Origin of the sequence: Pantoea sp. sgz302252 (assembly GCF_047713085.1) — a bacterium.
In the GTDB taxonomy this organism is placed as follows: Bacteria; Pseudomonadota; Gammaproteobacteria; order Enterobacterales; family Enterobacteriaceae; genus Scandinavium.
This window is the reverse complement of sequence record NZ_JBLFJW010000031.1, coordinates 1-57,671: the sequence shown is the minus strand read 5'-3', so window position 1 is coordinate 57,671 and position 57,671 is coordinate 1. Positions and strand designations below refer to the sequence as shown.

General features: G+C 56.5%; 38 protein-coding genes and 1 riboswitch (1 of these 39 running past the window's edge). Of the genes, 24 read left to right on the top strand and 14 right to left on the bottom strand.

The features are described from left to right. The 14 genes in view from pduP to pduA are tightly spaced (at most 23 nt apart) and all read right to left on the bottom strand, a layout consistent with a single transcriptional unit that may run on beyond the window. Window positions 1-1,236, bottom strand: the 5' portion of a protein-coding gene (gene pduP, locus ACLW56_RS19965; RefSeq protein WP_330985459.1) for a CoA-acylating propionaldehyde dehydrogenase PduP. The gene continues 153 nt to the left of window position 1, outside the view; the window shows 1,236 of its 1,389 coding nt (coding positions 1-1,236); it begins with the start codon at window positions 1,234-1,236; its stop codon lies beyond the left edge, outside the window. Further along, window positions 1,233-2,240 (bottom strand): two-domain cob(I)yrinic acid a,c-diamide adenosyltransferase PduO, encoded by a 1,008-nt coding sequence (gene pduO / locus ACLW56_RS19960; protein WP_330985458.1) that lies wholly within the window; start codon window positions 2,238-2,240, stop codon window positions 1,233-1,235. Before pduO ends, pduP begins: the two co-directional genes overlap by 4 nt. 9 nt (window positions 2,241-2,249) lie before the next feature. Continuing rightward, a complete protein-coding gene (locus ACLW56_RS19955; RefSeq protein ID WP_330985457.1) occupies window positions 2,250-2,525 on the bottom strand; it encodes a EutN/CcmL family microcompartment protein in 276 nt (91 codons plus the stop codon). 3 nt (window positions 2,526-2,528) lie between these two features. Beyond that, window positions 2,529-3,020 (bottom strand): microcompartment protein PduM, encoded by a 492-nt coding sequence (pduM, locus tag ACLW56_RS19950; protein WP_330985455.1) that lies wholly within the window; start codon window positions 3,018-3,020, stop codon window positions 2,529-2,531. Beyond that, window positions 3,020-3,649 (bottom strand): phosphate propanoyltransferase, encoded by a 630-nt coding sequence (locus tag ACLW56_RS19945; protein ID WP_330985454.1) that lies wholly within the window; start codon window positions 3,647-3,649, stop codon window positions 3,020-3,022. Before ACLW56_RS19945 ends, pduM begins: the two co-directional genes overlap by 1 nt. An 11-nt stretch (window positions 3,650-3,660) precedes the next feature. After that, complete coding sequence (locus ACLW56_RS19940) at window positions 3,661-4,110, bottom strand: BMC domain-containing protein (protein ID WP_330985453.1); 450 nt, start codon at window positions 4,108-4,110, stop codon at window positions 3,661-3,663. A 23-nt stretch (window positions 4,111-4,133) separates the two neighbouring features. Next, a complete protein-coding gene (pduJ, locus tag ACLW56_RS19935) occupies window positions 4,134-4,409 on the bottom strand; it encodes a propanediol utilization microcompartment protein PduJ (RefSeq protein ID WP_154160806.1) in 276 nt (91 codons plus the stop codon). Further along, window positions 4,402-4,779 (bottom strand): glycerol dehydratase reactivase beta/small subunit family protein, encoded by a 378-nt coding sequence (locus ACLW56_RS19930; RefSeq protein WP_330985452.1) that lies wholly within the window; start codon window positions 4,777-4,779, stop codon window positions 4,402-4,404. The genes pduJ and ACLW56_RS19930 overlap by 8 nt, the downstream gene beginning before the upstream one ends. Next, a complete protein-coding gene (locus ACLW56_RS19925) occupies window positions 4,772-6,601 on the bottom strand; it encodes a diol dehydratase reactivase subunit alpha (protein ID WP_330985451.1) in 1,830 nt (609 codons plus the stop codon). The genes ACLW56_RS19930 and ACLW56_RS19925 overlap by 8 nt, the downstream gene beginning before the upstream one ends. A gap of 15 nt (window positions 6,602-6,616) precedes the next feature. Beyond that, entirely contained in the window at window positions 6,617-7,135 is a 519-nt protein-coding gene (gene pduE, locus ACLW56_RS19920) for a propanediol dehydratase small subunit PduE (RefSeq protein WP_330985450.1), read from the bottom strand. Between the two features lie 12 nt (window positions 7,136-7,147). Continuing rightward, a complete protein-coding gene (locus tag ACLW56_RS19915; protein ID WP_330985449.1) occupies window positions 7,148-7,819 on the bottom strand; it encodes a propanediol/glycerol family dehydratase medium subunit in 672 nt (223 codons plus the stop codon). Window positions 7,820-7,829: 10 nt separating this feature from the next. After that, on the bottom strand, window positions 7,830-9,494 hold the full coding sequence (gene pduC / locus ACLW56_RS19910; RefSeq protein ID WP_330985448.1) for a propanediol dehydratase large subunit PduC: 1,665 nt from the start codon (window positions 9,492-9,494) through the stop codon (window positions 7,830-7,832). A gap of 17 nt (window positions 9,495-9,511) precedes the next feature. Beyond that, the gene (gene pduB / locus ACLW56_RS19905; protein WP_330985447.1) at window positions 9,512-10,306 is read right to left on the bottom strand and encodes a propanediol utilization microcompartment protein PduB; all 795 of its coding nucleotides are present in this window, start codon (window positions 10,304-10,306) and stop codon (window positions 9,512-9,514) included. Then, window positions 10,293-10,586: a propanediol utilization microcompartment protein PduA gene (gene pduA, locus ACLW56_RS19900; RefSeq protein WP_330985446.1), complete on the bottom strand. Its 294-nt coding sequence runs from the start codon at window positions 10,584-10,586 to the stop codon at window positions 10,293-10,295. The genes pduB and pduA overlap by 14 nt, the downstream gene beginning before the upstream one ends. Before the next feature lie 574 nt (window positions 10,587-11,160). On the opposite strand from pduA, the gene pduF reads away from it, so the two are divergent. The 24 genes from pduF to ACLW56_RS19780 form a co-directional block, all read left to right on the top strand. Then, window positions 11,161-11,958, top strand: a complete 798-nt coding sequence (gene pduF, locus ACLW56_RS19895; protein ID WP_330985445.1) for a propanediol diffusion facilitator PduF — start codon at window positions 11,161-11,163, stop codon at window positions 11,956-11,958. A 210-nt stretch (window positions 11,959-12,168) separates the two neighbouring features. Beyond that, window positions 12,169-13,086 (top strand): transcriptional regulator PocR, encoded by a 918-nt coding sequence (gene pocR, locus ACLW56_RS19890; RefSeq protein ID WP_330985444.1) that lies wholly within the window; start codon window positions 12,169-12,171, stop codon window positions 13,084-13,086. Between the two features lie 43 nt (window positions 13,087-13,129). After that, window positions 13,130-13,304: riboswitch (cobalamin riboswitch) on the top strand. A gap of 178 nt (window positions 13,305-13,482) precedes the next feature. After that, a complete protein-coding gene (locus tag ACLW56_RS19885) occupies window positions 13,483-13,941 on the top strand; it encodes a hypothetical protein (protein WP_330985443.1) in 459 nt (152 codons plus the stop codon). A 248-nt stretch (window positions 13,942-14,189) separates the two neighbouring features. After that, window positions 14,190-15,107, top strand: coding sequence for a nitrogen assimilation transcriptional regulator NAC (gene nac / locus ACLW56_RS19880; RefSeq protein ID WP_330985442.1), 918 nt, complete (start codon window positions 14,190-14,192; stop codon window positions 15,105-15,107). Between the two features lie 98 nt (window positions 15,108-15,205). Further along, window positions 15,206-16,156 (top strand): HTH-type transcriptional regulator Cbl, encoded by a 951-nt coding sequence (gene cbl / locus ACLW56_RS19875; RefSeq protein WP_330985441.1) that lies wholly within the window; start codon window positions 15,206-15,208, stop codon window positions 16,154-16,156. A gap of 484 nt (window positions 16,157-16,640) precedes the next feature. Further along, window positions 16,641-26,261 (top strand): amino acid adenylation domain-containing protein, encoded by a 9,621-nt coding sequence (locus ACLW56_RS19870; RefSeq protein WP_330985440.1) that lies wholly within the window; start codon window positions 16,641-16,643, stop codon window positions 26,259-26,261. Continuing rightward, window positions 26,258-31,687 (top strand): amino acid adenylation domain-containing protein, encoded by a 5,430-nt coding sequence (locus ACLW56_RS19865; protein ID WP_330985439.1) that lies wholly within the window; start codon window positions 26,258-26,260, stop codon window positions 31,685-31,687. Before ACLW56_RS19870 ends, ACLW56_RS19865 begins: the two co-directional genes overlap by 4 nt. Further along, window positions 31,684-32,808 carry a saccharopine dehydrogenase NADP-binding domain-containing protein gene (locus tag ACLW56_RS19860; RefSeq protein WP_330985438.1) on the top strand — a complete coding sequence of 375 codons (1,125 nt, stop codon included), beginning with the start codon at window positions 31,684-31,686 and terminating at the stop codon, window positions 32,806-32,808. The genes ACLW56_RS19865 and ACLW56_RS19860 overlap by 4 nt, the downstream gene beginning before the upstream one ends. Next, complete coding sequence (locus ACLW56_RS19855; RefSeq protein WP_330985437.1) at window positions 32,805-33,893, top strand: Gfo/Idh/MocA family oxidoreductase; 1,089 nt, start codon at window positions 32,805-32,807, stop codon at window positions 33,891-33,893. The genes ACLW56_RS19860 and ACLW56_RS19855 overlap by 4 nt, the downstream gene beginning before the upstream one ends. Next, window positions 33,890-34,663, top strand: coding sequence for a thioesterase II family protein (locus tag ACLW56_RS19850; RefSeq protein ID WP_330985436.1), 774 nt, complete (start codon window positions 33,890-33,892; stop codon window positions 34,661-34,663). Before ACLW56_RS19855 ends, ACLW56_RS19850 begins: the two co-directional genes overlap by 4 nt. Then, window positions 34,656-35,360, top strand: a complete 705-nt coding sequence (locus ACLW56_RS19845) for a class I SAM-dependent methyltransferase (RefSeq protein ID WP_330985435.1) — start codon at window positions 34,656-34,658, stop codon at window positions 35,358-35,360. Before ACLW56_RS19850 ends, ACLW56_RS19845 begins: the two co-directional genes overlap by 8 nt. Next, window positions 35,353-36,951 carry a (2,3-dihydroxybenzoyl)adenylate synthase gene (locus ACLW56_RS19840; RefSeq protein WP_330985434.1) on the top strand — a complete coding sequence of 533 codons (1,599 nt, stop codon included), beginning with the start codon at window positions 35,353-35,355 and terminating at the stop codon, window positions 36,949-36,951. The genes ACLW56_RS19845 and ACLW56_RS19840 overlap by 8 nt, the downstream gene beginning before the upstream one ends. A gap of 9 nt (window positions 36,952-36,960) precedes the next feature. Continuing rightward, window positions 36,961-38,313: a salicylate synthase gene (locus ACLW56_RS19835; RefSeq protein ID WP_330985433.1), complete on the top strand. Its 1,353-nt coding sequence runs from the start codon at window positions 36,961-36,963 to the stop codon at window positions 38,311-38,313. An 89-nt stretch (window positions 38,314-38,402) separates the two neighbouring features. Continuing rightward, window positions 38,403-39,365: an AraC family transcriptional regulator gene (locus ACLW56_RS19830; protein WP_330985432.1), complete on the top strand. Its 963-nt coding sequence runs from the start codon at window positions 38,403-38,405 to the stop codon at window positions 39,363-39,365. A 130-nt stretch (window positions 39,366-39,495) separates the two neighbouring features. Continuing rightward, entirely contained in the window at window positions 39,496-41,679 is a 2,184-nt protein-coding gene (locus ACLW56_RS19825) for a TonB-dependent receptor (protein ID WP_330985431.1), read from the top strand. Between the two features lie 22 nt (window positions 41,680-41,701). Further along, window positions 41,702-43,231, top strand: coding sequence for an ABC transporter substrate-binding protein (locus ACLW56_RS19820; protein ID WP_330985430.1), 1,530 nt, complete (start codon window positions 41,702-41,704; stop codon window positions 43,229-43,231). Window position 43,232: 1 nt separating this feature from the next. Continuing rightward, the gene (locus tag ACLW56_RS19815; RefSeq protein WP_330985429.1) at window positions 43,233-44,174 is read left to right on the top strand and encodes an ABC transporter permease; all 942 of its coding nucleotides are present in this window, start codon (window positions 43,233-43,235) and stop codon (window positions 44,172-44,174) included. Further along, complete coding sequence (locus ACLW56_RS19810; protein ID WP_330985428.1) at window positions 44,174-44,926, top strand: ABC transporter permease; 753 nt, start codon at window positions 44,174-44,176, stop codon at window positions 44,924-44,926. Before ACLW56_RS19815 ends, ACLW56_RS19810 begins: the two co-directional genes overlap by 1 nt. After that, window positions 44,923-46,377: an ABC transporter ATP-binding protein gene (locus tag ACLW56_RS19805; RefSeq protein WP_330985427.1), complete on the top strand. Its 1,455-nt coding sequence runs from the start codon at window positions 44,923-44,925 to the stop codon at window positions 46,375-46,377. Before ACLW56_RS19810 ends, ACLW56_RS19805 begins: the two co-directional genes overlap by 4 nt. Beyond that, complete coding sequence (locus ACLW56_RS19800) at window positions 46,368-48,143, top strand: ABC transporter ATP-binding protein (protein WP_330985426.1); 1,776 nt, start codon at window positions 46,368-46,370, stop codon at window positions 48,141-48,143. Before ACLW56_RS19805 ends, ACLW56_RS19800 begins: the two co-directional genes overlap by 10 nt. Beyond that, window positions 48,137-49,909 carry an ABC transporter ATP-binding protein gene (locus ACLW56_RS19795; RefSeq protein ID WP_330985425.1) on the top strand — a complete coding sequence of 591 codons (1,773 nt, stop codon included), beginning with the start codon at window positions 48,137-48,139 and terminating at the stop codon, window positions 49,907-49,909. The genes ACLW56_RS19800 and ACLW56_RS19795 overlap by 7 nt, the downstream gene beginning before the upstream one ends. After that, the gene (locus ACLW56_RS19790; RefSeq protein WP_330985424.1) at window positions 49,890-51,179 is read left to right on the top strand and encodes a cytochrome P450; all 1,290 of its coding nucleotides are present in this window, start codon (window positions 49,890-49,892) and stop codon (window positions 51,177-51,179) included. Before ACLW56_RS19795 ends, ACLW56_RS19790 begins: the two co-directional genes overlap by 20 nt. 763 nt (window positions 51,180-51,942) lie before the next feature. Further along, a complete protein-coding gene (locus tag ACLW56_RS19785; protein ID WP_330985423.1) occupies window positions 51,943-54,057 on the top strand; it encodes a type VI secretion system Vgr family protein in 2,115 nt (704 codons plus the stop codon). A 74-nt stretch (window positions 54,058-54,131) separates the two neighbouring features. After that, window positions 54,132-57,671, top strand: a 3,540-nt coding sequence (locus ACLW56_RS19780) for a DUF6531 domain-containing protein (RefSeq protein WP_330985422.1), incomplete at its 3' end; no start/stop codon positions are given.

The following is a 57,671-nucleotide window of genomic DNA, read 5'->3' as shown; positions in this document are numbered from 1 at the left end:
AACGAAAATGGAGGTTTGCAGGGCGCGAGCAGCCTGGTTTAACCGCGAAACGTTTTGCGAATGCATGACCGCGGTGTGATGCAATCCCTCTTCGACGATCAGCGCTAACTCAAGAGCGCCGGAAAAATCCTTCACTTTAACAAGGGGAAGCATTGGCATCAGTTGTTCGCAGGTGACCCAAGGGTCGCGAGCATCGACAACGCCAATCAGCAGGCGGGGAGCTTTTGCCGGAACAGCTAATCCGGCGGCAGTAAGCATCTCAGAAGGGCTTTTGCCTACCAGTTTCTTGTTCACCTGGCCTTCCGGCAGACAGGCTGCGCGCAACTTGTCTGTGTCCTGCGCACTGAGTAACAGCGCCCCAAAGGCTTGCAGTTGTTGAATCAAACGATCGGCAACCGACTCGACGACAATCAGGCTTTTCTCTGCGATGCAGGGCAGGTTGTAATCAAAGGAAGCGCCATTGATGATGTCTTCGGCCGCTTTGACCAGGTCGGCGGTTTCATCCACGATGCACGGAGGATTCCCGGCCCCGGCGCCAATCACTTTCTTGCCACTTTTCATCCCCATCGCCACTATTCCCGGCCCACCGGTAATGGCAAGAATGGCGATTTTTTCATGTGCCATCATTTGCTGTGTGGCTTCAAATGTTGGTTCGGCGACAGTGACCACCAGATTGCGAATGCCACAGCAGCGGAAGGCAATCTCCTCAATCAGGGCAATCAGCTTGAGGGAAATATTTTTTGCCGCGGGATGAGGACTGAAGTAAACACTGTTGCCTGCGGCCAGCATGCTGATGCTGTTATTAATGATGGTTTCTGTCGGGTTGGTGCTGGGCGCGACGGAACCAATGACGCCAAACGGGGAGTATTCAAACAGCACCATCCCGCCATCGCCGGTAAGGGCGGTCGTGGTGAGGTCTTCCACGCCAGGCGTGTTATCCAGCGCGGCTTTGTTCTTGAGAAATTTATCTTCTTTGTTGCCCATGCCGGTTTCGCGCATGCTCTCTTCGGCGAGCGCTGGCAGATGTGGAGTCAACTCTTGTCGCAGCGTGTTGATGATAGCGCTGCGTGTTTTTAACGGGCATTGCTGATAACGCAGAAAGGCCAGATGCGCGGCGTTGATCGCCTCATCCACTGAGGTAAAAATACCTTGCGCTGCCTTGGGTTGCGTTTTTGTCTCAGGAATTTTTTCGCGCAAAATGGCGCGAATCAAGGTTTCAAGCTCTTGGGTATTCATGATGGTGTCCTTGTTTCTAATGCCAGCATCGCCGCCCGGGCAATGTCCATGTCCTGTTCCACGCTGCCTCCGCTGATCCCTAACCCACCGATGAGAACGCCTTCGCGCCAGAGGGGGAATCCTCCTCCAAAGGTCACGACTTTGCCCTGCATTTGGCTTTCCAGCCCGTACAGTTCAGCACCGGGCTGGACAGCGGCGGAAAGCTCATGGGTGGCGGTTTTCATCGCGACAGCGGTCCACGCTTTTTTAGGGGCCAGTTCACTGCTAACCAACAAGGCATCTGGCATTCGCCAGGTCACGGTTTGCGTGCCATGCGCATCCACAATGCTGACGACAACAGGCACTCCCAGTGCTTCGGCATGATTCACCGCTGCCTGGGTTAATTGATGAAGGTCTTTGAACGAAAGCGACATGGTGGATTTCCTGCTGGTGGCGGTAGGACTGGCTGAGAGATAGCGGCGAGTCACTTCCTGAATAAGGGCTCGCTGATGAGCGTCATGATCTTCCGCGCGAGCCAGGGCGTATAAGCAGTCTGAGAGGCGATTGAGGTAGCGCAGCAGTTCGCTTCTGACGGTTGCTGTGGCGGATAATTCCACCAGACGCCTTTCTGCCCGGCGAGCGAGCGTCCTGGCAAAATGCAGACGACTTGCCGCCTCGCAGCGCCCCGGCAAAATAAATTGCTGAAGTGGCGTAACACGGCCCATGGCTGTATCAATGGCGGTTTCGAGTGCAGAAATGTCCTCGACGCTGATGTCATGGCGCTTTGCGCTGGCCGCGTCACCTTCACTGGCAAGTTCGGCACTTAGCCAGAAAAGGTGCTGCTGAACAGTTTCAAGCCGCTCGCGGCGCTCCGCACAGGTACAGGCGCAAACACACAGGCTCAGCGCTGAATTCAGTTCATCCAGCGTGCCGTAAGTCTCTACTCGCGGATGTGTTTTGCTGACCCGTTCCCCGGTGAATAATGTGGTGGTGCCTGAATCGCCAGTGCGGGTATAAATCGCCATACGCTCTCCTTAGCGGGAAAGGGTGTCAACAATGCCAACGATGGCAAGATCGATGGCTTCATTGGGGCCGGAGAAAACGTGCCGTGCGCTGGAGCCGCTGGATAACAGCACCAGCTCCCCGATGCCAGCCCCGACGGAATCCACAGCCACTTCATCACCCTGGGTGGGTGGGTCAGGAAGATCGCCGCTGGCGCTCACTCGCCGAACCAGCAGCAGTTTTTTGCCAACCAGCGAAGACGATTTTTGTGTCGACACCACAGAGCCAGTGACGCGGGCCAGTTGCATGATTCACTCCTGCTTAATGAGGTGGATGTTACGTGCCCGCGCAGCGTCAAGCGCGAGGGCGGTAATGACACAGTGACGACGTAACACCAGCCAACTTTCGTTAAGGCTTGCGACGTCGGCATAACTTAAAAGCTTTGTCGGGTGCAGAACGATGGCGCGTTCATGTTCGTCGCACCACTTCAGAGGCAAACCTGACAGCTTGTGTACCGGTATCGCTGGCAATAAGTTCCCGGGAATCGTTATTCGCACCTGCAGGCCCAGGCTGAGGACTTCAAAGAGTTTTCTCACTGTGCGATCCTCCTCCTGATGTTTTGCAAGTTGCCTGAGCTGCGGAAGGCTGACCTGAGTCAGATTCAGCGCTTCGTGTTGACTGCTTAATGCCCGGCAGTCGATGTCCTGAAATTGCGCGGCGCTTAAGGTCCTGGTTTGCCCCGCACGTCGCTGCAGACGAGCGACGACTTCGTCAATAACGTGCTGCAACAATGTGCTGTTCATTAGCGGCTAACCAACGTTGCAAAAGCGTGCGGGTTATCTGCGCCTGCCGCGTTGGCTTCATCGGTATCAATGTGCATTTCAAGGCACATCTCCGGCGAAACCCGAATATCGACGTTGTCAAAAACCAGTTGGCGATCGTCGCCTTTGATGGCAACAGCCACGCTGTCGCCGTGTGATACGCGTAAAATCAATGCGTCCAGAGGCGACATATGAATATGCCGGCGGGCGACGATGACACCTGAAGCCAGTTCCAGCTCAGCAAAAGGGCTAACCAGACGGAGGCCAGGTGTGCCTTTCAGATCGCCAGAACTGCGTAACGGTGCCGCCACCCCCAACGCTCTCGCATCGCTTCGGGATATTTCGACCTGGCTTATGGTGCGCAATGGCCCCAGTAACCGGACATTGCCTATCTCACCTTTTGGCCCGACTAAAGTGACTGTTTGCTCGGCTGCGTAATGCCCGGGCTGCAGCAAAGCCTTTTTCTTACCAATAGGCTGGCCAGGGAAAAGGCGCGCGTAGTCTTCAGCACACAGATGGAGATGACGGTTGGAAACGCCCAGCGGAATCGGGCGCTCCCGCATTTCATCCAGCACATTGCAAACGAGGGCATGCAGAGAGTCTTTATCCATGGTGTGTCACCTCACTTACCCGCATGCAGGCAGAGCGTTCGGGGTTCCCCTTTCTGGCGCTGGCAGGCAGGGTCAAGACAAAGATTACAGAGGGCGGGATTGAGATCCGCCTTCTGCACTTCTTCTTGTATTGCTGCATCTTCAGGAGACTTTTCTTCTTTCACCCCGACCGATTCTGGCGAAATGCTAGCTGCCGCGGGTTGTTGCAAAATGCCGCTCGCTGGCCGGGCAATGACTTTATGCGCAACTAAGCCATGTTGCTGTTTTGCGATATTGGCACCGGTGATAACGGCGGCCTGTACCGAGGCGACATCTCCGGTGATTTTGATCAGCATCCAGCCTGAGCCGTTGGTTTTTTCGAATCCTGGCAGCGTGATGGCAGCGGCTTTCGCCATGGCATCAGCGCAGGTGATTGCCAGTGCCAGACCACTGACTTCCAGTAACCCCAGTGATTGCTTCACGCTGTGCTCCTTGCCTGAAAGCGTCAGGCTGACTTAGGTAAAATGGCCTCAACGTCACTGTGCGGACGCGGAATCACGTGACAGGATTTCACTTCGCCGACCGCGTTGGCTGCCGCACTGCCTGCATCAACAGCTGCTTTCACCGCGCCAACGTCGCCACGAACCATCACCGTGACCAGACCAGAGCCAATTTTTTCATAGCCAACTAACTGCACATTGGCCGATTTCACCATGGCATCAGCGGCTTCAATGGCGGCGACCAGGCCCTTTGTTTCAACCATTCCCAGTGCATTATTCATACTGCGATTCTCCTGTGGATAACGAATGAGCGTCCCTGAAGGGGAGGCCCTTAACCAACCGCGCCGCGTTGTTTCCAGTGTGTCGGTGGGCGTGGTGACTTTGGTTCTGCGTCAGCGTAAAGAGCGGGGCTGACACAGGTAGATTTTTGTAGTGCACGACAAGCGTGCTTTCATCGCAGGCAATACCAACCAGCAAGGGCGAGAATTGAGCGGCCTGCCATGCGCACTGAACGAGGCCATCCATGGGCTGTTCGCGAATGAAAAAGGGGATGCCTTCTTCTTCAATGCCCAACAGGACTTCTTGCCAACGTGCGAGTGAGTCGTTCAGCACGGTTATCACAATGGCCGGAAGGGGATCGCTGTTAGCCATGCGCCACCTCCTTTTGCCACGACAGGATCAGGCCCGTGGCAACGGCATTACGAGGGCCTTCGATACCGCGAATATTGCCGCGACCTGCAACCAGTCGATATTGAGCAAGGGCATCGGTAACCAGTTGCGGCACTTCAAAATCGAGTGCCGACCCCCCGACAAGCACCACAAAAGGAATGTCCCGAATATTGCCTGTAGGGCTGACCTGACGGAGTGCTCGCAGCGCGTTGGTCACGAACACGCGTTCTTTCGCACGGCGTCGAACGGCGCGGACTTTCTCCAGAGGCAGGTCGCCGGGGAGGGGGAGCAGGCCGTCGGCCTTCACAACACAAACACGAGCAAAGACGCTCGGCGGAAGAGGGGCGGGGAAAAACTGAACGCTGCCGTCTTCGTGACGCAGATGGAACAGGCTTTCCACTTTGGCCAACGGATGCTTTTTGATTTCTTCCGCCAGGTATCGGTCTTCGAGACCCAGTTCACGAGCGATGATCATCGTGACCATATCGCCCGCACCGGCAAGGTGAGTGGCAATGATGTCACCTTGAGGATTAATGATGGAGGCATCGGTCGACCCCGCGCCGAGATCGAGGATGGCCAGCGGGCGAGTCGTGCCAGGGGTGGTCAATGCGCCAAGAATCGCGGCTTCAGCTTCCGCACCGCCGACCTGCACATCAATATTGAGTTTTTGCTTAATCTCACTGGCGATCATCGCCATTTGCAGGCGATCAGATTTCACCATCGAGGCAATGCCAACGGCTTGTTCCAGCGAGAATTCGCCTGCGACACCGCCGGTGACGCTCACTGGCACGGACGTATCAACGGCCAGCAAATCCTGAATATAAATCTCACTGCTGGGCTTGTTGGTCAGTTCGGCCATCTTTTGCCGGACGTTTTCCAGCATGCCACCAATATTGGTGCCCGCTTCGCCGGTGACGTTATCGAGGGTCCGACATTCACCGACGACTTTCATGATGGCGTCAGCCCCCGCCGCAACATCGACCCGTAATGTTCTGCCTTGCGATAACAACTCAATATTTCCGGCAGGAATGGATCGAGCCTTGACGTCTCCGGCTGGGGTTTTTACCACCACGGCTGAGCGGTTGCCTATCAGCGCTCTGGCAATGGGCACGATGTTTTTGGTTTCTTCGGCATTGAGCTTGAAAACCGTGGCGATACCGTAAGGGTTTGAGAGGGTTTCAATCACTTTGCCCGGCACGGCGACTTCGATGGCGGCAAGCATCCCCAAAGGGATCCTGTTGATGTAGCGCACTTCATCGACCACCGGGAGAGGGTGATCCAGTCGGTTACTGACCAGCACGCCATCGTCTTGCTGAAGGATAACGCCGGTCAGCCGATAGCCGGCACGCACAGCGGCGTTAATCATGTTCGCCACATCGGCAAAATCAAACGCTGAGGACACCACCAGAATGTACGGTGACTCCGTTGTACGGGTTAACAACTCTTCCGGCGTGATGGTGATGCCCGTGCCTAAGCCGACACCGCCGGGCGTTTTTGGATTGTGACCAATCATGGTCGACTCGGTGATAATGGTCTCGGTGATGGTTTCCATCGCCACATCGCCAATCACCGGCGTGGCTTCGTTAATGCGAATGAGCGAAATATCGCTGACAGCGATCCCGGCATGATTAGCAGCGAGTGAGAGTGCCTCCTGGATGCCAAACACATTTCTCAACGTGCCTTTGACTCCAGTGGTTTCTGTGAGCGCACTGCCCACAATGCTTAACACGCCTTGCTCATCAACCGCTGCCAGAGCAACTTCGGTTGAGGCGTTACCAATATCAATGCCAGCGATATAGTGCATATCCCGTCCCTGCGATTAATCGTCGCCTTTGAGTTTTTTACGCGCCACATACAATTCAGCGGCTTCACGAACGAATCCGGCGCAAATAGTGGCCTGATAACGTTGCTCCAGGTCGTCCGCTATTGCCTGTAACTCTTCTTTGGTTGAGCGGAATGGGCGCAACGCGTTGTAGATTTCCAGGATGCGATCGTCCGGCACGGCAGTAAGTTCAGCTGCGCGTTCAAAGTTAATGGCGAGACGTTCACGCCCGGCATCACGGGCAATCGCCGCCTGAATTCGCAACGTTTCGGGCGTGATGCGCATGTCCTGGGCGGTGACCTGATTGTTCAGCACATTTTCCAGCGTGAAGTCATCCAGAGTCTTATTGGTCGCGGTTTTGACCCACTCCGGATGCTTGTTAGCCAGCGGATAGTCGGAGACTTTTGCCGCGTGAGCCGAACCACTCACAACAGGTGCGACCGGGGTTTCACCCTGCAGGCTGTTCATGCGGCTCAGCACATCCCGAACCATCGATTCAATTGCTTCGGTTTTCATGGAATATCCTTGTTAAAGCGCCACGCGCAGTTCCTGTGGGTTTTTGCCAGTGACGACGTACTTCGTCTCTTTGATGTGCAAAATGGCCGACTTCGCCTGATATTTCGGGCGTGCCATTTGGTCATTCAGTGTGGGCACGGGCTGTGGAGATTCCCGCTTGGCGTAACGCGCCGCGTTTTTCCCAATCTGACGGTAGGTTTCCAGCGTCAGCAGCGGAGCCTGAGGAAACAGCTCCAGATTTGAAAGTGGCGGTAATCCTTGCTGGTGGATAACCGTGGTGCCTTTCGACTGAATACCGATGGAGATCCCAGACCCGCTCAGGCGATTGCCTTCGACAGCGACGAAGGCCACATCTGAAGATTTAAAGCAGCGAATAACACGTGCTTTGATGCCTTCTTCTTCGATCCCGGCAATCACTTCACGCAAAATGCTTTGATGGGGAACGCCGATGATGTTGGCGGTTTGCGACAAACCAAACGCAGGGCCGACAGCAATCACCACTTCGTCCTGCTGAGTGCCCTGGCGGGCCTCGCCGATTTCGCTTAGAAAGCTTTGACCCTGCGCTGGAGTAGCCTGAGGCGTCGACACCGGGGCAGCGCTAAAAGAGACGGGTTTATCGCTACCCTGCATCTCTTTCAGCACATCCTCGATTATCTGACGGAGTAGTTTTTCATTGATTTCCATTGTTCACCCCTTAACCGAGCTGATTGGGATCGAGTGCGCCAGGGATATTTTTAATCTCTTCCCAGCGTTCGCCCTGCAGACGATAGCCCGTGGCCGGACCGGCATAATCATTGATGTCGTTGACGGCAGAGAGCACTTGCCCCTGACCGACGATGATGGCGGAGGTGTGAAGGTAATCTCCGGTGAGTTTGGCTTTTTGAATGTCGAGCATGTCTTGCGCCACATCCATAAACCCGCCCTGAGCCAGCGCTTTCACCACTTCTAATCCGTGGCGGTTCTTGCTGATGATCTCCTGGGCAAATTTGATGTCTTCGACGATGTTGCGTTCCGGCATATCTTTTGAGCCGTGGGCATAGGTAGCGGCTTCAACTTCTTCGTCGGTAATTGGCGGCAGGCCCATTCCGGCAAACACGGCCTGTAAAGCGCGAGCCGCTTTGTTGCGAATGGCGACCACATCTTCTTCACGAACCGGACGCAAACCACCGTCTACTTTCAGATCGCGCTGAAGGACGTTGTAGTCGTCAAAGTCTTCAGCATCTTCATTGGAGCCGGCAAACATGTTGTCGTAGTTCGGTACGGCGGAATATCCCGATGAAATAAAGTCAGTGCCAGGCAAGAACTGCATGAGCAAACGTGCTGTACGACGCATATCGGAATGCGTAAAGGTCTGGTCGTTACTGGAGGCGCATTCCAAATCCAATGACGAGCAGATCAGGTTTTCGGCCAGTACAGCACGTATTCCGGAAGGCACTGCAGAAGGCACGCCGATACAGCTGACAGAACCATTCTGTAAACCTTGCACACCCGCTGCTTTGGTGATGTAAATGCAGCGTGCTTCCAGATAGAGCATCGATTTCCCTTCCGCATAGCCCATCTGCACTTCGGACCCCGAGCCCGAGGTAAAGCGCATTTTCAGGCCGCGGGAAGCGTAAGAGGAGGCGAGGAAGCCTTTCGACCATGGCGTATCATCCCCGTCAGTGAAGACCGGTTCAGTGCCGTACACGGAAATCGTTTCGGCGTAGCAAGTGTGGCCCAACATGCCGAGCTTCAGCTCAGTCGCTTCTTCAAGCGAGCATTGGGTTAATACGCCAGGGCGCCCGACCTGGGAACCGACCAGCAGAGCAATCGCATTGAAGGGAGCGTAACGGGCGACAGCGACCGTCGTCTCTTGCTCATCAAACCCACGCCATGCGCCTTCTGCCGCATCGGCAGCGATTTGCACCGGATTATCTTTGACGTTGGTGACGTGGGCCTGTTGTGACGGTGTGCGACGCGCGCGCATTTTCTGCATCGCCATCATCATTTCAACCACGTTCATCTGCGACATGACTTCGACAATTTTCGCCGGTGTCATCGCGGTGGTCAGTGGGACGATGTCGCTGCGCTTTACGTTAGGGTCGCAGAGCATATTGGCCAGCTTGACGGAGTCCATCGCCATCACTTCTTCCGCACGCGCCAGGTTGATGCCGTAACGAGCGATAAAATGGTCAATCAGGTCAAATGCACTGACGGGTTTGCTGTCCAGTTCAGTCACGACGCCATTGATGATTTTGATGGAAGGCTTTGGATCGTTCGGGCTCTCCATGGCGATAAAGCCTTCTTCGATCCACTCATTAACGAAACCATCCTGGTTTACGGGACGCTTCGCCAGTGCTTCAAATCTTTTCGATTTCATGCGTCAGCCTCACGCTGTCAGATGTAGGAAGGGCGATCGTTTTTCGGTTCACTGCCCAGCGTCGCCAGCACCGTTTTGCCGATTTCTCGGGCGGAAATGACGGCCTGGCGCACGGCACCGGAATCTCCGGAAATCACCAAAATGGCTTCGTTGCTGAAGCTGGTTCCGTGTGCTGGTGAGCTGTAGGCGACAACATCAACGTTGGCAGCTTTCAGCGCAGTGTCTGCCATCAGTACACCCACGGCAGCAGGCGCACCAACGATGACCCCGCAGGCTCGTCCGAGTGGGGCTCCAAAGGCTTTTTCCAGCGCGTGGCTGGCACGAGCGGTGTATTGCAACTCGATATGCCCGGCTTCATTGCCATAGACATCGCCGAACGTGCGGTCGAGTTCTTTCAGCGCCACTTCAATGCCGCGTTTCACATCAGACACATCGTTGCCGCCAAGAATGATCAGCGAACCGTGGCCTGCGCCGCCTTTGGTGTCGCGAGGTAATTCAATGCTGACGACCTCAGTGTTAGTGGCTTTTACCGCTTCATCGGCGGCCATAATGTGCGGCCCCGCCCCGGTACGTGCCCCTAAAATACCAATTGAGCGATAGCGCTTTTCTAACTTCATGGCTTCCAGAAGGGCGCTGTCCACATTGGCAATCACCAGACCGACGGTGTCACCGATCGCGGTACCGACAAATTCCGTTAAACTGCAATTTTTCTCTGCCATCGCTGATTCTCGTGTCGTAGGTGAGCTATCGGGCGTTGCCACGCGGGCCATCACCTGAGCCATGATCTGATCGACCAGTTCATTGCTGCTCATGGGTTATTCCTTTGGGTAAGATTTTCTCGACATCGCTGTGAGGGCGGGGGATGACGTGAACAGCTTTCACTTCCCCTACGTTACGTGCAGCAGCAGCGCCCGCATCCGTCGCGGCTTTCACGGCACCGACATCGCCGCGAACAATCACGGTGACCAGCCCGGAACCAATTTTCTCGTAACCCACCAGCCCTACATTGGCGGATTTCACCATGGCATCAGCCGCTTCGATTGCCGCGGTTAACCCTTTGGTTTCCACCATTCCCAGTGCTTCTTGTTGCATAAAAACCTCAACTGAGTTGCCTCGATAAGCACGACTATAGAAAGAAGAAAAGAAAAAGAATGGCTGACCTGAGGTTTAGAATGGAAAAAAGAATCGTGGGGTTATGTTACTTAATTGGCGTAAGGTTTTTTAATCTGTTGTATTTGAATGGAAATAATTCCAGTGTGGATGTGATTATTTTGTTTTGCATACACCAGCTTTACATTATTTATAATGACAGCACTGTGGTTGTTTGTTATAGGCAGGATGGGGTGTGACTGAGGTCCATATAATAAAAACAAAAATAAGCATAAATTTATTATTAAAGCAGATTGCCTTTCTTGGCTTACGCAGCCGACAGCTATGCCATTCTCTCATTATCGAGAGCAATAATTTGCTATAGCTTCTGATTTATTTTCTTGTGATACCCAGGAGGTTGCCAACAATTTTCAGCGGTTTGTTTTTATAGTGAGAGAGTGTAATGAGCATCGGGTGAATTGCGGACGGGCGCATCGGCCCGGTGAACCTCCTGTCCGTTACCGCCAGTCAGGGAGTCGGTGGCTATAGACACAATTTCTTTTCAGAAGGTGTCACTATGAATGATTCATTAAAAGCACAATGCGTTGCCGAGTTTTTGGGGACAGGGCTGTTTCTGTTCCTGGGGATTGGCTGTCTTAGTGCCGCGAAACTGGCCGGTGCAGATATGGGACTGTGGGAGATATGCATCGTTTGGGGACTGGGAATCTCTCTGGCTGTGTATTTGACCGCCGGAATTTCCGGGGCGCATCTTAACCCTGCAGTGACGATTGCCTTGTGGCTGTTCGCCTGTTTTCCCGGCCGAAAGGTTGTGCCCTACGCGCTGGCGCAGTTCCTTGGCGCTTTTGGCGGGGCATTGTTAGCCTGGCTGCTTTATCGAACGTTGTTTACGGAATATGAATCTGCTCATCAACTGATACGAGGTAGCGCAGAGAGCCTGCAACTGGCGAGCATTTTCAGCACTTATCCTGCCGCGACCATCAGTGTGTGGCAGGCCGCGCTGGTCGAAGTGGTTATCACCTCAATGCTGATGGGAATGATCATGGCGCTGACGGACGACGGCAATGGCGTGCCAAAAGGTGCGCTGGCCCCTCTGCTGATTGGGCTTTTAGTCGCGGTGCTTGGGGCCGCCACGGCACCGTTAACTGGTTTTGCCATGAACCCTGCTCGTGACTTTGGGCCGAAGCTGTTCACCTGGTTTGCCGGGTGGGGCGATATTGCGATGACCGGCGGTCGGGATATTCCTTATTTTGTCGTACCGATAGTGGCACCTGTTATTGGTGCTTGTATTGGTGCGGCTATTTATCGCTTTTTCATTGGTAAGAACCTGCCTTGTAATACCTGCGCTATTGAATAAAATGCGAGCTGGCTCGCCGCAGATCACAGATTGATGCAACATAGAAAAGCTTTTCGTGATCTGCTTTCACTAATGGTGGAAAAGTCTCCTGGCAACAGGAGACTTTTGGTATTGTCCCTTTTATTCTTCATTTACGCTGTGTCAGGTGTTGAACGGAAATACTCTGCATGGTTCAACGCTATAACAATAAATTAACTGAGGAGGGATGTCATGATATCTGCAAGTACCCTTAACTCAGAGCTTATTAATAAAATTGCCCAGGATTTTGCGAAAGCCACCGGTCTGGCGGTCGTGGTCGTCAACATTCATGGCGATGAAATTTCTGAGTTGTTCAATTTTACCCCGTTCTGTCAGTTGATGCGTCAGCATCCACAGCACAGTTCTCGCTGCCGATTAAGCGATCGTTGTGGCGGGCTGGAGGCCTCGAAATCCGATGAGCCTTGTATCTATCGTTGTCATGCCGGGCTCACTGATTTTTCCATTCCTTTAGTGATTGCCGGGCATCTGGTGGGTTTTGTGCTGTGCGGCCAGGTAAGGCTGAGTCACGATGTCGAGCTGGTGGACATTCTTCGGGTGGACGAATGCTGGCGTGCAGATCCTGATTTGCTCAACGAGTTTCTTAATGTCCCAGAGGTAGACTACGCCCGAATTATCGCCTCGGCGGAACTGCTGAAGCTGATTGTCGAGAACTACCTTAAAAAGCAGCTCAGTTTTGTGATGATCAAGGATAATCCCGAGCCCGCTGCGGTAAGCCGCAAGCAGCCTCTGCCGCATGACAGCAAAATGAAAAAAGCCTTGCGCTATATTGAGGCACACCTCTCGGAGGAACTCCGGCTCGAAGAGGTGGCTTCTCACGTCTATCTCAGCCCGTACTATTTCAGCAAATTATTCAAAAAATATCAGGGGATTGGCTTCAATGCGTGGGTGACTCAGCAGCGTATGGCGAACGCCAAAGAGCTGCTTTGCCACAGTGACTGGAGTATTGCCAGCATTGCCCGCAATTTGGGCTTTTCTCAACCCAGCTATTTTTGCAAAGTCTTTCGTCAAACCTACCAGGTGACGCCGCAGGTTTTTCGTCAGCAAAGGAAAGACACAGCCACGCCCATGCCTGCCCATGAAATGAGTTAGTGGGTACGTTGTGGGTCGGGCGTTAATGTAAACGCGGCGAAAGCCGCCCGATAAGCCAACAGGTTAGCCACATTTGTGGCAGGGAAGGGGGTGAAAATCCCCCGCAGCCCCCGCTGCTGTGATGCCGACGAACCCGTAGAACCACTGATCGCAAGATTGGGAAGGACGGGTGAGGATGACGCTCAGCCAGAAGACCTGCCTGCTGGTGATGACCAACAACTTCGGTGGGAAGTGGGTTGCTCAGAGACGCGTGGCGCGTCAGTGTCGCTGCACGTCACTAAACATGACCCTTACCACCCTGAAGAGGATCAGGGGATGGTAGCAAAACAGTATCTGAATGCTCATGTCGGGCGTGTTCTGCGAAACGTAACAGCGCAGCAGCCTGCTGGTTTGCCTGTGGCAGACCCTTTGCGGCTCACGCCACTGCGCGTCTTAAAAGATGTTCACGCGCTGTCGCCTTCTGTGGAAGAAAAACCTTTCCGGGCGACAGTCCAGCCTGAGTCAATTGCGCTTTTTAATCTGGCTCAAGACAAGGAGGCGTTGGCTACACGCCTGGCAGAAGCCCTGCCTTTGTCTTGCTTTAGCACCCAACAAGGTGCCGGTGAGGTTTTTGTTCCACCTGAAAAGATGATGAACGCTTTTCAGGAGGCATTTGCCCATTTCTCGGTGGTGATGATCCTTGGTGCGCCCCCTGCACTGACCGAGTCGCTGTCGGCTTTCGCTCGTGAGATACCGTCAATGCCCGTGGTGTTGCTTATCCACGCAAGGCCGCAGCCCGTTATCCACTCACTTTTCGCAGAGGGCAAACCGGTGAGTGCATTGGTGCATTTTCTGTCCGCTTTTTTAAAAACCTAAGCGTCATTGAGCCAGAGTCGTCGCGGAAAATAAGCGCCACGCGCACCGCATTGGTGCAGCGCGTCCCTGGATGGGGCATAGCGCAATCCATTGGCTGGCTACTAAAAGGGAGAATATTATCAGAATCTCTTATTTTGCGGCCGGTCAGGCACGCTTCAGGCGAGTGCTCAAAAACTGGCAAGCATATTGCAACTCCTCCGACAACTGAATCGCCGGCCTGGTACTGGCATCCCCAAACTGGAGGCAAAATGAACTTAAGACGACTGAAATACTTCGTGAAAATCGTCGATATCGGCAGCCTGACTCAGGCTGCTGAGGTGTTGCATATCGCTCAGCCTGCATTGAGCCAGCAGGTGGCTACGCTCGAAGGTGAGATGGATCAGCAACTCCTGATTCGCACCAAGCGGGGAGTGACGCCGACAGAAGCCGGAAAAATTCTCTATACCCATGCGCGGACCATTTTGCGTCAGTGCGAACAGGCCCAGCTTGCCGTCAACACTATTGGTCGGACGCTCAGCGGTCAGGTGTCCATTGGCCTGGCACCAGGAACTGCGGCGTCTTCGGTGACCATGCCGCTGCTTCAGGCTGTGCGCAATGAACTGCCTGAAGTGATGGTCTATTTGCATGAGAACAGTGGCAGTGTACTGAACGATAAATTGCTGAACAGTCAACTGGATATGGCCGTGCTGTACGAACGTTCACCCGTTGCAGGACTCACCAGTCAACAACTGCTGAAAGAGGATTTGTGGCTGGTGGGCACGCGCGATTGTCCTGGTCAGAGTGTTGATCTGCTGGCTATCGCCGAAATGAATTTGTTCCTGCCGCGTGACTACAGCGCCGTGCGGGCACGAGTGGATGAAGCGTTTTCCCTGCGCCGACTGACGGTAAAAATCATTGGGGAAATTGAGTCTATTTCTACGCTGACGGCGGCCGTTGCCAGCGGAATGGGCGTGACGGTGCTGCCTGAATCAGCTGCCCGAACCCTGTGTGCTTCAGCCAATGGCTGGATGGCGCGAATCACCACGCCGTCGATGAGCTTACCGTTGTCGCTCAATATGTCTGCTCGTGGTTCGTTGTCGCCACAGGCTCAGGCGGTAAAAGAGATCCTGATGTCGCTGGTCAGCCGCCCGTCGCTGGAGAATCGTGAACTCCAGCTGGTCAGTTGATATAGCGTAATGGAATAAGTTGCTGGTTTTTATTATTTGTTCGCCAGGGCCGCAGACTCTAACAATAGCGTTATGTCTGAAGGTCCCTGGAGGAAAGGGTGAATTTCCAGCAATTGAAAATAATTCGCGAGGCGGCACGGCAGGATTACAACCTGACGGAAGTCGCCAATATGCTTTATACCTCGCAATCTGGCGTTAGCCGCCATATCCGTGAACTGGAGGAAGAACTCGGCATCGAGATTTTCATCCGTCGCGGCAAACGTTTGTTAGGCATGACCGAACCGGGTAAAGCGCTTCTTGTTATCGCTGAACGTATCCTGAATGAGGCGAGCAATGTGCGCCGCCTGGCGGATCTGTTCACCAATGACGCTTCGGGTGTGCTGACTATCGCCACCACTCACACCCAGGCGCGCTATAGTTTGCCGCCAGTTATCAAAGCTTTCCGCGAATTGTTCAAGGATGTTCGCCTGGAGCTTATCCAGGGCACGCCGCAGGAAATTGAGGCATTGCTGCATAACGGTGGGGCGGATATCGGTATCGCCAGTGAACGTCTGAGTAATGACACCACGTTGGTCGCGTTCCCATGGTTTCGCTGGCATCACAACCTGTTAGTCCCCGAAGGCCACCCTTTGACACAAACGTCGCCATTAACCCTGGAAGCCATTGCTCGCTGGCCGCTAATTACCTATCGCCAGGGGATTACTGGCCGTTCACGTATTGATGAAGCCTTCAATCGTAAAGGTCTGGTGCCGGATATTGTGCTGAGTGCGCAAGATTCTGATGTGATCAAAACCTATGTAGAGTTGGGGCTGGGCGTAGGGTTGGTGGCGGAACAATCGGGCGATAATCAGGAAACAGGGTGTTTCACTCGCCTCGATACGCATCATCTGTTCGATGCCAATACTGTCTGGCTGGGCCTGAAGCGAGGCCAGCTTCAGCGAAACTACGTGTGGCGTTTCCTTGAACTCTGTAATGCAGGGCTTTCCGTCGACGAAATCAAACGTCAGGTGATGGAGCCTGAAGAAGCGGCGATTGACTACCAAATCTAGAAAAGCAAAAAGCCTGCTCGAAAGCAGGCTTTGAGACTGATGACAAACCTCTAACGAGTACTGTTTTGTCATTAACGACCGAACAAAAAACCAGGAAAATCAATTCATTGATTTTCGGCTGCTCACCACAAAGAAGGAAAAACCACGCTTTTTCCTTCTTTGTCAGCAATCTGAAAGCCTGCTCGAAAGCAGGCTTTTCTAAATTTGGCTCCTCTGACGGGGATCGCCTTTGCCAGTAATTGGCTGAATACACACATCGCGGCATCATAACAAACCGAAAACATCAAACCGTTATCTTGTCAGCATGCTGGAGCCAGCGCACCCGCACGCACCACAACCTCGTTGCTGTCTAATCGAATAACTAAATGTCTTTTCGAATAATTGAATAAACATGACCTACGGTCGCTAAAAAAACATGATAACGACACATCCGTTTTTTGTCCGGTAACGGTTCCGGCGCTGAAAAACAAGGAGTGCATATTTCATGAATCCGCAGGACGACAAACTAAAGCGTTTACTCAGCCAGCTATTAACCATTCCCGAAGCTCAATTAGATGATGACTGCGATTTAATCCACCAGGGGCTCGATTCGCTACGCACCATGCGGGCGGCATCGCAGTTGCGGCGTGACGGGATTGATATTCGCTTTTCTGACTTAATCCTCAAACGAACCGTGGGTGAATGGCGGCAAGCGATAGCCGATAGCCCCGGACTGCGGGAAGAACCCGCGCCTGTTGCCTCTGCGGTGGACGAGGGTTTTTTCGACCTTGCGACAATGCAGCATGCCTTCTGGATTGGCCGACAGGAGCAGCAGCAATTAGGGGGCGTTAGCGCCCATTTCTACCTGGAACTGGAAGGGAAAGCATTAAATCCGCAACGGCTTGAGGTCGCGTTTGGTCAGCTATTGCAGCGCCACCCAATGCTGCGACTGCGAATTGATGAGCGTGGGCAGCTGCATATCGCCCCAACCAGCGATTGTCGCTTAATCGTACATGATTTCTCCGGGCTGAAGGACGATTCACTGGCCGCGCAACTGGAGGCGCTGCGGCAACGCTATACCCACCAGACGCTGGATATTGAGCAGGGCGAAACCATGATGCTGGCGCTTTCACTATTACCGGGTGGCCGAAGCCGGTTGCATCTCGATCTTGATATGATTGCGGGTGATGCCGCCAGTTTGCGGATCCTGCTGCGTGAGCTTGGCCTCTTTTATCAGGATCAGGGGGCATTGCTCCCGCCACTGACCTTTAGCTATCCGCAATACCGTCTCGACAACCAGAGGCAATACGCACAGATTCGTGAACAGGATCGTCAGTGGTGGCAGCCGCGTCTGGATACGCTGGCCGGGGCACCGACATTGCCGTTGTATCCTGATTCACACCGTACGCCGCGCACGGAGCGTCACTATTTTTGGCTGGATGACGCGCAATCCGCTGTGCTGATGCAGCGAAGTCAACATGCCGGGTTAACCGCACCGGTTGTTCTGGCGACGCTGTTTGCCGAAACGATAGGCGCATGGAGCGGCGGGGAGCGTTTTCTGCTCAACTTACCGGTTTTCTCGCGCGATAATCCCCATCCGCAAACTGAATTACTGGTGGGTGATTTTTCCAGTTCGGTGCTGATTAATATCGACTCCTCTAAACCAGCGAGTTTTAACGAGCAGGCACAGGAATTACAGACCCGTTTGCGTGAAGCGTTGGCACATGCAGCCTGGAGCGGCGTTGACGTTTTACGCGAACGCTCACGTGAGCAGGGACAACCTGTTCTCGCGCCGGTTGTCTTTACCAGTGCGTTAGCATTGGGCGAATTGTATGAGCCTCAGGTTCAGGAAATACTGGGCAAGCCGATATGGACGATTTCTCAGGGGCCGCAGGTCTGGATTGACGCGCAGGTCACGGAATACCAGAACGGGATTTTAATCAACTGGGATGTCCGGGCGGACCTGTTTATTGGCGGGGTGGTGGATGCCATGTTCGACAGGTTCAAAGGACAAACTCTGCGCTTGCTTGAAGAGGCATCTTACTGGCGGGAACCGTTGCCGCCATTCTCCCCCGTGGTGCCCTGGCAAAATGAACCACAGCCTGCGACAAAAAGTGAACCTCTTCTCTATCAACGTTTTTTCACCAGGGCGGCAGAGACGCCGCAGGCCGTGGCGCTGGTGTGGGGCGAAGACGGGTCGCTCACTTATGGCGAATTAAAAACGCAGGCTCTACGGGTTGCCGGTTTTTTACGCCAGCAGGGCATTATGCCAGGAGAATGCGTTGGCGTCAGTATGGGGAAGGGCGTCGGCCAGATTATTGCGGTGCTGGGCATACTGGCGGCAGGCGCGGTGTATGTCCCGTGTGGCATTGATGTTCCCCGGCTGCGGCGGGAAACCATTTTTGCCACGGCGGATGTCCGGCTGGCGTTCTGTGACGATCGCCCGCGCTATCTGGTTGATTTCCCTGATAACATTGCTGTCTTCGCGCTGGAGCAGGCGCTGAATGCCCAGCCTGCTGACGATGTGCTATTGGTCGACTCGACGACGCCGATGTATATCATTTTCACCTCGGGCTCGACCGGTATGCCAAAAGGCGTTGAGGTCTCGCATCGCGCGGTAGCGAACACCATTGATGCGGTTAATGCGCTTTTTGCCATTGGTGAGCGGGATCGCAGCATCACGTTGTCAGAACTGGATTTTGATCTTTCGGCCTACGATATCTTTGCCTTTCTAAGCTGCGGCGGCAGTCTGGCGGTGGTTGATGAAGACCAGCGCCGGGATGGGCATGCCTGGGTAGAGATAGTGCGTCGGTGGCAGGTCACCGTCATAAGCTGCGTTCCGGCGCTGTTAGACATGATCCTGACCGCTGCCACCGTACCACTGCCGATGCTCCGCCTGGTGATGATGGGGGGCGATCGCATCCCGGCAGAACTGGCAAACGCCTGGTGGCGTCTGACCGCACAGGCGCAATTTGTCGGGCTTGGTGGAATGACGGAAGCGGCTATCCACTCCACCGTATTCGAACTCCTGCCGGATGATACGCGCTGGTCAGCGGTGCCGTGGGGGCGGCCGCTGGCCGGGATGGCTTGCCGCATTGTGGATAACGCGGGGAGAGATTGCCCGCCCTGGGTGCCGGGAGAGCTGTGGGTGAGCGGGCCAGGGCTTGCCTGCGGCTATCGTAAGGACGACACGCGTACCGCAGAGAAGTTTGTACATCATGCCGGGCGTCGCTGGTATCGCAGCGGTGACCGGGTACGCTACTGGCCCGATGGCCTGATTGAGTATATTGGACGGACCGATCACCAGGTCAAAATTCGCGGCCATCGTATTGAGTTGGGCGAAGTCGAGGCCGCGTTGTTAAGTCACCCTGCGGTGATGCAGGCATGTGTGACCGTTGTCACACAACCATCAAGGCAACTGAGCGCCGCGCTGGTGGTCAACGAGGCCGTAGATCGTGCAGCGCTGCGCCGCTGGCTACAGCGTATGTTGCCAGGCTATGCCATTCCTGAACACTATCGCTTGCTGGACGATGTCCCCCTGACGGCGAACGGTAAAATCGATCGCAACGCCTTACAGCAACAGGCTCAGCAGGAGCCGCTGGCGGATAAAATCCCCCTGACCGCGCCGGAAAGCGAAATAGAGCGGCTGGTCGCCGGGATCTGGCAAGATTTGTTACAGGTTGCTCAGATCTGGCGTGAGGATAATTTCTTCATGTCAGGTGGTGACAGCCTGTTGGCGACCCGCGCGATAGCGAGACTGCGTGAACGGCAGTATTCCGCGCCGCTGAGTGAATTATTTGCCAACCCGACGCTGGCTGATTTTTGTCGTTATGTACAACCCTGGCGGGAGGCGCTGCCCACGCACATTACCGCTGATGAGCAGGGGCGTTATGCGCCATTCCCCCTCAGCGACATTCAGCGTGCCTTCTGGATTGGACGGGGAGAGCATATTGCGCTCGGTGGCGTTGGTTCGCATTTCTATATTGAATTCGATGGCGACAACCTTGATGTCGACCGACTGGAAGCAGCCTGGCAGGCTTTGATTACCCACCACGATATGTTACGCGCCGTGGTGCTGGATGACGGACGCCAGCAGGTTCTGGAGCAGACGCCGGCCTGGACTTTACGCCAGCATGTGTTGTCAGACGGTGATGAAGAGGCTCTGCTGGCGCTGCGTGAAACGCTGGCCTCCCGGGTTTATGACGTGACGCAGTGGCCGCTGTTTGACATCCAGGTGGCGCACTATCAGCAAAAGGGGGTGCCGCGTCAGCGGCTGATGGTCAGCCTGGATAGCATCATGCTGGATGGCCGCAGCATCATGATCCTGTTTACGCAATGGGATAACCTCTATCAGCAACCGGGCGCTTCGCTACCGCCGCTGACCATCCAGTACCGCGACTATGTGCGGCAAAACCCGCCGGCTGATAACGAAAAACAAAGAGCCAGCGATTACTGGCGGCAACAACTTGCCTCTATGCCTGCCGCGCCTGCGTTACCGTTAGCGACGCCGCCGGAAAATATCCGCCATCCGCGCTTTCGCCGCTGGCATTATCAGCTTGCGCCAGAACGATGGGCACAATTCAAATCCCGCGCCAGGCGCTATGGCATGACGCCCAGCGTCGCGTTGGCGGCGGCTTACGGCGAAGTCTTATCACGCTGGAGCAACCAGGCGTCTCTGGCCATTAATCTGACGCTATTCGATCGTCAACCCTGCCATCCGCACATTGACAGCGTCGTCGGCGACTTCGCCTCCATACTTTTACTGGCTTACCAGCGTCCGCCTCACTGCGATTTTCTGACGGCAGCAAAACAGCTACAGCGACAGGAGGGGGAGGGGCTGACGCATCGTGAGATTTCCGGTATTGAGGTGCTGCGCGAACTGGCGCGCCAGCGTGGCGAAACGATGGCGCATATGCCGATTGTCTTCACCAGCGTACTCGGCCTGGCGAAAGATGCCTCCCTCGACCTTTCCCCGGCGTTTCCTCAACAGGTCTATGCGATTACCCAAACGCCGCAGGTATGGCTTGATGCGAAAGTCAGTGAATCCCGGCAGCATCTGATGCTGGACTGGGACGCCGTAGAGTCTCTCTTCCCGGAGGGCATGATAAGCGCGATGTTCTCCGCCTGGTGCCAGTTGATTGAACATCTGGCGCAGGCGGACTGGCATTTCCCGCTACCGCACGCGCTTCCCGAGGCACAGCGCCAGTGCCGTGAACGGGTTAATCAAACCGATGAAACTTTCGCAACGGATCGGCCGCTCTATCTGCGTATTTTCCAGCAAGCGCTGCGCACGCCTGCCGCCACGGCGTTGATGTGGGGGGAAGAGGAGCAGATGGACTACCAAACCTTGCGCGAACGCGCGCTACGGGTTGCGGGAGGGCTGGTTTTGCGGGGTATTGAACCGGGCGAACGTGTGGCCATCACTCAGGCGAAAGGCGTGATGCAAATTATCGCCGTTCTTGGCGTGCTTGCTGCGGGCGGTTGCTATGTGCCTGCCGGAATTGGGCTGCCGCTCGCCCGACGAGAGACGGTCTACCGCGATGCCGGCGTACGTTGGGTTTTAACCGATGAGGTCAGCGCATCACAACTGGCGTGGCCGGAGAACATCGCGGTGATCCGTACCGGGGCGTTGCTCAATGCCGCACCGCTGGAGGCGCCGGTAGAACAACCGACGAGTGCTGCCAAGTACATTATTTTTACCTCGGGTTCGACCGGAAAACCAAAAGGCGTGGTGGTCAGCCACCGCGCGGTGGCGAATACCGTTGATGCGGTAGCGAAACGCTTTTCTATCGACCATCGCGATCGTTCCATTACGCTCTCGGCGCTGGATTTTGATCTCTCGGCTTACGATATTTTCACCTTCCTGAGCGTCGGCGCATCGCTGGTCGTGGTTGACGAGGCCGAGCGCCGCGACGCCGCTGCCTGGGTGCAACGGATTAATCGCTGGCAGGTCAGCGTGATTAGCGCCGTACCGGCGTTGGTGGAAATGATAGTCATCGCCGCCGGGCAGAGTGCGTTAACACCGTCGCTCCGTCTGGTGATGGTTGGCGGCGATCGCGTCCTTCGTCAATTGCCGCAGGACCTATGGCGCGTGGCACCGCAAGCGCGGTTTGCCGCATTAGGCGGTATGACGGAAGCAGCTATCCACTCCACCTGTCATGAAATTTTGCCTGACGAACCGTGGTGGGCCTGTGCGCCTTACGGTGTACCGTTGAGCAACATGCGCTGCCGGGTAGTGGATTATGCCGAGCGCGACTGTCCTGATGGGGTAAAAGGTGAGTTGTGGGTGAGCGGTGCGGGGCTGGCAGAGCGATATTATGGCGATCCGCGGCGTAGCGCCGAAAAATTTGTCACCAGGCAGCAGCGTCGCTGGTATCGCACGGGCGATATCGCCCGCTATCGTCCCGATGGCGTGCTGGAATTTTTCGGTCGTGTTGATAGCCAGGTAAAAATTCGTGGACACCGAATTGAACTGGGCGAAGTGGAGGGCGTTTTTAGCCGTTTGCCGCAGGTTGATGCCGCTGTGGCGGTGGTGGTCGCAGGGGCCGCGCGCAAGCTGGCCGTGGCGCTGACGGCAAAAAGCGCCCTCGATTTGGCGCAGATCAAAGCCGCAGCGATGGCGCACTTGCCCGATTACGAAGTCCCTGAATATGTGCTCCAGATTGCGGCCATTCCCCTGACGGCAAATGGCAAAGTCGATCGTGAGGCGATCGCGGCGAAAGTGGCGGAGCAACCGCGGCAACAGGACGCGTCATCACCCGTTTCTGAGCTGAACGGGGACATTGAACATCGCGTCGCATCATTATGGGCGGAGCTGCTCGGTCAGCCGGTCACGCGCGGCGATGACAACTTCTTTGCGCTTGGCGGCGACAGTCTGATAGCCACGCGCCTGATGAGTCGCCTGCAAAAATACGGTTTGCGCGGCGCGCTGGCCATGCTCTTTAATCAACCGCATTTGCGCGATTTTGCCGCGACGCTGGAGCCGGTTGCCGCCGCGCCGCAGGCCGCTTTGCGGCATGATGAGGCGGGGCGATTTGACCCCTTCCCGTTGACCGACGTCCAGCAGGCGTATTGGCTGGGACGGCAGCCGGACTTTACGCTTGGCGGAATTGCCGCACAGTGCTACAGCGAATACGAACTGCCCGGGCTGGACATTGCGCGTATGGAACGGGCCTGGAATCGCCTGGTCACGCGCCACGATATGCTGCGATGCGTTATCGATGCCGAAGGGCAACAGCGTGTACTTCCGCAGATAGCCGATTACGCATTTCGCCGTTATCGCCTTGAACCCGGCCCTCACATGACGGCGCAACTACAGCAATTACGCGAAGAGGTGTCACGCCAGTTGCTTTCGACCAGCGAAGGTCGGCTGTATGACATCCGGGTGATTGAGTATGACGCGGGGCAAGTCCGGCTGGCGGTATTGTTCGATAATTTGATGGTCGATGGCCTCAGTATGCTGACGTTGTTCAGCGAACTCTTTCATTATTATCAACAGCCGGATGTGGATCTCCCGCGGCCGGAAATCGGTTTTCGTGATTACCTTCTCTGGCGTCAGAAGCAGGGTGAAGATAGCGCCGCGAAGCATTACTGGCGTCAACGGCTGGATTCGCTTCCTTCTGCACCGCAACTGCCAACGCGAATTGCGCCGTCAGCCATAGCCACGCCGCATTTTACGCGGCTACAGCACAGGCTACCGACTCCCCTCTGGCAGCGGCTGAACGGGCGGGCGCGCGAGGCGGGGATCACGCCGTCGGTCCTGTTGCTGACCTGCTTTGCGGAGGTTCTGAGCCGCTGGAGCGGGCAATCTTCGCTGGTGGTCAACATGACGCTGTTTGACCGTCAGCCTTCACATCCTGATATCCATCACGTGGTGGGCGATTTCACCTCGCTGATCCTCGCCGAATATCACGCGCAAGCACAAGGAAGCTGGTTCAGTCACGCGCAGCGTTTACAGGCGCAAATCTGGCGCGATCTGGATAATCAACAGGTCTCTGCTGTGACCGTCATGCGGGAAATGGCGCAACAGCAGGGGAGCGAAACGCGCGCGGTACCCGTGGTGTTCACCAGTATGCTGGGCGTGGCGGATGCACAAGCATTAGCGGTGCGCTGGCCGGATTTCACCTGTTCACAAACGCCGCAGGTCTGGCTGGATCATCAGGTGATTGATTTAGCTGATGGCCTGCTGCTGAGTTGGGATTACCTTACCGCGCTGTTCCCGGAACAGATGATTGAACAGATGTTTAGCGGCTATTGCGCAATGCTGCACCAGCTGGCGGAGGCGGACTGGGCGCAGCCCATCCGGCGAGAATTGCCGCCTGAGCAGCAGCGTGTGCGGGCGCAGGTTAACGCCACTTCCGGGTGCTTGTCGGCCGATACGGCGTTACACCAGGCGTTCTTCAGGCAAGCCGAAAGGGAGCCTCAGCGCCAGACATTATGGGACAGTCGACGCGGTTTCATGACCGCTGGCGACCTGCGGGAAAACGCATTGCGTATTGCGGCGGCGCTGCGGCAACGCGGGGTGAATCCCGGCGATCGGGTTGCCTTGTGCTGTGCGCGTGGAAGCGAGCAGATTGCCTCGCTACTGGGGATTCTGGCGGCAGGCGCCGTCTGGCTACCCGTGAATCCGGCACATCCCGCTGCACGTCAGGCTATGCTGTGCCACAAAGCGCAGGCGCGGCTGGTTATCAGCGACCGTCCGCTCTCCCTTGATTTACCGGTCGCCACGCCAGAGACGCTCCTGATGTCGCCGCCGTTATCGGAACCGGTTATTGCCGCTGGCGATACGCTGGCTTACATCCTCTTTACGTCGGGATCGACCGGTGAGCCGAAGGGCGTTGAAATCGAACATCGCAGCGTACTGAATACCCTTGACGATATTGGCCAGCGCTATGACATCGGCAAGCGTGATGTGCTGCTGGGCGTCGCCGCGCTGGACTTTGACCTGGCGGTCTTTGATGTGTTTGCCGCCCTCAACGTCGGCGCGCTGCTGGTCTTAACGGAGGATGAAGGGTATCGCGACGCTGAAAGCTGGCTGGCGCTGATGGTCGAACATCAGGTGAGCATCTGGAATAGCGTGCCGATGCTGCTGGAAATGCTTATCGATGTCGCGCAGCTACGGTCCGTCAGTTTGCCCGCATTAAGGCTGGCGCTGCTTTCCGGCGATTGGGTTGCCACGGATATCGCCGCCCGATTACGGGGAACGGCGCCCGATGCCCAGGTCATAGCGCTTGGCGGCGCGACGGAAGCCTCTATCTGGTCAAATGCCTGGCCTGTCGCCATGACGCCTCCTGACGGCTGGCAGTCGGTGCCTTATGGCCTGCCGTTGCGAAATCAGCAGTTCCGCGTTGTCGATTCGCTCGGGTTCGATGCGCCGGACTGGGTTGCGGGTGAATTACTGATCGGCGGACAGGGCGTTGCGCGCGGATATTGCGCAGATGAAGCCTTAACTCAGGCGCAGTTTAGCGGTGCGTATCCTTTGCGCTGGTATCGAACGGGCGACAGGGGGCGCTACCGTCCTGATGGCGTCCTGGAGTTTTTGGGGCGTCGGGACGGACAAATTAAGCTGCGCGGTCACCGTATTGAGCTTGGGGAAATCGAACACTGCCTGTTGCGCCATGAAAACGTCAGACGCGCCGCGGCGTTTGTGCAAGGAGAAGGCATGTCGGCGCGAATTGTCGCGTTTGTCGAGATGGCAAACGCCGATACCGATGCGCTCATTCTGGCGCTGCGCGAGCAGCTACCGGGATACGCCGTTCCGGGCGCGATTGTCGCCCTTGAGGACTGGCCGCTTACCGCGAATGGCAAAGTTGACCGACGTCGGTTGCTGGCGATGCAGCCATCGCCGCAGGTGGCGAAGAGGACCTTTACTCATCCGGTTCAGCAGGCTGTCGCTCACGCCTGGCAACGTGCGGTTGGCGGTGAGCTTCCTCAGCAAGAGGACAACTTCTTCGCCGTTGGCGGTAACTCACTTTCGGGGACGCGGCTGGTGGCGAATCTCTGCAAGCATTTTGGTATCACCCTGACGTTGCGTGAGTTTTTCGCGGATGCGTCTTTTTTGGGCCTTTGTGCATCAGTCGAAAGGCATCTGGCTTATCAAAACAGTAAGGATGAAGGTTTATTGTGAATATTTCTGATTTTGTTGCAGGACTGGAAACACAAGGGATCGAACTCTGGCGTGAAGATGAGCAGTTGCGATTCCGGGCGCCTGCGGGCGTGATGACGGCGGCGCTGAAACAGCAGCTAAGCGCGCACAAGCCCGCATTGCTGGCCTGGCTGGAGGAAGAAGAACGCGCCGAACAGCAGATTACGCCCGATGTGGCGGGGCGCTACCAGCCTTTCCCGCTGACCGAAGCCCAGCAGGCTTACTTTGTCGGGCGTCACAGCGCGTTCACCTTTGGCGGCGTTGCCTGCCGGGGATTCCTGGAGGTGGCGTTTGACCGTCAGGTTGAACCGCAGGCATTAGAGGCGGCACTCCGCGCCGTTATCGCACGTCATGATATGTTGCGGGTGGTCATTGAAGATGAGGGATACCAGCGGGTGCTGCCGCAGGTTCCGGCTTACAGGCTGGAAAATCATGTCTGTCTTCATCTTTCACCAGCAGAGGCAAATCGCCAAACGGCACAACTACGCGAACACATGCTGGCGGCGCCTTCAGATTACCGCCGTTGGCCGCTCTTTGCCGCGTGCTCAGTGCAACTGGCGCAGGAAACCCGTCTGCTGTTGACCATTGAGCTGATTCTGGTGGATGCGGCCAGTTTATGGCTGTTGATCGATGAGATTGAGCGGCAGCTTTTTCCGCGCGAAGCGCAAGCGACCGAAACCGAATTGCGTTTTCGCGATTATGTCATTGCCCGGCGCGCGGCGCGTCAGGGACGCCGTTATCGCCACGCTCGTCAGTACTGGCTGAACCGGCTGAACGCTCTTCCTGACGCCCCATCGTTGCCGCTTATTAACGCATCTTCTTCCGCCCCCTTTGTGCGTCGCCAGCGTCTGCTTTCTCATGCACAGCATGAGCAACTGCGGCAGCTAGCTGCCTGCCATCGCCTGACGCCAACGATGCTGATCCTCGGCGCATTTGCGCAGGTGTTAGCGTTTTACAGCGAGCAGCGGCGCTTTACGCTTAATTTACCGATTTTTTTGCGTGACGCGGTTCATCAGGACAGCAACCGTCTGATTGGCGATTTTACTTCCGTCACGCTTCTGGCGGTGGATTTACGCGATGAGCAGCGCTTTGTTGACACGCTAGTCCAGATGAGTCAGCAGCTATTTACCGACCTGGAGCATAGCGCCTGTTCCGGCATTGAGGTACTGAGCGAACTCTCCCGCCAGCGCGGCGAACCGGTGCTGATGCCGGTGGTCTTTACCAGTACGCTGGGTCAGGAACCGGCGTCGGAACATGTGCGCCATTATCGCATATTGCAAGGACTGACGCAGACGCCTCAGGTGCTGATTGACTGTCAGGCAACGGCGACGACAGAAGGCGTGTTGCTGGCCTGGGATTGCCGGGAGGCGTTCTTCCCGGAAGACGTGATTGCGAATGCGTTTTCCGCCTTCTGCGAGTTGATTGATAGCTTGTTGACTGAGGGGGACGCCTGCTTACAGCTGACACAGCCGCTGAAACTGCCATCGGCTCAGCGCCGCCTGCGCCGCCAGACGAATGAGACGTATCAGGCGCTTTCGCCAGCGTTACTGCACAGCGGTGTTGTGCAGTACGCGCGCCAGTACCCGGATGCGACGGCGCTGGAGGATGGCGACGGTTCGCTGAGTTTTGGCCAATTGATTGAGCAGGCTCAGGCGCTGGCGCAGACGCTACGTCAGGCCGGGCATCAGCCAGCGGATCCCGTTGCCGTTATCTGCGGCAAAGGACGCGCTCAGGCGCTGGCTCCGTTAGCCATTCTGCTGTGCGGCGGCTGCTATGTGCCCATCGATCCCCAGCAGCCCGCGATACGCCGCGAGGCAATTATGCGCAATGCGCAGGTGAACTGGGCCTTCTGCGATGCCGACATCACGATGCCATCAGGCGTGATGGCGCTTACCTGCGCGCCATCGCAAGCGGTGAGGGCGTTCCAGCCGTCGCTCGTTGCCCCTGAACAACCCGCTTACATTATCTACACCTCCGGTTCAACGGGTGAGCCGAAAGGGGTGGTGGTTTCGCATCAGGCCGCATGGAATACCCTCGCGGATATCAACCGCCGTTTCGCCATCAAGGCGAGCGACAGCATACTGGCGATAGCCAATCTGGGCTTTGATTTATCGGTTTACGATCTTTTTGGCGTGCTGGCGGCGGGAGGTCGGTTGGTTTATCCGCTGGCGTCGCGCAGGTCCGATCCCTCTCATTGGGCCGACCTGATGGCGCATCACCGCATCACATTATGGAATACGGTGCCGGCGCAGTTGCAAATGCTCTGCGATGCGCTGCCGGGGCCGCTGGCGGATTTACGTCTGGCGCTGGTATCCGGAGACTGGGTGCCGCTCGATCTCCTTCCTTGTCTGCAAAAACATGCGCCTCAGGCGCACCTGATTGCGCTGGGCGGTGCCACGGAAGCGGCGATTTGGTCGGTATTTTATGCGCTGGAAAAGACGGAACCGCACTGGAAAAGTGTCCCTTACGGCAAACCGCTGGCGAATCAGCGTTTGTACGTTATTGATGAAGGGCTCAACGACAGACCTGACTGGGTCAGCGGCGAGATTGCGATTGCCGGAGATGGCCTCGCCAGCGCCTATCTCGGCGATGCGCAAAAGACGGCGCAGCGTTTTGTCACACGTGCTGATGGCGAACGCCTGTACCTGACCGGCGATCGTGGACGCTACTGGCCGGACGGTAATATCGAGTTTCTGGGGCGGATGGACCATCAGGTTAAAATTCGCGGCCACCGTGTCGAGCCCGGCGAGATTGCGGCGGTGATGCGCCAGCACCCGGCAGTGGCAGATGGTGTGGCTTTGCTGACGGAGGGTAACGGTACCGCGAGTCAACTGTATGGTTTTGCTGAACTGGCGCAGGGCGTGCAGCCACCCGCGAACGCCGCTCTGGAGGCCGCGCGGCGTAGCGCAATCGCAACCGAGCAGCAGATTGACGGGGCGGCTTTCAAATTGTTAATGGACGGCGCTGACCGGGTGGCAATCCTTGCGATGATCGCACAGTTACGCGCAAGTGGGCTGTTTCGCACCAATGACGCGCGGCATACCCTGCCAGAGATTTATCTGGCGACGGCGGTGGCCGACGTTCATCAGCGATTGCTGCGTCGCTGGCTTGATGGGTTGATCAGCGCCGGGGCGTTGCATCGTGATGATGAGGGGCGCTATCACCACCCTGCTATGGCTGATGATGAGCAGGTTTCACGCGTCTGGCGTGAGGTTGAACGACTGGAGCAGCAGGCGGGTTACGGTAGCCAGACGCTGCATTATATTCGGGTCTGTAGCGACCGGCTTGGCGGTTTATTGCGCGGTGAAACCGACGTTCGCGACCTGCTGTTTCCACAAGGCGAGCTGTCTACCGCCCACGCCGCCTACCGCGATAACCTGGTCAGCCAGAGCATGAACGCTATTGTGGTATCAGCCATTACCGCGTTGGCGAAGGAGAATCCTCAGCCGCTACGTATTCTGGAAGTGGGGGCCGGGGTGGCGGGAACCGCCAGCGATCTGGTTCCCGCGCTGGCTGACTACACGCCGGAATACCGGTTTACCGATCTGTCGGAGTTTTTCCTGGTTGAGGCGCGAAAACTGTTCGCGCCGTGGCCATGGATGCGCTACGGCATTTTCGATATGAACTTGCCTGCCGAGCCGCAGGGGATGCTGCCTAACAGCATTGATGTTCTCCTGTGCGCCAACGTGCTGCATAACGCGCGTAACGCGGGAGAGGTTCTGAGACGCTTCTCCTCGCTGTTAGCGCCGGGTGGGGTCCTTGTCTTTATCGAACCTTTCCGTCGGCATAACTACCCGTTACTGGTCTCGATGGAGTTTTTCCCGGAACTGACCGGTTTTACCGATTTGCGTGCCGACAGCGACCAAACCTTCTTTACGCGCGAGCAATGGCTCACGCTGCTGGATGAGGCGGGGGCGACGCTGACCGGCTGCATGCCCGCCGCGGATAGCGCGCTGGCAAGCGCCGGTCAGGGGGTCTTTATCGCCCAGTTTAAAACCGACCGTTGTGACCTGCGTGAAACCGAACTGCGGCAGTTTTTGCAGGCGAGATTACCGGGCTATATGATCCCGGCACATTTGCAACTGCTCGATAGACTACCGCGCAGCGCGAGCGGAAAAATCGATCGTCAGGCGTTGAATGTGGCGCTGCCGAAACCCGGCGAGACAGCTAGCGCAAGCCATACCGGCGAAGCGCCGATTGATGCCCTGGAACAAGAGATCGCCGCCGTATGGGCGGATGTACTGGGGGTTGCGAATATCGCCCGTGATACTGACTTCTATGCGGCAGGCGGCGATTCGCTGCTGCTGTCGCGGATGATTGCCAGAATACGTAAAACCCTTGATGCCGCAGCGAAACTGGAATGGGAAACGCTGCTGCGTCATCTGCTGCGTGAGCCCACGGTCATGGCATTAGCCGAACTGTTGCGCCGCGCCGACAACGCGCCCGTAGCCGCGCAGCAGGCGCTGTCACCGCTGGTAGAGTTGTGGGGAACGGCACAGGACAAAGCACATTGCTGCGTTCTGCTGCATGCGGGAACCGGTAATTTACAGCCTTATCAGCATGTGTTAACGGCGCTGGACAAGTCGCGCTTTAGTCAGGGTGTCGGTCTGGCGCTGCCTGGCGCATCGACTTTCCTGAATCTGGCGGCGGAAGAGGCGTTAAGCCGACTTGCCGGGCAATACACCGATTTACTGATTGACCGCGCAGAAAGCTATACGCTGGTCGGTTATTGCCTGGGCGGATTACTGGCGGCAGAGATTGCGCGCCAGCTTACCGAGCGCGGAAAACGGGTTCATCAACTGGTGGCGATCAGCGCCTGGCAACCGCCGCGTGTCGATGACGAGGGGCTGGTGGAGTATGTCTTTGCCCGGGCGCTGGGGGCTGATTTAACACAGCTTGGCCTGCCGCCGGAACCGGCATTTTCCGCGGCGGTGAACGCGATTTTACAAAAAACGGCGGGCCATATTCCGCAAGGCGCATTCGCCAGTCTGGCTCCGGAGCATCAGCAGGTCGGCCAGGCGCTGAACGTCTGGATGGCGAAACCGCTGGCGCAGCGGCTGGCCTTACTGCAATCCTCCGGCGTTGAGCAGGGCGTTTATCATCAGGAACAACTCGATGACTCCCGGTTTGCCGAAAGCTACAGGCTTTTTTGCCACAGCATGGCCGCCGTCGGGCGGCATAAGCCGCAGCCCTGGTTTGGTCATACGGTGGTGATCCGCAACAGCGAAAGCGACCCGCTGTTGCCGGGAACGCCCGGCGACGTGGCGGGTTACTGGCAAGCGATATGCTACGGCAACCTGATTATTGATGACACGCCCGGCGATCACTTTAGCTGTTTATCCCGCGATAACGCTTCAATACTGGCGGCGACCCTTTCCCGTCATCTCCTGAGCGGAGGTGAGCAATGACAATGCAACGTATTGCGATCCTTGGCGCCAGCGGGGGGATTGGGCACTTTGTTACGCAATGGCTGGCGGAGCTTGGCTATCCGCTGCGTTTGGGCGCCCGCCAGCCGCTGTCGCTGCGTTCGCTGGCGCTGCGTTATGCGGCGCAATGGCAGACGGTGGATCTCTGGCACGACGATGCGCTCCGGCGCTTCTGTGCGGAATGTTCGCTGGTGATCAATTGCGCAGGGCCTTCTTATCAGGTTCTGGATCGGGTCGCGAATGCGGCGGCAGAGGCCGGAGCGGACTATATCGATGTCTCCGGCGACGGCCCGGCGTGGCAACTGTTGCGCCAGCGTACGCCCGTTGCGGGCTGGCGTGCGGTACTTTCTGCCGGGATGCTGCCGGGCCTTGCGAATCTGGTTCCGCGCGGGTTAAGCGATCGTTTAGGCGGATCGTTGACCGTCTGGTGCGGCGGGATCGAGCGAATTGGAGGGGCGGCGGCGGCCGATCTGGTGTTGTCGCTTAATGAACAGCACAACGCGCTGGCGCCTTCTGATTATTGGTATGGCGAAGCGGGCGCAAGCTGGCGTCTGGGACGGCGCTGTCGTCATAGCCTGACGGCACAACGCCAGGATTCTCTGCCTCACTTTCCGGGTCAGGTTACCCTGCTGCCTTATTTGAGCGCCGACGTGGAACGACTGGCACTGGACAGGCAACTGGCGAATGTGCAGTGGTACAACGTCTTTTGCGGTAACCGATTGCATGACACGCTGACCGGATTACGGGGCGCGCTTGACGGGACATCAGCCAGCCTGAGTAAGGCTATCCACGCCGTGGAAGCGGCCAGCGCTATCGATCTGCTGGGGTTCCGGCCGTGGTATCACATGGTATTTGACCTACAGCAGGAGGGGTGCGCGACAACACGCGCGGTGGTGGCCACGGAGAGTAGCCAGGCGCTCAGTGCGGCGGTCGCCGTCTCCTGCGCCCGGCGTGTGCTACAGGGGGAGATTGCGCCGGGGATCCATTTTGCCGACAGCGTGTTGCCCGCCAAAGAGACGCTGGAGGAGGTGTGTCGGCTACACAGAGGCACGAGTATCCAGCAGTATCAACCCGACCTCCAGCATGAGGAGGGGGCGCTATGACCCAACACGCGCATCGCCCCTTGCGGGCCATTGTCTGCGGCACCAGTTTTGGTCGTTTCTATCTGCGGGCGCTGGCGGCGAATCCGGCGATTGAACTGGTGGGGATCCTCTCCAGCGGCTCGCGCGCTTCTGCTGATTATGCGCAGCAGTTCGGGATCGCCCATTACACCAGCGTGCAGGCATTACCCGACGATATTGATCTGGCGTGCGTCGTCATCAGAGCTGCCGTTTCCGGTGGCAACGGCGGCGATATCGCCTGTGCGCTCATGCGTCGTGGTATTCACGTATTGCAGGAGCACCCGCTGCACCCTGATGAGCTTAACGACGGGATGCGAACGGCCAGGCAGCACCATGTGCGCTACGATGTCAACGCGTTCTATCCGCATGTTGCACCGATTTATCTGTTCTTGCAGGCGGCGGCGAAGATCCGTCGCCAACAGCCTTTTCTCTATCTGGAGGGGATTTGCGGCGCGCAGGTGCTGTATCCGCTGCTTGATGTGATGGCTCGCGCGCTGGGAAAACTGCATCCGGCGACGCTGGCGGTCGCCGAGCCTGCCAGAGTCGGCCCGTATACCTGCCTGCATGGCGATATAGGCGGCGTGCCGTTGAGTTTACGTGTTCAGAACCAGATACATCCGGCAGATGCGGACAATCACGCACTGTTGCTGCATCGACTCACGCTGACGGCGGAAAGCGGCGTTCTGGCGCTGGCGGATACGCACGGACCGGCCATCTGGAGCCCGCGTTTGCATACCCATCGCGATGAGACGCACCGCCTTGTGCTGGAAGGCGAGGGAACGGAGAGGCTTGAGGCGTCAAGCAGCGATATTCTCCCCGGCAGCGAACCGCAGACGTTTCGCGGCGTTTTCGATACGCTCTGGCCGCAGGCGATAAATCGGGCAATGGCGGCGTTTATTGCCAGTATTCATGACCCGGCGCTGGCGCAAAGGCAGGGACAGTGGACGCTGGGCGTGACGTCGCTTTGGCATGATGTCTCCCGTCAATTGGGGTCGCCGGAGCTCATCTCTCCTGACACACCGGCCATTTTGCCGCTTAGCGCGCTGGTTGAGGAGGGCGACAAATGAAGACAACGGCTTTGCGTTTTTATCTTCCCCGCCCGCAGGCAAAGAGGTTATTGATTTGCTTTCCGCATGCCGGGGGCGCGGCCAGCGCGTTTCGCGCATGGCCGTGGTTATTCAACGACAACCTTGAGGTGGCGGCTATTCAGTACCCGGGGCGGGAGGATCGCTACGGGCACAGGCTTGTTGATGATATGAACGTGTTGCTGGCACAACTGCAAACGGTGTTGCTGCCGGTTGTTGCCAGAATGCCTTACGCGCTTTTGGGACACAGCATGGGGGGCGCTATCGCGCATGAGCTGGCGCAGCGCCTGTCACGTCTGGGGAAGCCGCCGCAGCATCTGTTTATTTCCGGGCGACAGCCTCCGCGTTTTCACCCGCTGGATAGCCAAATCCACCAGGGGAGCGATACGCAGTTGCTGGCAGAGCTACAGCGCTTAAGCCGTGATAACCAGGCGCTGATTGATTCGCCAGAACTGAGCGAATTGCTGTTGCCCATTATCCGTAATGATTACCGGCTGATTGAAAACTACCGTCCCGGCCCGGCAGAGTTATTGTCCTGCCCGATAACGGTTCTGGCGGGGAGAGACGACCCGGAGCTGCCTGCCTGTCAGGCGCACGGCTGGTCAGATTACAGCAGGCAAGGGTGTCGGGTGCACTTTTTCCCCGGTGACCATTTTTTTATCTCCCGCGAGCGTATTGCCGTGGTTACCGTCGTTCAGCAGGCGCTGAATGCCGTTTTCTCCTCGTATCGAGAAGGACAGATAAATGGATGATTTTTACTCTCCGGTTGCGGAGTTCTACGATTTAGTCACGCAGGCGCATTCCGCTGGCGAGCAGGTGTTACGCGAACGTCTTACCGCGATGACGCTGGAGGACGCACCGATCCTTGATATCGGCGCAGGCACTGGACGGACGGTCGCGGCGATTGCCGACGCGCTGCCCGATAGTGATATTCTGGCGATTGAACCTTCTCCTGCCATGCGGGCGGTGCTGACCCACCGCGTGGCCCGCGATCCGCGCTTGCGAAAACGCGTCACTATCATCCCTGAGCCCGTTGAAAAACTTCTGTTGCCCGAGCGTTTGAGCGCCGTGGTGGCCTACGGTGTGCTGGGGCATTTATCCCGCGAGGCTCGACTCTCGCTGTGGAAGACTCTGCTGCCCCGTTTACCGGCAGGCGCGCCGATTTTCATCGAGCTGTTGCCGGTGGAAAAGCCCGTGTCGTTACCGGCATTCTCTCTGGCTAACGCCACGCTGGGGCAGCGTCATTACAGCGCGACATTGCAGGGCGAACCGGGAGAGGACGATACCATGATGCTGACATCAACCTGGGTTGTGCGCGGCGGCCCCAGCCCAACGCAGGTTATCCATAACCGCAGCGTCTGGCATACCTTTGGTCTTGACGATCTCGCGCGTGAAACGGGCTTAAAAGCAGAAAGACTCACCCCGCAAGCAGGAGTGCTTTATGTCTGAACCGAGAGTGAAAAAGGATATCCGACGTTTACTCCCGGATATGGTCTGGCCAGCGGACTGGATCCAGCATTATCAGCAACAGGGCTACTGGCAGGATGAGACGCTGGCGATGCGGATAGCCGACTGGCAACGTCGGTATAGCGACCGGGTCGCGCTGGTGGAACCGACCCGCGAATGGCGCTATCAGACGCTTATTGATTGTTCCCGCCGTTTCGCGGGGGAGCTGCATGCTTCCGGGCTGCGTGCTGGCGATCCGGTCGTTATCCAGTTACCGAATAGCGCGGAATTTATTGTCGCGCTCTTCGCGGTACTGCTGATGGGCGCCGTGCCCGTTCTGGCGCTGCCTGCCCTCGGTCAGCGGGAGATCTTACATATCATCACGCTGGCGGAGGCGAGGTTGTATCTGGGCTGCCGCCAGTTAACGCATCTGGATATCCCTGCGTGGGTTGAACACCCGTGCGCTATTCGGCTCTCTGATGAGCAAAATCGGTTTGCCGACTGTACCGCCACGCCATACACCGATCGCCCGCAGGGCGACTATTCGCTCAACATTGCGTTATTGCTGCTATCCGGCGGCACCACCGGATTGCCAAAACTGATTGCCCGCACTCACGCCGACTATGGTTACAACTTTACCGCCAGCGCGGCGTTGTGCGGCGTTGATGCCGAGGAGCGCTATCTGGCCGTCCTTTCGATGGCGCACAATTTTCCGTTGGCCTGTCCGGGGATCCTCGGCGTTTTCGCGCGCGGAGGCTGCGTGGTGATACCGGCAACGGCGGCACCGGAGGATGCGTTTGATGCCATTGCACGTCATCGGGTGACCATGACGGCGCTGGTGCCTTCGCTGGTGTCCGTATGGCTGGAAGCGTTGAATGGGGAGAAACCGGATCTCAGCTCGCTGCGTCTGTTACAGGTCGGGGGCGCGCGACTGGCGCCGGAAACCGCGCAACGGGTCTTAGCGCGATTTCATTGTCAACTGCAACAGGTATTCGGCATGGCTGAAGGATTGCTGAACTATACCCGTCTGGACGACTCACTGCAGACGGTGATCCATACCCAGGGTAAACCGCTATGCGCCGATGATGAAATTTTGATTGTGGATAACGAAGGGCATCCCGTTGCGCCGGGCGAAACGGGAGAGCTACTGGTACGCGGGCCGTATACCATTCGCGGTTATTTCCGTGCTCAACGCCATAACCAGCAGGCTTTCGCTCACGAGGGATTTTACCGGAGCGGCGATCGTGTTCGACAGCGGTCAGACGGTTATTTGATTGTCGAAGGGCGGACAAAGGACGTGATTAACCGAAATGGCGAGACCATTGCCGCCGATGAAATTGAGGATTGTCTGCGCGCGCATCCGGCGATACGCGATGTGGCGGTGATTGCCGACCACGCCGGATCTGAACAGGAGATCGTTCACGCGGTGGTTATCGCCGAAGGCGAGTTGACGCTTCCGGCGCTACGCCGTTGGCTTGAACAACAGCATCTGGTGGCCTGGAAGTGGCCGGAACGTCTGACGCTGACGTCATCCTTTCCCCTGACGCCGATAGGCAAAGTGAATAAAAAAGCGCTGGCCGCCAGCCTGAGTTAAGGAGTCGCTATGGTTAACCAACGATATGAATACACCATGACAATCGATGCTGAACGAACCTTGTCGGCAATTTATACCGTTATCCGCCAGAGTGCAGGGGATGATTACTTTCTCTATGAGAACCCTCCCTGCTGGTGTCTGGGACTGGGACGCGTGGCGACATTGCAGATTGACGCTGCCGGGAAGCAGGCGCTGGAGGAACAGGCTACCGGTGAACATCGTTATCCGATCAACGGTACGCTGGCTGATTGCGCGCGGCAATTTGTGCGCAATTACGCTGAAAAGGCACCGCGTATCTATGGCATGGCTGCGTTTAATTACGCCGCCCGGGTTCGTGGTTTACCTTTTACGCCGGGAACATGGCCGCTATTAAATCTGGTCATTCCCCGCTGTGAGTTGGTTTTTCAGCAGGGACAGGTGACGATTTATGCGCCGACAGAAGCGGAGTGTCAGCGGTTAAGCACGATGTTATGCGATATTAACGACCCGCCAAACAGGTCTGTCATGGCGGTGGATACGGCGCAATGCGGCGATGATTATCGCCAGCGTGTCGCGCGTGCGTTAGCGGAGATTGACGCAGGAGACTACGAAAAAGTGATTGTTTCCAGGATGCTGGCGCTGCCCGCTCCGCTGGATATACCTGCGACCTGGTGGCTGGGCCGGCAAAAGAATACGCCTGCGCGATCGTTTTTATTTCGCCTCGCAGAGCGAGAAGCAACGGGGTTTAGCCCTGAACTGGTGGTAAGGGTGGAACAGGCGCGGGCGATGACCGAACCGCTGGCCGGAACGCGCGCCCGTGCCGACAATGCGCAACAAAACGCGCAACAGCAGCAGGCGTTGATTTCAGATAGCAAAGAGATCGTTGAACATATTATTTCCGTAAAAGAGGCGATTCGCGAATTAAATCAGGTGTGCCGTCCGGCAAGCGTGGTCGTTAACGATTTAATGTCGGTACGCGAACGCGGTAGCGTGCTGCATTTGGGATCTCAGGTGAGCGGGCAACTGGGGGAGGGACAAGATGCCTGGGATGTTTTTGATGAGCTCTTTCCGGCTATTACGGCCTCCGGTATTCCCAAAACGGCAGCGCTGACGGCCATTCAGGGTTTAGAATCCGTTCCCCGGGAACTCTATTCAGGTGCCGTGATGCTCATTGAAAATCCGCACCGCTTTGATGCAGCCCTGGTACTGCGCTCTGCGTTTCAGGATAGCCACCGTCAATGGATACAGGCAGGCGCCGGGATTATTGCGCAATCCACGCCAGAGCGGGAGCTGACGGAAACGCAGGAAAAACTGGCGAGTATCGCCCCTTATGTGGTGGCTAAATGTTTTGTAAATAATAATCATTATTATTTACAAGATTAATCTGGTCATTAATATTACTCACATAAATGTGTCATGGGACTCCCCCTCCGTCGTTATGTGCCGGAGGGCGAATTGTGAGGATATTCGGCATGCAATCCACGCATCAACTTCATTCTTTGCAGCAATTTATTGAGATGGCGCAAAAGTGGGGATATGACTACGAAGTGGACACGCCCTCTGCGACGGCAACCCCGGCAGGCAGGCTTCCGCAATTCTCCGGGACGGTAAAAGCGGCGACGCTGCCTTATGGCGTGAACCTGTGTCTGAATGATATCTCGGTGCACAGCGACGATCATCGCTGCGGCGTCCTCGATCACTGCATGACCATTCTGTTGGTGCTGGATGGTGATTTGCCCCACTACCAGTTAGAGGGCGACGCACCGTTACAACTGGAAAAAGGCGTGGCGAAAGTGATTGTTGCCAAAGAGAAATGGAAACTCTGGTGTCGGAACCCCGGCGGCCATCGCTGCCGTAGCCTGGTTATTCAGGCCTCTCCGGAGCAGATTACGGAGCGGGCGTTGGCCAGCAAAGTGCGGAGTATTTTACATCAATGCGGAGTTTATGAATTTCCGGTCTCCGGACATATTATCGACCGTGCCAATGAATTGTTCTCTTTCTGTGAAAATTGCGTCACCGGGCGCCTGCAAACACATAGCTGCGTGTTGGATATTCTGGCTCAAAGCATTCGCGTGGTGGAGCAGCAAATACCGGCGGGCGATACGCTCGCCCCGGTACGCAATAGCGAGCGTATCCTGCGGATCCGCGATAAGTTGATTTCAGAACTGGACAATAGCCACTGCCTGTGTGATTTAGCCCGTGAAGCCGGTATTAGCGTCAGCACCCTGAAAAGCAAATTTCAGATCGTTGTGGGGCAGTCGGTGTTCACCTTTTTGCGTGAACAACGCCTGCTGCGCGCCCGGCAGGGGCTGGAGTCGGAAGGCTGGTCGGTTAAACAGGCAGCCTATTATGTCGGCTACCAGCATCCCAGCAATTTCTCCACCGCCTATCGCCGTAAATTTGGCCGTTCCCCGAGAGAGTATTTAAACGGGTGACTGGCTTTTGCCATACATGCTTTGGCTTTACTCATAGCTGAGTGGGCTAGGGGAATGAACCGTCTCTCCATACACTTGAAGTAGAAAGAAAAAAGCATATTTCGACGACTTCTTGCCTTAAGGGACGGTTATGTCAAAGACGCAGCAACGCGCAGATTTTCACATCAAACCTTTTGCTTTATTCGTGGGGGCGCTGCTTTCCGCCCCTGCAACCGCCGCCGGGATTCAGGAAGAGAACGAAGAGGCGGGAAAGGAATCGACCATGGTGGTGACCACTCGTAAGGTCAAAGAAGATCCGCAAAAGATCCCGTTGGGGATGAGTATTTTTGATCAACAAACCCTGAGTGACCGCCGTATCGATGACGTCGAACATCTGTTGCGCGATGTGCCAAACGTCAGTTTTAGTTCGCTGGGCGACGGGCGTTCGAGCTATATGTCTATTCGCGGCGTAGGGCCTGTCACCAAACCACTTAACTACGACGATACTTCAGTCGTAACCTATATTGATGGCGTGCCTCAGCCTTCTTACGCCTCCGATTGGCGCTTTCTTGATGTTGAACGTATTGAGGTGCTGCGCGGCCCGCAGGGAACGGTGTTTGGCCGTAATGCCCAGGCAGGGGCAATCAATATCACCACCCGGCAACCAGGCGATGAATTTGAAGGATACCTGCGCACCGAGGTGGGGCTGGATGAAAAATCACAGAATGTGGGGCAACTGACTGTTTCTGGGCCGTTGGTGGAACAGCGCCTGGCGGGACGTTTTTCCGCCGCTTACGCTAACCTGGGGCCCGATGTCGAAAACCTCGCGCCCGGCGGCGATTTGGGGAAAGTGGAAAATGGCGTCTTTCGCGGCTCGCTGGTGATGACGCCAGACGAGCTGACGCGGCTGGTATTCACCGGTTCCTACGAGCGTGACAATAATACGCCATCCAACTTCTTGCTAAAGAACACCTCGCGCTTTCCGGTTGTTGAGCTGGAGCCGAAAGGCTGGGTCAATCGCGATATTTCTGGCCTGTCCCTGACGGCGAACCGCCAGTTAGCGGATGCGCAGATTACATCGGTAACAGCATGGAATCGTTATAATTTTGATAACCTGACCAATAACTCGGAAGCGCTGACCTACAGTAAAGCCTTTAAGATGCCGCCATCAGCATTTGTCCCAGCGACAGACTGGAGCACCTACGATGAGAAACAGCAAAGTGTGTATCAGGAGCTGCGGCTGAGCAGTCTGGATGACGCCGATCTCTTGTGGGTTGGGGGGATAAATTATCTCTACGATGACTACACATTAAATACCGTGTATGAGTCGTCGTTTTTCGCCTCGACCAACGGCAAGCGGAATAACGACTACAGCACCACCAGCTATGCGGCATTTGGCGAAGTCACCGTCCCGCTGACCGATAAGCTAAAGGCTTCAGTCGGTGCGCGCTACACCCATGACCGCAAAACGTACAATGCACGCTATCGTTCAAACGGTTTCCCCGGCACGGTACCTGCTTTCAATCAGAGCGGCGTGCTGAATGACGATATGATCACTGGCCGTGCGGCGCTGGATTATGCGCTCACTGACGATTCGATTGTTTATATCAGTGCGGCGCGCGGTGCCAGAAGCGGAGGTTTTCCTGAATTTACCAACAATGCCGCCACCGGCAAAATGGATTCAGCGTATGACGAATCGACCTCCTGGAGCTATGAGCTTGGCAGCAAAAATAGTTTTTTTGGGGGGCTTGCCGAGCTGAATGCGGCGTTGTTCTACAACGACGTTAAAAACGAACACCTTTTAGCGATGGACTCATCCTCCTTCACTTTCGTGCCGAAAAACATGGATACCCGCAGCTATGGCGCAGAGATCGAAGGTTCGGTGAAGCTGGCGCAAAGCGTACAGCTCAATGTCGGCGCGGGTTATACCCATTCTGAATTACGCAATGTGTCTGATGAAGTCGCTGGAACGACTCAGGCGCGTAACGGCAACCGTGTACCGGCGGTGCCGCGCTTCAATACCAGCGTCACCCTGCAATACTACGATTCTGCCGCCTGGGCAGGTATGCCGGAAGCGAATCTGTTCGCGCTGGCACAGCATCAGTACGTTGGTGACAGACAGGCGGATGTTGGCAGTCATTTCAAGCTGGATGCTTATCAGATAGTCAACGCGAAAATAGGCATGGAGTTTGCCTGGGCGGATATTTATCTGTTTGGACAAAACCTGACCGATGAACGCCCACAGTATATTGGCTTGTATTACGGCCCGGGAGCGGAAGCGGTGAGCGTAGGCCACGGGCGGATCCTTGGCATCGGAACGCAAATTCGTTTTTGACCGTTTGTAATGGGTATGAATGATGAAAAGACATATTGCTATCGGGTTGTCGCTGTTTCTGTTCCTGGTGCTCGTCCTCACTGGCGTGCTGATGATAAGTGTTGTCGAGCCACCTGACGCACCCGCTACGCAAGAGGAAAAAACGCTGCGGGTGGTGATGCCCGGTAGCCAGAATGAAGGGCTGGATTTTGGCAAAGCCAGAACCTGGTATCCCTGGGTTATCGTGGGCAATGTCTGCGATACGCTGGTGGCGGAACGGGATGGCAAGTTGGTTTATCAACTCGCCAGTGAGATCACACCGAATACGGACGCCAGCCAGTGGACGCTGCGCTTACGCCCAGGCGTTCGCTTTTCCGACGGCAGCGCATTAACGTCGGGAGATGTTTTTGCCAGTTTGCAGTTTTTATCCCGCTCGATGGGTTTTGGCAGCTTTTTTCAGGATGTGGATTTTAAGGCCAGCCGGATTGTTGACGATCGAACCCTTACCCTGATGTTGACGCGGCCACGTGCCGATCTGGTCACGACGGTGCTTAGCGCCGCCAGCATGGTGTGGAAGCAGGGACAAGGCGACGCGCATATTCCGGTATGTAGCGGTGCGTATCGGGTTGCTCAATTCACCGCATCGGAAGGCGCGTTGTTAACCCGTAATCTGCACGCCTGGCAGCCTGCGCTCTGGTTCGACCGTATTGAAATTCGCCCATTGGGCGACCCGACGGCCAGAGTGAACGCATTGCTCAGCGGTGCGGCGGATTTCGCCTTTGATATTCCGGTGACGAATGCCAAACAGGTTACTGACAGGAAAGGGTTTCAGGTATTACGTAGCGGCGTGGCGAATGCCAGCAGTTGGTATTTCGCACTAAATAGCCGCGTGAAACCTTTTGACGATCGCCAGGTACGGCAGGCGCTTAAGATGTTGATCAATCGCCAGCAGTTCGTCGATGTGGTGCTGGGGGGGTACGGTTATGTGGGGAACGATGTTTTTGGTCAGGGGCTGACAGGCTATGACTCTACGCTGAAACAGCGCCAGCAGGAGGTTGCTGCGGCGCAGACGATCTTGCGTGAGAAAGGCGTCACGACGTTGCACATGTTGACGGCCGATTTGACGCCGGGGCTTAACGATGCTTCTGAACTGTTACGTCAACAACTGGCGGATGCTGGGATCACGCTGACGCTTGAGCGAGTCGAACCGGCGGACTATCTCAGTAGCCTCCCGCGATTGCATCAGGCGCAGATGATCGCCATGTTTGCGCTAAATCGCCCCTTTATCGCCACGCTGCCCATGCTGTTTGGCGCAGAGAACCCCTACAACTATGGCGGTTGGTATCCCCCGGAATTTGCCCAACGAGTAGAACAGGCGCGTACGACGCTTGAACGGTCATCGCAACAGCAACGGCTTAATCAACTTCAGCAACAACTGTGGGAAGAGGGACCGTATCTGTTATGGGGCTATCGTGATCAGCTTTCCGCCATGCGTGAAGGGTTTAGCGGCGTTGAACTCAGTCAGGGGATCCCGTTGTTTCGCCAGGTTCGCCCGATGACAGGTCAAGAGTGAGATGGCGCGGTTTCTTCTTTTCAGAACGGCGGGCCTGCTGCTGTTGCTCATGCTGGCGAGTCTGGTGATTTTTTTCAGCCTTGAACTGGCGCCGGGAGATGCGGCGGCCCAGGCGTTAGGCGAACGGGCCACGCCGCAAATGTTAACTCAGTTGCGCCACGAGTATGGGCTGGACAGCCCCGCTGGCGAGAGATATCTGCACTGGCTTTCAGGGGTATTGCACGGCAATGGCGGCTATTCGCTGCTCACCGACCTTCCCGTTTCGGAGGTGGTGATCCCGGCCGCACAGCGTAGCGCTCTGTTAGCCGCGTGTGCGGGGATGGTGATGCTGCTGGTCGGAATGGGGGCAGGGATGGTCGCCGCCGCGTACCGTGGTCAATGGCTGGACAAACTGCTCTCGGCGTTGGCGTTAATCGGCGTCAGTATGCCGGAGTTTATTGTGGCGACTCTGCTGATTTTGCTGTTTGCCGTTGGGTTGGGCTGGCTGCCTGCTATCTCTCTTGCGCCGCTTGACGCCAGTATCGCTGAGCGGTGGCGCGGATTAGTGCTGCCCGCGTTAACGCTGGGGCTGGTTGCTTCTGGCTATCTGCTGCGAATGGTGCGCGCTACGCTGTTGAACGTGATGACGTTACCGCATGTTACCAGCGCCCGGCTTAACGGTATTCGGGGCCGGGCGCTGTGGGGAGACCATATTTTACCCATCGCCGCCGGGCCACTTGCCCAGATTATCGCCTCGACGCTGCCTTACCTGTTTGGCGGGGCGATTGTCGTTGAACGCGTCTTTGGCTATCCGGGGATGGGTGAGCTGTTGCTTAACGCATTTCATGCCAGGGATACCGCTTTACTGCAAGGCATTGCGATGCTGCTGGCGTTGGTCACTGCGGCCTGCTGGTTTATGGCCGATGTGCTGGCGCGGGTAAGCGATCCCTGGCGGAGGCGCTAATGCGAAAAATACTCGTCCTGTTGATGCTGCTGATTTTTGTTGCGCCATGGCTCGCCCCGCTGGATCCGTATCGTTCCTCTGGAATGGCCTGGCAACCGCCGGACGGGAGATTCTGGTTTGGAACCGATGGGATGGGGCGGGATGTGCTGAGCCGAACATTAAACGGTGGGCGAATGATGCTGTTGCTGCCGCTCGTCGGAACGTTGTTGTCCAGCGCCTTCGGCGTCACGATGGGGCTTTTGCTGGCAGGGATGCCGGGGAGAGGGCGACGCGGTGTGGTGGCTCTGGATGCGGTTTTGATCGTGCCGCCCTTGCTGGTTGTGTTCATCGTCCTTTATGGGGTAGGCGCAGACTGGCGTTCGTTGCTGATTGCCTTGCTGTTATTGAACGTCCCGTTTACTGCCCGCTACATCCGTTCGCTTGCCGATCCGCTGCTGGACAGCGGCTATGTCGAGTCGGCTATTGCCGCCGGTGATGGGATGTTACGGGTGCTGTATCGCGAAGTTTTACCCGGACTCTGGTCCGGCATTCTGGCTGATGCGGGAATTCGTCTGGTTAGCGCGATGTATCTGATTGCTTCGGTCAGTTTTCTCGGCGTGGTGGTGCCGGGAACGCATGATGGCTGGGCGATGATGGTCCGCGAAGCATTACCGGGCATCATGCTTAATCCGTTAGCGGTGGTCGCGCCGGTGTTATGCATCGCGTTGACGGTCGTTATATTCAATCTTGGCGTGGACAGGTGGCAGCGATGATGGACTCTCCTTTAGTGCAAGTGAGGCAGTTGACGCTTTGCCGCGAGCAGGGCGAGCCTGTCCTGAATGACATTAATTTCACGCTCGCAGGCGGCAGCACGCTGGCGGTTATTGGCGACAGCGGTGCCGGGAAAAGCACGCTGGCGCGGGCGATTGTGGGGGATATCGCCCCGGGTATGCGTTGGGATTCGGGTGAAATCATCAGTTGCGGCTGCCGTCTGCGTGAGGCCAGCTCGCAGCAGATGGGGCGTCTGCGTGCGCGCGATACCGCCTGGCTTGGTCAGGATCCGGCGGCTGAACTGAACCCGGGCATGACGGTCGGCAGATTGTTAGATGAAATGCGCGTGCCAGATGCTGAGCCTCTTGAACAGATACTGGAGAGTGTCGGTTTACCCGGTGAAACGTATTTTTTGCGCCGTTTCCCGCATCAGCTTTCTGGCGGCCAGCGTCGCCGCGTAGCGCTGGCCAGGGTACTGCTGAAACGCCCCCGATTACTGATTCTGGATGAGCCTTTTGCCGGTCTGGATGATGCTCGTCGTCAGCAGGTGCTGCGCTTGCTGGCATTGATGCAACGCAGGTTGCAATTTTCTCTACTGCTGGTGAGCCACCATTTGTCGGGGCTGGAGGACATCGCTCAACACGTCCTGATCCTGAAGAACGGTAAACAGCACCAGTATGGTTCGTCGAAGCGCATTCTGTCTGCCATCGCTTCACCTTTTCCGCATCCTGCCTTCGCAGAGTGCCCCCACACAGACCAGCCGCCGCTGTTGCAGGTCAATAGCGTCAGCGTGGGGAGCCAGTCCGCACCGTTATTCTCGCCAGTGACGTTTTGCCTGCATCCTGGTGACAGTTTGCTGCTTCATGGCGAATCTGGCGTTGGAAAAAGCGCGTTTGCCAGAGCGTTGGTGGGGCTTAGCCCGGCAGCGATGGGCGAATGTAAACTTCGTAACGGCTTGTTAGCGCCGGAGGTTAGACGCCGCTCGCGGGAGCAAATCCGCGATATCGCGCTGGTTCCGCAAGATCCCGCCCGGACGCTTAATCCCTGGCGTACCGTTGCTCAGCAGTTGCAACAGGCGCGATATCGCTTTTCCGCCGCCCCCGACTCTTCGGTCGAAGGGTTGCTGCATCTGGTTAACCTTCCCTCTTCGTATCAGAGCCGGTTTCCGCATCAGTTATCCGGCGGCGAGCAGCAGCGGGTAGCGATTGCACGCGCCCTCGCTGGAAAACCTGCGCTGCTCATCTGCGATGAAGTGACTTCGGCGCTGGATGAGCAAAACCGTCTGAGCATTTTGCGTTTACTGGATAGTCTGCGTCGGGAACAAAACCTGGCGTTAATGTTGATTACCCATGATGTTGACGCAACCCGTCCTTTTTGCCGTCAGGTTCTGACATTGCGTCGAAGGGAGCAGGCTGCGGAGATGCCCAATAAGGAGAACAGGTTATGTCGATGATAACGCCTGATGAACAACAGACCCCGCCTCATGCGGATTACCGATTATTACAACCCGTTCGGGGTTGGATCGCGCTGGCGGTGATTTTACAGATAGTCTCTTCCGGTTTGGTGCTCGCGCCGTTGGCTGGATTAACGGAACTGGCGAAGGTGCTCGGCGCGTGGGGGCCAGGGCAAAGTGATGCTGCGTGGCGGATTATTGCGTTTTCGGGCCTGTGTCTGGCTGCCGGATTGGCATTGCGCGGGCTTGCTGATTTGATGACCCATCTGGCGGATAACGCATTTTCATTATGGATCCGCCGACAAGTCGCCCGCAGGCTCTCCGGCGCGCCATTAAGCTGGTTTAACCAGCACAGTAGCGGGCAAATTAAACAAGGAATTCAGGACGATGTCTCCGCCATTCACCATCTGGTTGCGCATGCTGGTTTACATTTTGCCAACGCGGCGGCGACCATGGCATTTGTGTACGGCTATCTCTTCTGGATTGACTGGCGAATGGCGCTGATTACCTTACTGCCGATTCCGCTGTTCTGGATGTTGTACCGCCGGGTGATGGCCGGAAGCCGGGCCAAAATGGCGGATTACGGCATCGCGCTGGGGGAAGTGAATCGTGCTGTTGTCGAGTACGTTCAGGGGATCCCGGTGGTGAAAACCTTTGGTCGGCAGGGAGAGGCGCACCAGGCCTATAAAAAGGCGGTTGATGATTTTCGCGATTTTTTCCTCGACTGGGTTCGACCGCTGATAAAACCAGAAACGCTTGCCAGCGTGGTGATTGCGCCGATTACGCTGTTATTGCTGGTGCTGAGTTTTGGCACGTTATTTATCTCGCTGGGCTGGATTGATATCTGGCAGCTTTTGCCTTTTGCCGTCGTCGGGCTGGGGATCGCGATCCCCGTGACCACGTTAGGGCAAAGCGCCCAGTCGTTACAAATGGCCAGCGGTGCATTTGAACGGCTGGCGGCGTTGTTGTCTATCCCCCAGCAAACGGTGGTGCGAAATGGGCTGAAAGCGAAGGGAAACCACGTGGTATTTGATCGTGTGAGCTTTGCTTACGACGCTAATCACCCGATCCTTGATGGTATTTCACTGGCATTGCCTCCGGGCAGCGTGACGGCGGTGGTTGGCGCTTCAGGCGCCGGAAAATCGACCCTTGCGCGTTTGCTGCTGCGTTTTGCTTCGCCGACCAGCGGGCAGATAACCCTTGGCGGTGAGCCTCTGGAACAACTGGACACCGACAGTTTGTACCGCCAGGTTGGATTTGTTTTTCAGGATGTCCGGCTGCTTCGCATCAGCATTTTCGACAATATTACGCTCGGTAACCCATCAGCAACGGAAACGGAAGCGATCGCGGCGGCGAAAGCGGCCAATATTCACTCGCGTATTCTTCAATTGCCCCGTGGATATCAATCTGTTTATGGCGAGGATGCGCTGCTTTCCGGCGGTGAAGCGCAGCGTCTGAGTATCGCCAGGGCGTTGCTGCTTAACCCGTCCATACTGGTGCTGGATGAGGCGACCGCACAGGCTGACGCGGAATCGGAAGCGGCAATCCAGAAAGCGCTTTCCACGCTGATTTCGCAGAAAAAAGACACCGTGGTGTTGGTTATTGCGCACCGGCTGGAGACGATTGTCAACGCAGACAATATTGTTGTGCTCGCGTGCGGGAACATTGTTGAACAGGGAACGCATCAGGCGCTGCTCTCCGCGAAGGGAGAGTATGCCCGCATGTGGCAGGCCCAGGTTTGTCCTGCCCAGGAGGTGCTATGTTAGTGACCCGGCTTTATCACCTGCTGGGCGAGGAACACCGCGCGGTATTGAAACGCTATCTCATCCTGATGGTGGCCTGTTGCGTTGTGCAGGGCCTGACGTTCGCGATGGTCGTTCCTGTCATGCAATCCTTGCTCACTGGCGATAGCGTGATGGCGGCGATGTGGTTGATTCCCCTCGGCGCAGGAACGCTATTAACCGGATATCTGAACTATATCTCAACGCTGGGAGGGTTTCAGGTTGCTATTACGTTGCTAAATACCTTGCGTCATCGAATTGGCGATGGTGTTGCTTCGTTGCCGCTGGGCTGGTTTTCTCGTGCGAATACCAGTCGTCTGGGGGCGTTGCTGAGCCAGGGGGTGATGGAAATCCTGGGGTTGCCTGCGCATCAACTGACACCATTAATGCGGGCGACGCTCACACCGCTGGTGATTGTGGCGGTGATGTTCTTCTTTAACTGGCGGGTCGCACTGATCGCGGCTGCCGTTTTTCCGTTGGTCGCGCTGGTTTACTGGTGGGCCGGAAGGCTGGGAAGAGCCGCCGATCGTACGGTGCATGCTGCAACGGCGGAAGCCAGCGATCGGATGGTGGAGTTTGCTCAGAATCAGCAAATCTTACGTGCATTTGGCTGCGGTGAAAAGGGCTATACCCAATTTGATGCGGCGTTGGTTGCGCAGCATCGCGCCGGATCCCGGCAGCTCTGGCTGGTGCTGCCGCCGCTGCTGGCGAATGCCTGGCTGGCACAGCTCAGTTTTCTGACGCTGATGGCGAGTGTGGTCTGGCTGGCGCCTGATAGCAGCGGTTCACACCCGTTAGCCACCTTAACTGCCTTGCTGGTATTGATTAACCGGATTGTCGACCCGCTGACGGAGATTGCCTCCTACGGGGCGGGTATTCGTATGGCTTCGGCACAAATGGATGCGGTGGAAAACGTCTTGTCACAACGTCCGTTGCCGCAGCCTGCTCAGCCGTCGCCTGACCCGACTCGCCATCACATCGAATTACGCAATCTCACCTTCGGTTATTCACCGGAACGGCCGGTGTTGCAGAATATCTCCGTGACGTTGCCTGAAAATACAACCACCGCGCTGGTGGGCGTTTCTGGTTCGGGTAAAACAACGCTCACCCGGCTGATTGCGCGATTTTTCGATCCAGATGAAGGCGGTATTTTCATTGGCGATACCGATGTGCGACAGCTTTCGACGGCGCAGTTGATGCAAATGATCTCGCTGGTGTTTCAGGATAATTATCTGTTCAGCGGTACGCTGCGGGAAAATGTGCTGATCGGCAATCCGGACGCCAGCGATGACGATCTTGCTCAGGTTGCTACTCTGGCGTGTCTGGATGAACTGGTCGGGCGGTTTAAGGATGGGTGGAATACGCAGGTGGGGGAAGGGGGAGGATTGCTCTCCGGGGGCGAACGCCAGCGCGTTGCGATTGCGCGGGCATTACTTAAAAACGCGCCCATCCTGCTGCTGGATGAAGCAACAGGCGCGCTGGATGCCGCCAACCAGGCGGCTATTACGCGTGGTCTACAGATGCGGCACCATTGCTGCACGATGCTGGTGATCGCCCATCAACTCCCGACTATCCAGAATGCCGATCTCATTCTGGTCCTTGATGATAAACGCATTGTTGAGCAGGGAACGCATGAACAACTGCTGGCGGCAGAAGGGCGTTATGCGGCGTTCTGGCAGGCGCGTAGGGAATCTGAAGGGTGGCGTTTGCGTAAAACCGTGAGGTGGCAACATGAGCGACAAAATCTTTGATAGCCACAGCAGCCAGGACTGGCCGCTGGCCGATGTTGATTTGACGGATCTTAATCGCTTTTGCGAGGGGTTCCCGCATCCCATTTTTGCACAACTGCGCCGCTATCCAGGCCCGCTGTACCATCCCCGAACGCCGCTGACTCCCGATAACGAGGGGTTCTGGGTTCTGAGCCGCTATCAGGATATTCTGGCGGTGGCAAAAGATATCAACACGTTCTCATCCGAAAGCGGCGGCGGCAGAGAGGGCGGTGGAACGATGATTGAAGATTTACCCCGAGCGGTGGGGCCCGGATCGGTCATTAATATGATGGATGATCCGCGACATAAAGCGCTGCGCAGGCTTATTGCGCCTGCGATGTCCAATGCGACCATCGCAGTACTCGAACCGGTATTGGCACAGGCGGCGCATGACGCCGTGATGCAGTCCTTATCTAAAGGAGGTGGTGATTTTGTTGCAGATATTGCAGCGGAACTGCCGATGTTTGCTATCGCCAATCTGGTTGGTATCCCGGCTGAAGATAGACAGAAGATTTTTGGTTGGATTAATGCGGTTCTCGATTATTCCGATCGTCAGCTGGGTGAAAGCAGCGCCAGTAGCCAGCAGGCGATGCAGCATTTTATGGCCTACAGCCAGCAGTTTGTGGAGAGTAAGCGCCAGTGCCCCGGCCAGGATATTGTGTCACGGGCGGTGATGGAGGCTTTACCCGGAGGCCTGGGGCGTTTGACGGCAGTCGAGCAGCTTATGATTTTCAATGTGGTGATGGTTGCTGGATTAGAAACGACCCGCAACGCAATCGCTGGCGGTATTCTGGCGTTTATTCACCATCCGGCGCAATGGACCCGGCTACAGAACTCTCCAGAGTTGATGGGCCCGGCGCTGGAAGAGATTCTGCGCTGGACTTCACCCACACCCTATAACCGTCGCACGGCAACGCGGGATGTGCTGCTGGGCAATCGCCTGATACGGGAAGGGGAAAAAGTGACGCTGTGGTGGGCATCGGCCAATCGTGATGAGGCCTCTTTTGACCATCCTGAGGATTTTGATATAGGGCGTACGCGCAATCCGCACCTGGCTTTTGGTTCCGGCGGCCATGCCTGCCTCGGTGCGCAACTGGCCAGACTGGAAATTCGCCTGATTATGCGGGAACTGTTGCCGCGGGTGTCGGGTTTCGAACTGGCCGGGGCGGTTGATTGGGTCAGAAGTAATAAACATACGGGGATTCGCCGGATGCCTGTGCGTTACTTAACGAAGAATTCGCATGGCGGGTGAAAAGCGAGCGCCATTTGGCATTTATGTATTGGGAAGTGTTTTTACGCTAACTTGTTGAATAGTAAAAATGTAGCGGGTGTAGATAAACATGAAAACAAGAATTTGGCTCCTCTGACTGGATGCAGGTTTTGTTGTAATTTATTGAATTTTATGAGGATTGTAGCCATAGAGCAACCTCCGGTATGTGGTATTTAAATTCCACCACCGAAGAGACCAATCTTGCGGGGGGTGAACTGAACGGAGTTGGTCTTACCGACCATACCTACACCGGCGCACCTTACGGTGCCCCCGCTCAGCCCACCATAGAGGTATAGCCGAGCGCACGACATAAAAAAGACGATATGTCGCAGGTATGATATTCAGGAGACCAATCCTGGCGCCTGATTTTGCAGGTGCGGCGCACCAATACAATGCGGGTAACGGGTGACAAGCGGTTTTAACGAAAGTCTGCTGACTGTGCTTAATATACTCACACCAGAGATAATCAAATAAAATACAATTGGTTGGTAAATATTACTGGCTAATATATTCATGGCTGGAGTGTTTTGAGCGAAACATAATCAATCCCGAAAAATTATTCTGCCCACTCATCAGTACCATTGATATCAATCAAAAAAATGAATACAGAAAGGGAGTATTTCGTTTCATACAGTAACACTGCTTATCATTTCGTCCGGTACTGTGCGATCAGGCTTACTTAACCCTCTGCCACAATGCCGGTTCCCGCAGGATAAGGTTTTATCTGCATCAGGGGGAGGGGGTCGTGTCATTAAAAGGACTGCGTTTTACGCTGGAAGTGGACGGGCTGGGACCTAAAACTTTCGCCGTGGTGGGTTTTCAGCTTAAACAGCGCCACTCGTTCCCATTTGTACTGGATGTGGACGTTGCCAGTGATTCTTTCGGACAGATGGCAGAAGACTTGCTGGAGAAAAACGCCACCCTGACTATCTGGCAGGGCAACACGGTTCAGCGTTATGTCAGCGGTATCGTCACCCATTTCGGGATGAAGGAGTATAACGGCTGGCAGATGTGTTATCACCTCACCATCACACCGCCTCTCTGGCGCAGTGGGCTGCGGCAGAATTTCCGTATCTTTCAGCAACAGGATATCCAGACCATTTCCGCCATGCTGCTGGATGAAAATGGCATCACTGACTGGAAACCGCTGTTTTATGAAGACCATCCGGCGCGGGAATTCTGCGTTCAGTACGGCGAGACGGATCTGGCATTTCTCACCCGCCTGTGGTCGGAAGAAGGCATTTTCTTTTTCGACCGCCCCGACGCTGACAGCCCGGCGCAGACGCTGACGCTGTGCGATGACGTGGCCGGATTATCCGATGCGGGTGAACTGCCGTTCAATCCGAACAGTTCACAGGACGTCTCCATCCTCTGTGTCAGTACTTTCAATTACCAGGCACAAATCCGCCCCTCTTCGGTGGAAACCCAGGACTACACCTTTAAGGTGCCGCAGTGGCCCGGCTATTACAGGCATCCCGGTGAAAACCTGAACGGTCAGTTCAGGCAGTACGAAGTTTTTGATTATCCTGGGCGTTTTAAGGATGAGCTGCACGGCCAGGATTTTGCCCGTTACCAGATGGAAGGCTGGCGCAACAATGCGGAAACCGCCTCCTGCATCAGTAACTCACCGGCGCTGTGGCCGGGTGCCACCTTCAGTCTGACCGGGCATCCGATCGGGGCACTTAACCGGAAATGGCAGGTGGTGAGCAGTGTTCTGACGGGCAAACAGCCGCAGGCAATGAAAGGTGGCCGGGGATTAGGCACCACAATGGACAACCAGTTTGAGGTTATTCCCGCCGACAGAACCTGGCGACCACAACCCCGGCTGAAACCAAGAGTGGATGGCCCGCAGTCTGCCGTTGTTACCGGGCCGCCGGGTGAAGAGATTTTCTGCGATGAACACGGGCGGGTACGGGTTCACTTTCACTGGGACCGTTATCACCAGGAAACCGAGGACAGTTCCTGCTGGATACGGGTGTCGCAGCCCTGGGCGGGGGCCGGATTCGGGCATCTTGCCATTCCGCGGGTGGGCCAGGAGGTGATTGTTGATTTTCTCAATGGCGACCCCGACCAGCCCCTGATTATGGGGCGTACGTACCACGAAGATAACCGCTCGCCGGGACGTTTGCCGGGCACCAAAACGCAGATGACCATCCGTTCCAAAACCTATCAGGGCAGCGGCTTTAATGAGCTGCGCTTTGAGGATGCGACGGGACAGGAGCAGGTCTATATCCATGCCCAGAAGGATATGGACACCGATGTACTGAATAACCGTACCACTGATGTTACCGCCCACCACCGGGAAACCATCGGCGGCAACCAGCTTATCACCGTGAAGCAGAACCAGATACAGACGGTGGTACAGAACCAGAAAGAGACCGTGGGGCAAAACCAAAGCATTACCGTTGGCCTGAACCAGGCTGAAACGGTGGGTATTGCCCGCGCACTGACAGTGGGGGTGGCATACCAGACCACGGTGGGTGGCGTGATGAACACCTCGGTGGCGCTGACGCAGTCCTCGCAGGTGGGGATACATAAATCGCTGCTGGTGGGTAAAGGCTATGACGTCAGCGTCGGGGAAAACGTCACCTTTACGGTGGGTAAAAGTAAAACCGAAAGTACCGGAAAGGTGGCGGTCTATTCTGCCGGGGAACATCTGGAACTGCGCTGTGGCCAGGCACGGCTGGTGCTGACGCAGGACGGCAAAATCTTTCTCAACGGCACCGCCATTAATTTACAGGGTGTTCAGACCTTAAGCGGTGATGCGCTGATGATTAACTGGAACTGCGACGCGGCGGAAGACCCGCCGAAAGCGCCGGAAGAAAGCAGCAGTCCGCCGCCGGATATGCGGCAGTACTGATTAAACAGCATCACAAATTGGTAACACAGGGCAGTAAAGCAAAACAATAAGCCAGATAAAAGAAGGACAGGTGTATGAGCGGAAAACCGGCGGCGCGTCAGGGCGATGGCACCATGAAGGGCGGCCCGATAATCCAGGGCTCGGCGGGGGTGATGATTGGCGCACCGACTGGCGTGGCCTGTTCGGTGTGTCCGGGCGGCATGACCTCCGGCAACCCGGTTAACCCGCTGCTGGGTGCGAAAGTACAGCCTGGCGAAACCGATTTCGCGCTACCCGGCCCGTTGCCGTTTGTGCTTTCACGTACCTACAGCAGCTACTGCACAAAGACGCCCGCCCCCGTGGGGATATTCGGCCCCGGCTGGAAAGCCCCCTTTGATATCCGCTTACAGCTCCGCGACGGGGAACTGATACTCAATGACAACGGCGGGCGAAGCATTCACTTTGACCCGCTGTTTCCCGGGGAAACCGCCTTCAGCCGCAGCGAGTCATTCTGGCTGGCGCGGGGCGGCGTGCTGAAACTGCATGAAAGTAATCCGCTGCATATGCTCTGGCAGACACTGCCGGAAGATATCCGCCTCAGCCCGCATATTTACCTGGCGACCAGCAGCCTTCAGGGGCCGTGGTGGATACTGGGCTGGTCTGAGCGCGTGCCCGCCACGGATGAGGTGCTGCCCGCTCCGCTGCCGCCGTACCGGGAGCTCACCGCACTGGCGGATAACTTCGGGCGGGTAATGGCTTTCCATCGCGAAGCCGCAGGCGATTTTGCCGGAGACATCACCGGGGTGACTGACGGCGCAGGCCGCCGCTTCCGGCTGGTGCTGACCTCGCAGGTACAGCGGGCGGAGCAGCAGCGTAAACAGGCTGCATCCCCAAAACAGCCCCTCTTCCCGGACGCGCTGCCCACCACAGATTACGGTACTGACAGCGGCATCCGCCTGGCCGAAGTGTGGCTGACCCATGACCCGGAGTACCCGGAAAATCTGCCCATAAGCCCACTGGCACGTTATGAATATTCTCCGCGTGGTGAACTGGTGATGGCGTATGACCGCAGCGGTACGGCGGTGCGTGGTTTTGCTTATGACGCAAAATATCCGGGGCGGATGACGGCACACCGTTATGCAGGCAGACCGGAGATACAGTACCGCTACGATGCGTCGGGCCGCGTGACGGAGCAGATAAACCCGGAAGGCTTAAGCTATGCCTACGTTTACGAACGGAATGCCATCACCATTACCGACAGCCTGAACCGTCGTGAGGTATTGCACACCGAAGGCGAAGGTGGGCTGAAACGCGTGGTCAAACAGGAACGCGCAGACGGCAGCACCACCCACAGCGACTACGACAACGCGGGCAGGCTGCTGGCGCAGACCGATGCGGCTGGCCGTAAAACAGAATACCGGCTCAGTCCCGGCTCCGGACAGCTAAAAGAAATCATCATGCCGGACGGCAGACGCACGGAACTGTATTACAACAACCAGCGCCAGCTGACCAGCACTGTGTACCCGGACGGGCTGCAAAATAAACAGGAATATGACGACTACGGCAGGCTGACGGCGGAAATCCTGCGCAACGGCAGCACAACCCGCTATTTTTATGATAATCCGCGCAGCGAATATCCCTGCGCTACGGAAGATGCCAGCGGCAGCCGCAAACAGATGCTGTGGAGCCGCTACGGGCAGTTGCTCACCTTCATCGACTGCTCCGGCTATGAAACCCGTTACGAATATGACCTTTTCGGTCAGCTAACGGCAGTACACCATGAGGAAGATCTCAGCGTTTACCGGATTTATGATAACCGGGGGCGTTTAACCGCTGTAAAAGATGCGCAGAGCCGTGAAACACGCTATGAATACAACGTAGCGGGCGACCTGATGGCGGTGATAACCCCGGACGGTAGCCGCCGCGAAACCACCTTCGATGGCAGAGGTAACATCCTCAGCACCACGCAGGACGGCCTGATACGCCGGATGGAATATGACGCCGCAGGTCGCGTGACACAACTGACCAACGAGAACGGTAGCCACACGACGTTCACTTACGATGTGCTGGACAGGCTGACACAGGAAACCGGCTTTGACGGCAGAACGCAGCGTTACCGCTATGCCGCCACCGGGCAGCTTGTCCGCAGCGAAGATGAACGTCTGGTCACGCTCTGGCATTACGACGAATCAGACCGTCTGACACACCGCACGGTTAACGATGAACCCGCAGGGCAGTGGCGTTACAACGAGCGCGGTTGGCTGACAGAAATCAGCCATCTCAGTGATGACCACCGTGTCGCCGTTCACTATTGCCATGACAAACAGGGCCGCCTTATCAGCGAGCGCCAGACGGTGCATTCCCCGGAAACGGAGGAACTGCTCTGGCAGCATGAAACCCGGCATGATTACAGCGACAAGGGATTGCTGTATCGCGTCACGCCGGATGCGCTTCCCCCGGTGGAGTGGCTGACTTACGGCAGCGGGTATCTGGCGGGTATGAAACTCGGCGACACGCCGCTGATGGATTTCACCCGCGACCGCCTGCACCGAGAAACGCAGCGCAGCTTTGGCAATTACGAACTGACCACGGCCTACACCCCCGGCGGTCAGCTACAGAGCCATCACCTTAACAAACCGCAGCTTAACCGCGACTACCTCTGGAATACCGGCGGGCAACTGGTCCGTATCAGCGGGCAGAACGAACAGCGTGATTACCAGTATGGCGAAGCCGGGCGGTTGTTCAGTACGCATATCAAATCCGCACACCACGACCTGGAACAATGGTCCTTTACCGACCCGGCAGGTAACAGGATAGCAGCGAGGGACAAATACCCGATGCTGCCGGGCATCTGGCCGGATAACCGTATCGGCCAGGATGTGGATAATTTTTACCATTACGACGACTACGGCAGACTGGTGGAAAAAGACGAACGCCACGCCCGTCCGCAGGGCAGTCTGTCCCACCTTTATGGCTATGATAACCAGCATCGGCTGGCGCACTACCGCCAGATGCAGCAGGGCAATGTGCTGGCAGAAAGTCGCTATATTTACGATCCGCTGGGGCGTCGTATCGGTAAGCGGGTATGGAAGAGCCAGACTGAACGAGACTCCAGCGGAGATGCGTATCTCTGGATGAACCCCACACCGGAGGCCACCTGGTATGGCTGGGATGGCGACAGGCTGACCACCACCCAGACGGACGCCACCCGTATTCAGACGGTGTATCTGCCGGGGAGCTTTACGCCATTGCTGTGTGTGGAAACCCCGGTGGCGGAACTGGCGAAAGCGGTACGCCGCACGCTGGCGGAGAAACTCCAGCAGGATGCAGGAATGGTGTTTGTGCCGGAACTGGTGGCGCTGCTGGATAATCTGGAGCGGGAGCTAAACGCCGGTCAGATTAGTGAGCAAAGTCAGCAGTGGCTGGCACAGTGTGGTCTGACGCCGGAGCAGATGAAAAACCAGATGGAGCCGGAGTACACGCCGGTAAGGAAAATCCACCTGTACCACTGCGACCACCGGGGGTTGCCGCTGGCGTTAATTGATGTTCGTGGCGGGATCGCATGGAGCGCAGAGTTTGATGAATGGGGGAATATGCTGCGGGAGGATAATCCCGATAATCTGCAACAGCTTATC

Bases quoted from the DNA above. Each gene is read 5' to 3' on its own strand.
- ACLW56_RS19845 (WP_330985435.1), top strand. From the start codon at position 34,656: ATGGATGATTTTTACTCTCCGGTTGCGGAGTTCTACGATTTAGTCACG.
- ACLW56_RS19860 (WP_330985438.1), top strand. From the start codon at position 31,684: ATGACAATGCAACGTATTGCGATCCTTGGCGCCAGCGGGGGGATTGGG.
- pduB (WP_330985447.1), bottom strand. From the start codon at position 10,306: ATGAGCAGCAATGAACTGGTCGATCAGATCATGGCTCAGGTGATGGCC.
- ACLW56_RS19925 (WP_330985451.1), bottom strand. From the start codon at position 6,601: ATGCACTATATCGCTGGCATTGATATTGGTAACGCCTCAACCGAAGTT.
- nac (WP_330985442.1), top strand. From the start codon at position 14,190: ATGAACTTAAGACGACTGAAATACTTCGTGAAAATCGTCGATATCGGC.
- ACLW56_RS19825 (WP_330985431.1), top strand. From the start codon at position 39,496: ATGTCAAAGACGCAGCAACGCGCAGATTTTCACATCAAACCTTTTGCT.
- pduF (WP_330985445.1), top strand. From the start codon at position 11,161: ATGAATGATTCATTAAAAGCACAATGCGTTGCCGAGTTTTTGGGGACA.
- ACLW56_RS19915 (WP_330985449.1), bottom strand. From the start codon at position 7,819: ATGGAAATCAATGAAAAACTACTCCGTCAGATAATCGAGGATGTGCTG.
- pduM (WP_330985455.1), bottom strand. From the start codon at position 3,020: ATGAACAGCACATTGTTGCAGCACGTTATTGACGAAGTCGTCGCTCGT.
- ACLW56_RS19805 (WP_330985427.1), top strand. From the start codon at position 44,923: ATGATGGACTCTCCTTTAGTGCAAGTGAGGCAGTTGACGCTTTGCCGC.
- ACLW56_RS19945 (WP_330985454.1), bottom strand. From the start codon at position 3,649: ATGGATAAAGACTCTCTGCATGCCCTCGTTTGCAATGTGCTGGATGAA.
- ACLW56_RS19955 (WP_330985457.1), bottom strand. From the start codon at position 2,525: ATGCAACTGGCCCGCGTCACTGGCTCTGTGGTGTCGACACAAAAATCG.
- ACLW56_RS19835 (WP_330985433.1), top strand. From the start codon at position 36,961: ATGGTTAACCAACGATATGAATACACCATGACAATCGATGCTGAACGA.
- pduO (WP_330985458.1), bottom strand. From the start codon at position 2,240: ATGGCGATTTATACCCGCACTGGCGATTCAGGCACCACCACATTATTC.
- pocR (WP_330985444.1), top strand. From the start codon at position 12,169: ATGATATCTGCAAGTACCCTTAACTCAGAGCTTATTAATAAAATTGCC.
- pduE (WP_330985450.1), bottom strand. From the start codon at position 7,135: ATGAAAACCGAAGCAATTGAATCGATGGTTCGGGATGTGCTGAGCCGC.
- pduA (WP_330985446.1), bottom strand. From the start codon at position 10,586: ATGCAACAAGAAGCACTGGGAATGGTGGAAACCAAAGGGTTAACCGCG.
- ACLW56_RS19855 (WP_330985437.1), top strand. From the start codon at position 32,805: ATGACCCAACACGCGCATCGCCCCTTGCGGGCCATTGTCTGCGGCACC.
- ACLW56_RS19840 (WP_330985434.1), top strand. From the start codon at position 35,353: ATGTCTGAACCGAGAGTGAAAAAGGATATCCGACGTTTACTCCCGGAT.
- ACLW56_RS19810 (WP_330985428.1), top strand. From the start codon at position 44,174: ATGCGAAAAATACTCGTCCTGTTGATGCTGCTGATTTTTGTTGCGCCA.
- ACLW56_RS19800 (WP_330985426.1), top strand. From the start codon at position 46,368: ATGTCGATGATAACGCCTGATGAACAACAGACCCCGCCTCATGCGGAT.
- ACLW56_RS19870 (WP_330985440.1), top strand. From the start codon at position 16,641: ATGAATCCGCAGGACGACAAACTAAAGCGTTTACTCAGCCAGCTATTA.
- pduC (WP_330985448.1), bottom strand. From the start codon at position 9,494: ATGAAATCGAAAAGATTTGAAGCACTGGCGAAGCGTCCCGTAAACCAG.
- ACLW56_RS19790 (WP_330985424.1), top strand. From the start codon at position 49,890: ATGAGCGACAAAATCTTTGATAGCCACAGCAGCCAGGACTGGCCGCTG.
- pduJ (WP_154160806.1), bottom strand. From the start codon at position 4,409: ATGAATAATGCACTGGGAATGGTTGAAACAAAGGGCCTGGTCGCCGCC.
- ACLW56_RS19820 (WP_330985430.1), top strand. From the start codon at position 41,702: ATGAAAAGACATATTGCTATCGGGTTGTCGCTGTTTCTGTTCCTGGTG.
- ACLW56_RS19930 (WP_330985452.1), bottom strand. From the start codon at position 4,779: ATGGCTAACAGCGATCCCCTTCCGGCCATTGTGATAACCGTGCTGAAC.
- ACLW56_RS19795 (WP_330985425.1), top strand. From the start codon at position 48,137: ATGTTAGTGACCCGGCTTTATCACCTGCTGGGCGAGGAACACCGCGCG.
- ACLW56_RS19830 (WP_330985432.1), top strand. From the start codon at position 38,403: ATGCAATCCACGCATCAACTTCATTCTTTGCAGCAATTTATTGAGATG.
- ACLW56_RS19815 (WP_330985429.1), top strand. From the start codon at position 43,233: ATGGCGCGGTTTCTTCTTTTCAGAACGGCGGGCCTGCTGCTGTTGCTC.
- ACLW56_RS19850 (WP_330985436.1), top strand. From the start codon at position 33,890: ATGAAGACAACGGCTTTGCGTTTTTATCTTCCCCGCCCGCAGGCAAAG.